We start from the raw sequence: 56,868 nt of genomic DNA on the forward strand, positions 1-56,868 counted from the left end.
TGGGGCACCCCCCTCGCCGCCCCACCCACCACCCCGGGCACCGTCACCTGCCCCCTGCGCTTCCCCGGCCAATACCACGACCCCGAAACCGGCCTCCACTACAACCACTTCCGCTACTACGACCCCGAAACCGCCCGCTACCTCACCCCCGACCCCCTCGGCCTCAACCCCGCCCCCAACCACCACACCTACGCCCACAACCCGTACTACGAGATCGACCCCCTCGGCCTCGAAAGCTGTTCCCCGCTGAAGTCCCTGCACCCGGACAGCTCGCTCGACAAGAGTTCGCTGGACTTCTGGCATAAGCAGGACACCGAGGACATCCTGTTCTCCCTGCGGCCCGGCGCGGACGAGTCGCTGAAGGTGAAGCCGGATGGGACCATCATGAACGGCAACACGAGGATCGCCGTGCTGCGCTCACGCGGCTGTGACGTCGACTCCCTCCCGCGCGATCCCTACGGCGGCAAACCGATGAGCGACGAGGACTTCTGGGACATGGAGCAATGAACATTCGGCAGCAGGTCGAGGCGGTACTGACGTCGGAGAAGCGGGAGGTGTTCCTGCGCACCCTCGGGCACCGGCTCGGGATCTCGGCCCGGGAGATCTTCGCCCGCGACGAGGACGAGTCCGGCGGGCTGCTCCAGGCCCGCGCCTGCAACGAGATGATGATCGCCATCTGGTCGCAGCTCGCGGTGGCCCGCGAGGTGGGCGCTGCGGGATATCCCGACGCCGAGTTCCTGCCCGTCCTCCTGTCCAAGGCCGACATGGGCGAGGCGCGAGGGTATCTGCGGAGTGCGTTGGAGAGCGCACTGGACGCCACCACCTGACCACAGCCACAGCCACAGCCACAACCACGGCCACCGCCGCAGCGGAGGCACGCAGAGGCCCCGACGCCCGGGGAATCCGCCCAGTGCCGTCGGGGCCTCACGCGCGGCGTACCGCGTCGGATCTACGTGCGGTACGTGCTACTTGATGGCCTTGATCAGCTCACCGTCGGGAGTGTCACCGCTCAGCTCCCAGAGGAAGGAGCCGCCCAGCTTGTTCTGCGTGACCCAGTCGCTCTTGATGCCGATGGTCTCCGGGGTGTCGTAGCTCCACCACTCGTCACCGCAGTGTGCGTACGCGGTGTCACCGACCTTGCCGGTGGCCGGGCAGCGGTCCTTGAGCACCTCGTAGTCCTCGATGCCCTGCTCGTACGTGCCGGGCGCCGGGCCCGTCGCCTTGCCGCCGGGCTCCGACTGCGTCACACCGGTCCAGCCGCGGCCGTAGAAGCCGAACCCGAGAAGCAGCTTGTCGAGGGGGACACCCATCAGCGCCAGCTTGGCGATGGCCGTCGAACCGTCGAACGCCTCCTTGGGTATCCCCTCGTACTCGCGGAGCGGCGAGTGCGGGGCTGTGGGGCCCTGCGCCTCGAAGGCACCGAAGTAGTCGTACGTCATCGGCAGGTACCAGTCGACGTACTCCGAGGCGGCCTTGTAGTCCGTGGCCTCCATCTTCCCGTCCTTGGAGCCGTCACCGGTGACCGCCGCGGTCACCAGCTTGTCCTCGAACTTGGCGCGCAGTGCCTTCATCAGGTTCGCGAAGGCGTCCTTGCCGCTGTCGTCGCAGCTCAGGCCGCAGGCGTTGGGGTACTCCCAGTCGATGTCGATGCCGTCGAAGAGACCGGCCCAGCGGGAGTCGTTGAGGAGGCCGGCGCAGGAGTCGGCGAACGCCTCCGGGTTCTTGGCCGCCTCAGTGAAGCCCTTGGACCACGACCAGCCGCCGAAGGACCACAGCACCTTCAGATCGGGGTGCTTCTCCTTGAGCTTGAGGAGCTGGTTGAAGTTGCCGCGCAGCGGCTGGTCCCAGGTGTCGGCCTTGCCGTCGACGCTCTGTTCGGCGGTGTACGTCTTCTCGTAGTCGGCGTAGGAGTCGCCCACCGCGCACTTGCCGTCCTTGACGTTGCCGAAGGCGTAGTTGATGTGGGTGAGCTTGTCAGCCGAGCCCGAGGTCTCGATGTCCTTGACGTGGTAATTGCGCTGGTAGGCACTCCAGTTGGTGAAGTATCCGACGGTCTTCTTCCCGTCCGCCGGGGTGTCCGCCGCCGCTGTCGTCGACTGGCGGTCGCTGGTCGACCCGTTGGCCGTGAGGAGCGTCGTGATCAGGGCTGCCACGCACAGCACGCCCAGGAAGGTGATGAGTCCGCCGCGCGGAACGCGGGGGCGTCCTGTGCTGGCGGCGGAGAAGAGTTGTCTGTCCGATCGGAGCATGGCCACCTCGTGTGTGGGGTGAGGAGGTAGGGGGACGTGGGGAAGCGCGGACGTCCTGCCCCCGCGGACGTTCGCCACCCGGGGAGAGCGACGGACCGGTTCGGCCCGCCAGTGGTGCCACCCCGTCCCCGTCCCCGTACGTGTAACGCACACCACTACGGTCGCGGTAGGCGACCGGTTCACCTCCGCCCGTGTTGGCTCCTGCCCGCTCGTGTTCGCCCGCGTGGGGTGGGCCGTCGCCTGCCTCCCCCGGCTCCCTCAGCCCCCACCTCGCCAGCCCCGCCCGTCAGTTGGAGACCGGTGTGTTGGCGCGGAGCAGCGCGGCGCCGAGGGGAGTGAGGGTGTGCAGGACGGATGCGCCGTGCCGGTGGCTGGTGATCAGGCCCGTGTTCCGCAGCGCTGTGGTGTGCTGGCTCGCGGAGGAGGCGGAGACGCCGATGGCGCGGGCGAGTTCGCCGGTGGTGGCGCCGGAGGCGACGGCACGCAGGACACCGGCGCGGGTGCGGCCGAGCAGCGTCGTCAGGGGCGCGCCGTGGTCCAGGTGCTCGGGCAGCGCGCCGCGCTGGGGCTCGTGGCTGAGGGGGTAGATCAGGACGGGGTCCAGGGTGGTGTCGCCGAAGGTCACGGGGGTGGCCCAGCAGAAGTAGGACGGGACCAGCAGCAGGCCGCGGCCGTTCAGATACAGGTCGCGGTCCCTGGGATAGGCGGTGTGCAGTACGGGGCGCTCCCATCGCACCCCGGGGACCAGGTTCTGGAGGAGGCCCTCGATGCCGTGCCCGAGCACGGCGCGGGCGCGCGCCGTGCGTTCGGCTTCGACGCGTGCCTGGACGTGCTCGCTCCACGGTGCGACGGCCGTCTCGTAGTACGCCCTCATCGCCTGCACCAGTTCCTTCCGCAGCCCCGGCTCGGCCAGGCGCGGCGCCCAGGCGGGGGCACCGCTGGTGCGGGCGAGGAGGCCCACCTCGTCCAGTACCCTGCGGCGCGGGGTGGCCAGGACGGCTTCCAGGCCCGCGTCGAGTCCGTGTGCGCCCTCGGGCGGGGTGAGGAAGTCGGGGAAGTAGACGGCGCGCGGGACCAGAGGTAACAGCACCGTGCTCAGGGTGCGGGCGAGGCGAGCTTCGTGCACCCGCGTACGGGCGGAGCGGTACCAGTCCGCGAAGGCCCAGCGGCCGCGGCGGGACTGGAAGCGGTGCAGGCTCGTGCAGGTCTCCCACAGCGGGTCGGGCCCGGCCGCGATGCGGGTCCTGGCCAGGTCGGCATCGGTGAAGTGGATACGGAGCATGCGGATCCCCCTGGTGTCCCGGGCTTTTCGGGCAGCGCGAAAAACCCTGGCTGGCCATGATCGCGTCAGCGGTGCTCCGTGAGCACCGCGGAAGGGGGCCGCGAATGGTGAAGTGCGACGACCGGCACTGCCCGCACCGTTTGGTCAAGACGGCAACGGGCCTCGCACAGTCCTCACACAGCACACAAGCTTATCGGCATGACCATGACCTTGCTCCCTCTCCGAACCTCCGACACCTTTCTGAACCTCTCCGGACCTCTCTGAACCTCCCCGGGCCTCCCCGGGCCTCCCCGTGCCGCCCCGGCTGGCGCGTGGCCGTCGCGGTGAGGTGCCCGCCCTGGGACGGGGCGGGCACCTCATCCACTGGTGAACGCGACCGAGACGGCCGCGAGAACGCCGAGAAGCCGGCGCGGTGAACGACGTCGCATGAACCACTCCTGACGAGAATGTGGGTGCCTGACCCGACAAGACTCGTGCGACGTCGCGCGGGCGCCATCGGCGAAATCACCAGCCGCACCGGCCCCCAGCCGCACCGGCCCTGTTCAGCCGGAGTGCCGGCCGGACCCCCACTGCTTGCGCGTGAACGCGGCCGGTCCGGTCACCAGCGTGTCGGGGGGAACGTCCTTCGTGACGACGGCCCCCGCGCCGACCACGGCACCGCGTCCGATCGTGACACCGGGGAGCACCGTGACCGCCGCGCCGAGCCACGCACCGGCCCCGACCGTGATGGGCGCCAGGGTGATGAATTCGCTTCGCTCGGACGCCATGAGGGGGTGGTCGGAGGAGATGAGGCTGGTCTTCGGGCCGATCAGGACTCCGTCGCCCAGGCGGATGCCGCCCTGGTCCATGAAGGTGCAGCCCTGGTTGACGAAGACGTGCTCGCCGAAGTCGATGCCGAGCCCGTGGTGTGTGTAGAAGGGCGGGTAGACGGTGACGGAGTCGGGGACCGGCTTGCCGACGATCTCGGACAGCAGGGCCGCGCGGGCGGCCTTGTCGTCGAAGGGCAGGACGTTGAGCCGTGACGTGAGCGTGTTCACGTGCTCGATCCGCTCGGCCACCCGCGCGAACTCGGGGGTGCGGACATAGAGACGGTCTTGATCGGGTGTGTCAGGCGTGTCAGGCATGGGGGTTCCTCGCGATGGGGCGCTCGGGCCGCGGCGGCCGCTGGACGGCACCCGTCGAACACGACGGGTGGCCAACCGGAAGTTGACCGGACTCATGAAAGCGACCGCACCACACTGGAATCAAACAACGGTCACGACCGCCACGATCAACGTCTGGTTGTCCGCATAGGATGAGCCGCATGGATGTCATGGCCGTGCGCACCTTTGTCGCCGTCGTGGACACGGGACAGTTCCAGGAGGCGGCTGCCGGTCTGTCGATCACGCCGCAGGCCGTGTCCAAGCGCGTCGCCGCGCTGGAGAGGGAGCTCGGTGTCCAGCTCTTCACCCGTGACGCGCGCGGCGCGCGGCTCACCATCGACGGGCAGGCGTTCCTGCCCCACGCCCGCACCCTCCTCCACTCCGCCGAGCGCGCCCTCGCGTCCGTGCGGCCGGGCCATCGGGCACTGCGCGTCGACGTGATCGGCCGCCAGCTCTCCCTGGCGGGGCTGCTGCGCGGCTTCCATCGCGCCCACCCCGAGATCGAGCTGGACGTGGTGACGCTGTACGACTCCGACACGGCCGTCGCCGCCGTCCGGGACGGGACGATCGACGCGACGTTCCGCGCCGTGACCATGCCGGGCAGACGGCTCCCCGACGGTGTGACGGCCACCCCCGTCTTCGACGAACCGCTGCACCTGTTCACCGGACCACGGCACGAGTTCGCGAACGCCTCCGCGCTCACTCCCGCCCAGCTCGCCGGGCAACGGATCTGGATGCCGGGCAACCTGCCCGGCACCGAGTGGGCGGCCTACTACGACGAACTCGCCGCCGCCTTCGGCCTCGTCATCGACCCGGTCGGCCCGGACTTCGGCATCGAGCCCCTGCTCGACACCATCGCCAACTCCACGACGCTGGCCACCTTCGTCAGCGAACAGACACCCCTGGTGTGGCCCGTCGGCCACGACCTGCGGCGCATCCCCCTCAGTGACCCGACCCCGCTCTACCCCCACTCACTGATCTGGCGCACCCACAACCCGCACCCCTCCCTGACCGCCCTGCGCCGCCACCTCACCGCCGCGTATCCGGGCCGCCCCGGCAGCGGCACCTGGGTACCGGAGTGGACCCTGTCCGAGTAGGGGCCGCTCAGCGCGCGGCGCTGCCGGTTCCTGCCGGACCCCCGGTTCCTGCCGGGCCCCCGGTTCCAGCCGGACTCCCGGCTTCCGTCAGGCCCCCGGCTCCTGGCGGGCGCGCTCCTGGTGGCGGCGGGCCTTCAAGCGGTTGCCGCAGGTCTTCATCGAGCACCAGCGGGCGGTGTTGGCGCGGCTGCGGTCCAGGAGGAAGAGGCGGCACTCGTCGTTGCCGCAGGGGCGCAGCCGGCCGGGCCTGCGTTCCTGGACGTCGTACCAGGCGAGTACCAGCTCCACCGCGAGCATCCGCTCGGGCGGCCCGCACAGCCGCCACCGCAGTTCCGACGCGGCGGCCTCGGGGACCCGGTGGGCGCCGGTGAGGATCCGCTGGAGATCCGCCTCGGGGACGGGGCCGTGCGTGGCGGTTTGCAGCGCGCCCCTGGCCGTCCGCAGCCAGTCGAGCGCCGGTGCGTCGTCCGCGCCGCCGTGCTTCCGTGCCCACCGCCGCAGCGCGGCGTCGTCGGCCCACAGGTCCTGCGGCCGGCCGTCCACCACCGGGGTGCTGTTCAGTGCTTCGAGCAGCGCCTGCTCGTCGATCACGTCCACCCACCTCCCCGTCTAACCCTCTTGTTCGACTTGACAGGTTACCTCGGATCGGGCCCAATGAGGACACGGGTAACCACCAAAGAGGATTGAGAGGGTTAGTCATGGCCGAGGTCTGCCACCGGTACGCCACCGTGCGGGGACACCGCGTCTTCTACCGCGAGGCCGGTCCCCGCGACGCGCCGACGCTGCTGCTCCTGCACGGCTTCCCCACCAGCTCGCGCATGTTCCGCCGCCTGATCCCGAGGCTCGCCGACTCGTACCGCGTCATCGCCCCCGACCACCTCGGCTTCGGCCACTCCGACACCCCGCCCGCCGACACGTTCCCGTACACGTTCGACGCCCTCACCGACATCACCGAGGCACTCCTGACCGAACTCGGCATCGACCGCTACGCCATATACGTGCAGGACTACGGCGCCCCCATCGGATGGCGGCTCGCGCTGCGCACCCCGGAGGCGGTCACCGCCGTGATCACCCAGAACGGCAACGCCTACGAGGACGGCTTCGTCCCGGAGTTCTGGGCACCCGTGTGGGCCTACGCCCAGGACCCGGGGCCCGGGACGGAGCCGGGGGTACGCGCCGCTCTCGGCCTGGACGCCATCCGCTGGCAGTACCTGCACGGGGTGGACCGCCCCGAACTGGTCGACCCCGACACCTGGACGCTCGACCACCGCGACATCAGCCGCCCCGGCAACGACCTCGCACAGCTCGCCCTCTTCCGCGACTACGCCACCAACCCGCCCCTGTACCCGAAGGTGCACACGTACTTCCGGCAGAGCCGCGTCCCGCTCCTGGCCGTGTGGGGAGCCGAGGACCTGATCTTCGGCCCCGAAGGCGCGCGCGCCTTCGCGCGGGACCTGCCGGACGCCGAGATCCATCTGGTGCCCGGAGGCGGCCACTTCCTGCTCGAAAGCCACCTGGAGACGGCGGTCGGCCACATCCGCGACTTCCTGCCCCGCGCACTGGCGACACCGGCGGCACCCCGGGCATGAAGCCCGTCACCGGCCGGACCAGTGCCTCTACGGTGGCGTCGGACCGCCGCTTCGCCAGGATGCGCCCGGTTCCCGCCCGAAGCCTGCCGGGTGGTCAGCCCAGTGTGGGGCGTGTGCGGCGTGCGGTGTGTGCGGGCCGCCCGACTGTGGCGTACCAGACCAGGGTCGCACATATGAAGGCCGTCGCCGCGGAGACCAGTGACCTTGTGAGGGTGTCGCTCCGAGCGCCGGAAACGAGGGCGACGCCCAGTGCCAGCGTCAGAGTGCTGACGGGCAGCGCACGGGGGCTCCACGTGGCGCCCGACGCGGCGGCCGGCGGCAGCAGCCAGGTTGCGAGGCCGTAACAGGCACAGGCCAACAGTGTGGCTCCCAGCACTTCGCTGGGCCGGTGGCCGCCCATGGTCGCGGTGGCGGCGGCGATGCAGGCGAGCCACAGCACACCGGCCGTGGCCACGTAGGGGCGGATGCGGGGGGAAACCACGAGGACGGCGGCGAGAGTCAGCGCGGCGGGGATGGCCGTGTGCCCGCTGGGAAAACCCTGATCAAGGAGATTCTCGGGCGCGCCCACCAGATCGGGGCGGGGCATGGCCGATTTGAACACCTCCTTGCCGCCGACCGTGAGAACGACGACCCCCAGCGCCGCGCACCCCTGCCGCCAGCACCGTCGCACCAGGGTGAGGACCACGATGACGGCCAGGCCCGCCATCACGGTGGGCTCGGCGCTCAATTCCATCGGCGGCAGGGGCGTCGAGCCGTAGGCCGATCCTGACAGGGGGTAGATCCATGCTTCTTCGCCGCCCTGTTTGCCGAGACCGAACAGGGCGTTCTCAGCTCGTTGCCCCCACGGGGTGCAGACGGCGAGCAGATAGACCGTCAGGAACCCCAGGGTGTACAGCAGGGCCGGCATCCACGGCCGTGTCGTACGCGACGGGCCGGTGTCGCCGGGGGCCTCGGGGGCCTGCCTTGAGGCACCCGGACGGTGCGCGGGCAGGGCCGGAGAATCGTGCTGAGTCATCGCTCTGTTTCTTCCGTTGGGGGGAGTTCGGTCACGCACGTCTTGCGGTACGACGTGGGCCGCCGGGCTCGGTCGGCCCACCGGGGGTCCGCTCCTATCCGGCGAGTGCCTGCCCCCGTCGGCGCTGGGCGGTGATCGCCAGGACCGGGAGGGGGGCGATCAGGAGGACGAGGACGACCAGGTCAGGAAAGGACTGCATGAACCCCTGCGGCTGGATCACGATCGCCTGTGTGCGGATGAACGCGACCGCCGCGACGGGGATCAGCCACCGGTAGTCCCCGGTGGAGGTCGTCGCCACCCACGCGGCGATCAGCGCGGCGACTTCGAGGGCGAACAGTCCGCGTTGGAAGGTTGGACTGACGGAGATGATGTGCAGGCCCCCGGCCACGTACATGGCGAACACGACGGGGATCAGCCAGCGGTACGAGCGGCGCCGCAGCCGGCTGGGACGGCAGGCCGTCAGCACGGCGCACGCGGCGCACAGTGTCCCCGCGAGCACCAGATCACGAGCCGTTATCGGAGCGCCAAGACCGTAGTAGCTCAGCCCCGCCTTTCCCTCGTCGCCGAAGAGGGTGCGGCCGTGGGACGTGGCGCCGGCCCAGATCATGGCCGCCGCGGCCGGCAGCGCGATCCACGGTCTGCCACGCAGCAGAGCGATCAAGCAGCCCAGCGGGAGCAGCCCGTAGGGCAGCAGCCGTATCCGCGTGGGACCTTCGGCCCACGGGTACCAGCCGGAGAAGCGGAAGGCGATGGCGTGCTGTCCGGGGTCGATGCGCAGTGCCCAGTGCCACACGTCCTGTAGGTACGGAACCAGCGCCAGCGCGGCGAGGGCCAGAGCGGCCAGATGGATGCCGTCCAGCCACCACGGCCGGGCCGTGTCGTCGACGACGGCACGGGCTCGGGCCTGCACACCGGCACGCGCCAAAGCGGCAACTTCCCGCGGCGGGGGCCAGGAGCGGCCGGGATACGCCTCGGCCAGGCAGGCCAGCAACTCCTCTCCATGCCGGGAACGGTGGGGCTCGGGATAGGCCGCAAGCAGCAGACGGTTCATGCCGGGGCCGCTCCGGCATTCCGTGAGCGTCCGATGACGACGGCCGCCGCCTGCTGCATCCGCAGGGCCTCCCGGCTGAGCATCGCGGTGCCGTCCTCGGTGAGCCTGTAGTAGCGCCGCGCCCGCCCGTCCACGATCTCCTCATGGTCGGTGGCCACCAGTCCGGTCCGTTCCATCCGCTCCAGCGCGCCGTAGAGGGTGCCGACAGCGATCCGGAGCCGCCCGTCGGTGGCCTGCTCGGCAGCCTTGATGATGCCGTAACCGTGCAACGGCCTGTCCATGAGCGCGGCAAGGATGAAGTACTGCGGTTCCGTCAAGGACGGCTTCTGTCTCGTCACACGTCGACTATATATCGAGCTACGAAATATATCTGCCAACTCGTGTGAGCCGTCACCGGCGGTGCCTCCACGCACGCAGCGTCAGACCGCGGCCGTGAGGAGATCGCGGCCGGGACCGGGCGTCACCCTTCGTCGGGCTCGTCGTGTTCAGGGCCCGACGAAGGGTGCTGGCTACCGTCACGTCGAGGGGAGGCGTCGTGCTCCGCACCCGTACGCGACTGCCGGGACTGTTCCCGCCCCCGCTCCCGTTCCCGTTCGCGCTGCTCCTGGCGCTCCTTCTCGCGCATGCTCAGCCGGTGCAGTTCCTCGTGCCATGCCCTGGCTTCCGCTGTCAGTTCCGGTTCCGCGTCCTCGTCGTCGTCCTCCGGCAGCTCTCCGCGCTCGCGTAGCTGCTGGTCGTGGATGTGCACGGGCGGGTAGGGGTCCGGATCCGACGGGCGGGGGCCCTCCGGGCCGTCCGGGCCGATCCGTACGAACCGCTCCACGCGCACGACCCGCAGGTGCCGTCCGGCGAACCGGAAGTCCGAGGGGCGCTCCTCGTCCAGCCGGTCCGCGGCCTGGCGGTACACGGCGCGCTGGGTCTCGTCCAGGTTCTCCATCACCGGGTCGAGGACGCGCAGGGAGTAGGCGAGCCCGTCGCGCGCGTCCTGCGGAGTGGACGAATGACTCATCCGGGGCCGCCAGCGGCTGCCCTCCTCCTCGGCGAAGCAGTACGTGGTGGGCAGCAGCGCCCCGCCGGGGTGGCTGTGGCGGGCGGCCTCCGCGTCGCGCTGTGCTTCCGGATCGGCGTCGGCCAGGTGGCCGAGGCGCAGCAGATCCACTTTGAGGAGGCCCTCGGCCATCCCCGTCGGCAAGATGGGGTCGATGACGAACCCCTCGGTCGGGTCGGGCAGCTTTCGCGCCTCGCCCGGCTCGGCCGGATCCGGGTCGGAGCGACGAGGGGGCTCGGGGCCGTCCGGGCCGGAGCGGATGACCTGCTCGGCGCGCACGACGCGGTAGCGGACGCCGCGCACGGTCATCTCGTCCACCGTCTCCCAGTCCGGCCGTTCCCCCGCGCGCTGGAGTTCCTCGCGCGCCGCCTCGTCGCCTGCCTCCTCGGCCTGGTGGGCGAGGCGGCGCAGATGGGAGCCGAGCGTCTCGCGGGCCTGCTGCGGGTAGGCGTTGGAGAAGTAGCCGTGCAGGCTCCAGCCGCCCGCCTCCCGCTCGTGCGCCACGCCGAACACCGGGCCGAGGCCCATGAAGTGCGGGTAGCGCTCCCGGGCCAGGTGCGCCTCCTCCTCGGCGAGTGCCGCCTCGGGGTCCTCGGACGCGGCCACGCGAATCGTGCGGTAGGCGGGAACGTTCTCCTCTGGCGAGTGCATGCTCTCAGTGTGCGCCCGATGACCGTACGCATGCAGGGAGTTGCGGGTGAAGGTGCCCGGACGATGGCGCATGCGTATGCGCGTGTGGTCGTGCCGGTGCCGGTGCCGGTGCCGGTTCCTGCGCTGGTGCTGGTGCCGGGAGCGGCGGCCTTCACTGGGGCTGACGGGTGTTGCCGCGCAGGACGCCTGCCCGCAACCCCTGCTCGATGTCCTCCAGGGTGCGCCCGCGTGTCTCCGGCACGCGCCGCAGGACGAAGACCCAGCACAGCCCGTTCATGGCGGCGTAGCACAGCAGCGTCGGGGTCAGCCCGAAGACCTGGACGGAGGTCAGGGCCGTGACCGCGATCAGCAGGTCGAAACCCCACAGGGTCGCCGTCGCGGTGCTCGTCGCCGGGCCGCGCACGGCGAGCGGCAGGACCTCGGGGGCGATCAGCCACACCACCGCCTGCATGCTCGCGCCGTTGAAGAAGATGTACGCGAAGAGGGCGCCCACCACCGTCCAGCGCTGCACGGCCGATCCTCCGCCGGAGAGGAACGCCACGCCCATGACGGCCATCGCGGCGCCGGAGGCGGGCAGGAGCCACAGCAGCAGACGGCGGCGGCCGACCTTGTCCACGCTGACCGCGCCCGTCACGCCCGCCAGGACGAGCATGAGGCCGATCCCGACTCCGGCGAGCAGCGCGACCGAGTCCCCGAACCCCGCCTCGGAGAGCAGTGTGGGCGCGTAGTAGACCATGGCGTTGATGCCGGTGAGCTGGGAGAACGCGGCGATGCCCAGGGCGACGAGGAGGGCGGGCCGTACCCAGGGCGAGCGCAGGGCACGCAGCGTGGCGCGCAGGCCGCGCGGCGCGCGGTCGCCCTCCCGGCAGAGCGAGGTGATCTCCTCGACCTCGGCGGCCACGTCGTGCGCGGGCCCGCGGAGCCGGGACAGCTCCCGCTCCGCCACCCCGTGCCGGCCCCGCTCCACCAGCCACCGGGGGCTCTCGGGCAGCGGCAGCATCCCGGCCATGAGGACGAGCGCCGGCAGCGCGGCGAGACCGAACATCCAGCGCCAGCCGCCCGGTCCCGCGAGGGCGTAGCCGACGAGATAGGAGAGCAACTGGCCGAGCGCGACCATGAGTTGGAAGAGGACGATGAGGCGGCCACGCAGGGCGGGCGGCGCGGTCTCCGCTATGTAGACGGGGACGGTGTTGGAGGCCCCGCCGACGGCGAGGCCGAGCAGCAGCCGCGCGGCCACCAGCGCGGACATGGAGTCGGCGGCGGCCGAGGCGAGCGAGCCGCCCGCGAACACGACGGCCACCACGACGATCACAGGGCGTCGCCCGTGGCGTGCGCTGAGCACGCCGGAGACCGGGGCGCCGATCATCGCGCCCACGAGGATGGCGCTGACGACGATCTCCCGCTCCCGGGTGGACAGTTCGAGGTCCTTGGCCAGGTCGAGCAGGGCGCTGGAGATGATGCCGGTGTCGTAGCCGAAGAGGAGCCCGCCGAGCGCGGAGATCCCGGCTACGGCGTAGAGAAGCGCGGGCTGCCGGGGGCGCCCGGGGCGCGGGACGACGGCGTTGTCGGCCGGAGCGGGCAGGTTCACGGAGGGTCCTTCGGTGCCGGGGCGGGGGAGGGGGGGCGGGGAGAGACGGGGAGAGACGGGGCGGGGAGGTGGCCCGGCAACGGGTGCCGGGTGCCGGGCCGGTGTTGTGACAGGCGGGAGTCAGGCGTCAGGCGTCGCCCATGACCAGGCCCTCGATGGTGTGCTGCTGCTCGACCGGCTCCAGCACGTCGACCACGCGGCACCGCAGATGACGCCGCAGCCGCTCGGGCAGGGCCTCCCACCGGCGCCGGGAGACGGCCATGTCGTGCTGCCCGTCGTTACCCGCTCCGGGTGCGTCGGCGCCCAGGATCAGCACCGGCCTGGGGTGCGGGGAGTGGTTCGTGGTGCCCCGGTGGATGGTCAGCGCCGAGCGCGCTGAGACGTCGCCGCGCCGCGGGTACTTGCGCACCGCGCGCTCCGCGTAGCGGGGGTAGTCCTCGCGCGGCGGAAACATCTCGTGCTCGAAGCCGTCGCCGTGCTCCCACTGGGTCCCGGGGGCGATCTCGAAGGGGCCCATGTCCTCGGCGGTGTCCACCGCCGTGAGGTTGAAGGCGAGCGAGGTGAGCCGGTGCCGGTGGCGGGTCTCCCCGGGGGAGGGGAAGTCGCGGTGCCAGGGCTGGTTGACCGCACCCTCCAGCGGGACGTCGAAGCCCAGCTCCACGAACTGGTAGTCCGGGCCGAGAACGGACTCGCAGACGGAACGGATCCACGGGTGTTCCGTCAGCTCCTCGAAGCCGCGGAGCTGCTCGGGGTGGATCTCGACGTAGTAGCGGTTCGGACCCCGGCCGACGGCGCCACCGGGACGGGCCAGCGCCTCCTGGAACGCCGTGTCGATGTCCTCCCGCATGGTGTCGGCGAACGCGGTGGTGAAGGCTCCCTTCCGGGCGGTGATGCCCTCGGTGTAGAGCTCGCGGACCGCCGTGCCGATCTCGACGGGCGTGGGGTCCGGGGACGCGGATGTAGCCATGGCCGTTCGTGCTCCTCTTCGGATCTTCGCTGCTTCGCTGCTTCGCTGCTTCGCTTCTTCGCCTCTGCGCTTCTTCGCGGCGGGGATTGCTCCAGGACAGTTTTTCCACGTGGATTGCAACGTGGCAATAGTGTGGGCCGGTCTTTCTGGGAAGCGGCTCGGGGCGTGGGAGGATCGGACGGCGGGTCCGGAGGACCGGCTCCGGCGCCGTGTGCGGGGAGGAACGGGGAGGAAATGGGGCCTTCAAGGTGGCAGCGAAGCTGAAGGACGTGGCGGCACGCGCGGGCGTCTCCCCGCGCACGGTCTCCAACGTGGTCAACAACTCCGCACCGGTGGCCCCGGCCACCCGGGAGCGCGTCCTGGCCGCGGTGCGGGAGCTGGGCTACCAGCCCAACCTCGCCGCACGGCAGCTCCGCCAGGGCCGCACAGGACTGATCGGACTGGCCATCCCGGAGATCGGCTCGCCGTACTTCGCCGAGCTGGCCGGACTGGTCGCCGACGCCGCACAGGAACGCGGCTGGACCTTGCTCATCGACCAGACACAGGGCCGCGCCGACCGGGAGCGCCAACTGCTGTGCGGGGAGGGCGGCCACGCCCTGGACGGGCTCATCATCTGCCCCTGGATGCTCAGCCCGCAGGACGTGGCGGCCACGGCGGGCGCCACCCCCGTGGTCACCCTGGGGGAGCAGGACGCTCAGGGCGCCCTGGACCACGTCGCCATCGACAACATCGCCGCGGCCCGCGAGATCACGGCGCATCTGCTGGCGCGCGGCGCCCGCAGGCTCGCCGCCATCGGGGTCCAGCCCCAACTGCACAACAAGACGGCCGAGTTGCGCCTGACCGGCTTCCGCGCCGCGCTCGACGACGCCGGTGCCGCTCACCACCCGGAGCACGAGCTGGCAGTGGCCTCCCTCCACCGGGAGGAGGGATACCGGGCCATGCGGCAACTGCTCCAGGCCCCGCAGGTGCCCGACGCGGTGTTCTGCTTCACCGACGAACTGGCGCTCGGTGCGGTCCGCGCCATCCGGCAGGCCGGGCTACGCGTCCCCGAGGACATCGCCGTGGCCGGATTCGACGACATCGAGGACGGCCGCTACGCCACTCCCAGCCTCACCACCATCTCCCCGGACAAGAGCCACATCGCCACCAGCGCCCTGCAACTGCTCGCCGACCGCATCTACGGACGCCTGGCCCACGCCCCCGCCCGGCACGTCACGGCCCCGTACACGCTGATCACGCGCGAGTCCACCGGCGCGGCATGAGCGCACGGCCGGGCGCCGGGCGTCGGGCGTCGGGCGTCGGGCGTCGGGCCACGGGGCGGGGCGCTGAACGCCGAACGCCCCGGACCCGTCGTCGCGGCGATGCGCGCACCCCCGGAACCTGCCGTGAGCGGCCTCGTCAGGGCCGCTCCGCCCCGCGCGTGTCCGACGGCTCGGACCCGGACCGCGACGACTCGTTGCGCGCGGCCGTCGTGGCACGTGCGCGGGTGCCCGTGGCGGGAGCCAGGAAGACGGCCGTCGCGACGAACACCAGGACCACCGTCATCGCCGGGCGCAGCCCGTAGTGGTCGCCCAGGAAACCGAGGGTCGGCGGCCCCACCAGGAAGGCGATGTATCCGATCGTGGCCACGAGGCTGACGCGGGCGGCCTGATCGGGGCCCGAGTCGCCCGCCGCCGACAGCGCCACGGGGAAACCCAGGGAGGCGCCGAGCCCCCAGAACAGCACGGCGCACGCGGCCACGACGGCGTTGTCGGAGAAGATGACCAGCAGCAGCCCCACGGTGGCGGAGACGGCACTCGCGCGTACGACGACGGCGCGGCCGAACCGGTTGAGGAAGAACGTGCCGCAGAACCGTCCCAGCGTCATCACCGCGGCGAACCCCACGTAGACGAGCGAACCGGCCGCTGCGCCCAGGCCGTGGCCGTCGACCATGAGCAGCGGCAGCCAGTCGTTCGCGGCGCCCTCGGCGAGCGCCATGGCCAGGATGACGCCCCCGATCAGCAAGAGCCTGCCGTCCTTCCACACCGGCGGCCCGGGGTGCCGCGCCGCGGCTGCGGCCCCCGGTGCGCCGCGGGCCCCGATGCCGGAGGGAACGTCGCGCAGGGCGTACGGCAGGATCCCCGCGGCGACGACCGTGACCATGGCCAGATGCCAGTGGACGGGGAACGCCGCGGCGGTGGCGGCCATCCCGAGCGAGCCTCCGACGACCGTGCCCAGGCTGAAGCAGCCGTGCATCGCGGGCAGCACCGCCGTCCCGGATACGCGCTCCACGTCGGCACCGTCCAGGTTCAGCGCCACCTCGCCCGACCCCATGCCCGCGCCGAACAGGGCCAGCCCGGCGGCGACCAGAATCGGGGACGGGACGGTCGCGCCGACGCCGATGACGGCCATGCCCACGATGATCGCGAGGGTGCCGAGTCCGATCACCGGCCTGGTGCCGAACCTGGCCACGAGGCGGCCGGAACACAGGATGCCGCCCATGGAGCCGAGGGACAGGCCGAAGAGGACCAGCCCCATCTGCGCGGTGGACGCGCCCAGTTGATCGCGGATGTCCGGAGTACGCGTGATCCAGGACGACATGGCGATGCCGGGCAGGAAGAAGAACAGGAACAGGGCTCGACGGCGCCGTCGCACGGTTCGGTCTGTCAAGGGGAGGCTCCGCGGGAGTCCGGAAGAATGGTCGGCAGGCGACAGGTCTGGGCCATCGCTTGAGTATGCACAAATGTACATATTCAATGAGCGCCCGAGAAGCCCCGGACAAGAGAGAGCGGACGACGGCGATGACAGGCAGCACCCGCGGCCCCAACGACCCGCGGCGAAGGGAACGGATCCTGGAGGCGACGCTCGACGTCATCGCCGAGCACGGCGCCATCAAGGTGACCTTCCGCAGGATCGCCGAGGCGGCCGGGGTGCCCCTCGGCTCGCTCACCTACTACTTCGACGACATGCAGCACCTGCTCACCGAGGCGTTCACCCGGCTCGCCGAGTCCGTGTCCTCGCGCTACGGGGCCCTGCTGGAGGAGGCCAGGACTCCCGAAGAGGCGCAGGACGCCGTGGTGGAGATCATCTGCGGCAAGGTCTGGGGCACCGACCGCAACCTGCTGCTCAGCTACGAGCTGTACGCCTTCGCCGCACGGCACCCCGAACTCCGCGAGGTCATGCGGTCCTGGATGCGCGCGAGCCGGGAGTCGCTGGCCCGGCACTTCGATCCCTTGACGGCCCGTGCCCTCGACGCGCTGGTCGAAGGCTTCTCCATCCACAACTCCGTCGACACCCGGCCCACCGACCGCGCGGGTGTGGCGGCCGTCGTCCGCGCCATCGCGGGTCGCGACGTCCCAAGGCGGTGACCGCGCCGGGACCGGACGCGCCGGGACCGCAGAGGCGGGGCCCGCAGAGGCGGGACCGCACCGGTGAGACGGCACCGTCACTTCTGGCGCGAACCGGCCGGGTCCTTGGTGATCGCGAGAACGCACAGGGCGCCGAGAGCACCCAGCAGGAAGACCAGGACGAGCGCGACGTGCTGACTGCCGGACGCCAGCCACCCGGCGAGCAGCACCAGCCAGACGAGGAGGCCGCCCGCGTCGTCGCTCAGTTCGAGGCGGACGACATAGCGGAAGCCGAGCCGCTGCGCATGCCCGTAGTAGATGCCGCCCCAGGCGATCCGCTGGTAACTGGCCGCCGCCCGTGAGCCCGCGGTGACCCCCGCGATGGCGACGGGGCCGTCGGCGAACACCCTGGCCGCGTGGAAGGCGCCGCACAGGAGTGTCCCTTCGAGGAGGACCCGGGAGGACCGCCCCCGGTCCAGACGGCCACCGGCGAGCATCACCACGAGGAACGACACCACGGCAGCGGCGCTGCTCAGTCCTCCCACCTCCGCGAAGCCCTGGTACACGACCGCCAGATACAGCGGCCAGGCGGTCACGTTGATCGAGTTGTGGACGGCGAACCCCGCGCTCGCCGCCATGTCGCGGAGAGGCACGGCGCCCGGCCGTTCCGGGGCGTGCGGACCGCTCTCCGGTGTACGGGCCAACTGGGCGCGGTCGAGTCGCCAGACGGGAACCACGGCCAGCAGCGTCAGTGAGGCCGCAGCCCCCAGCAGCAGACCGTCCCCGCCGAGCACCGCCATGAGCGCCCCGGCCGCCGGGGCCAGGAGGTTCGTGACCCGCACCATGGTGTCCATCAGCACCAGGTCCTTGCCCCTGCGGTTCAGGTCGAGGGCCCTGGCCAGGTGGAGGTGCTGTGCGGTCCATACGCAGGTGTTCGCACCCGCCAGCGCGAGTGCGGCGCCGAGAATCGCCGTCGGCGCGTGCGTCAGCGTGAAGACGCGCAGCAGCACCAGATGCAGGCCGGAGAACACGAACCCGGTGATCAGCGCGGGACGGGCGCCCCGCGACCGCACCCATCTCGCGACCGGCCAGTCGAGCAGCAGCCCGACGGAGTTGTAGAAGATGTAGAACAGGCAGACCTCGGTGAATCCGGCTCCGTTCTGGAGGAGCAGGAGGGGCACGAAGACGGTGACGAGGTTCATGGCGCTGTTCTGGAGCGCCAGCGCGATCGCGATTCCCAGCAGTCCTTGAGAAGGGGTCAACAGCCTTCTCACGGCTCCCACGTGATCCCTCTCCCTCTTTCCCTCTCTTCCTCAAGCGGGCAGCTTCCGCGCACGCCTTCTGAACACGATCTGCCGGTACGCCACGAATCGGAAACAGGTGCCCAGCGCCACGCCGACGATGTTCTTGGCGATGTTGTCGGCCAGCGGCGAGGTGAAGCCGAGAACGTAGTGCGAGACGAAGACGCAGACGTTCTCGATCACGAGCCCCAGACAACTGACGAGCAGGAAAGCGGCGGCTTCCCCGATGCGCCACCGCGCTCTCCGGCGGCGGAACGTGATGTGGCGGTGTCCCAGATAGGTCAGCAGCATGATGACGGAAGAGGACAGCAGACTCGCCCAGATGACACCGAGTCCCGTCCAGCGGGTCGCGTTGAAGATCGCCAGGTTTCCGAGATAGCCGAGCGCGCCGACGACGGTGTAGTCCCGCATCTCGGACCTCAGCCCGGGGACGGTCCGCTTCTCCGGCTCGACGCCCCGCACCTTTTCGCCCGTCACCGTCAGCGGCGCGTACGCTTCTCCGCCGTGGTGCGGGCCGGCGCGGATGGCTGTTCCAGGTATCCGGAATCCTCGGACTCGTCCCACAGATCGTGCTGATCGATGCCCAGCAGGTTCTCGACCCCGAGCAGGGCCGTGTGCATGGAGTGGTCCTGGTTGTTGTAGCGGTGCAGGCCGTTGCGGCCCACGGTCTGGAGGTTCCGGCAGTTTCCGGTGAGCCAGTCCCGCACCACCTTCAGGTTCTCGCGGTACGTCTCGTCGTAGACCGGGTAGGCGTTGCGCATCCTGACGACGTAGGTGTGGCTGATCTCCTTCTCCGAGGCCAGACCGAGCTGCACGATCTCCCGTGACGCCAGCGCGCCCAGCGACGCGTCGGAACTGTTCCACAGCTCGTCTCCCACGGTGACGAAGTATTCGAGCCCCAGACACGAGGTGCCGTCCCTGACCATGTCGGCCGACCACGCCTCGTAGTTCTGAATGCGTCCCACCTTCACGTCACGCGAATGGATGTAGATCCAGTTGTCGTCAAAGGACGGCTTCGCCTTCAGCACGATGGCGACGGTCAGGAAGTCGCGGTAGCGGAGACCGCGCGCCGCCGAGAGCACCCGGTCGTCGGGCGGCGGATCGAGTGCTGCTATCAGTGCGGTGAGCGGGATGGTCGAGATCGCGCTGGAGACGGCCTGGGTGACCGGCTCGCCGCCGGAATCGTAGAGAACGGAGGTGACCCTCCCGTTCTCGTGGTGAATCCGCGAGACGGGTGCTTCGAGAAGGACGCTTCCTCCCTTCTCCCGCACCATGCCCGCGACGTTCTCCCACATCATGCCGGGGCCCAGCCTCGGGTACTTGAAGGTCTTCGTCAGGGACTTGGCGGACGAACGTCTGATCTGGAGGGCGTCCAGGATGGCGTTCCCCAGCGACAGCGTTCCGATGCGCTGCGCCGCCCAGTCCGCGCCGATCGCGCTCCCGGGAATGCCCCAGACCTTCTCGGTGTAGGTCTTGAAGAAGATGTCGTACAGCCGGCGCCCGAATCTCGCCACGACCCAGTCTTCAAAGGACGCCGCCTCTCCCCGGCGGGACAGGCGGGCCCTGGCGTACGAGGCAATGCACCGGACGGCCTCCCAGAAACCGAGGCCCCGCAGTGCGTTCATGGGCGCCAGCGGGTAGTCGAAGAAGCTGCCCTCGTAGAAGATGCGGCTCTTGCGCGTTCGGGTCAGGAACTCGCCGGGCGGCAGGAACTCCTCCCACAGGTCTTCTATCTGCGGCAGTCTGGTGTAGAAGCGATGCCCCCCGATGTCGAACCGCCACCCCTCGCGTTCGACGGTTCTGCTCAGCCCGCCCACTTCCCCGTCGGCTTCGAGCACCAGGGGCTTCTCGTCCATTTCGCATAACTTCCACGCCGCCGTCAGACCGGCGGGCCCCGCGCCCACCACGACGGCGCGTGCGATATCCGGTGCGTCCGTGGCGGCGGAGTCGGCCATGGCGTCGGACAACGGTGAAGAACTCATGAATCCTCCAGTGCACGGGACGACCCGGGTACCTTGCATGGACTCCGCGTTGAGCTATTTCTCCGACCGCACCTCGTCGCGCGTGGCGACGGGCGCGGGAGAATCCGCCCTGTCCTGCGTGAGACCGGAACGGTGGCGCAGGCAGACAGTGGCGAAGAGGGCGACGACAAGGCAGACGCCCACGTAGGTGACGATGCTCGTGGTGAACGCCTCGAAAGCCGAGAGTTTCATGGCGTCGAAGGGCGGGTCGGGCAGGAACCACATGTTGACCCGTGCCGCGATGACGGCTGTGGCCACACCCGCGCTGATCCAGAGAAACGCACTGCGCCAGCGTGCCGCCACGCCGCAGATGATGATCGTCACCGGTATCGTCCAGACCCAGTAATGGTGCCAGGAGACCGGCGAGAAGAGCACGGCGGCGAGCGCGATGACGGCGATGCCGATGTCCTCCTCGCCCAGCCGGCAGGCCATGACCGACGTGGCGATCACCAGGGCTGCGAGGACGACGGTGGAGACCACGAGCAGCGCACCGATGCCGTCGGAGTGGAAGGCCCGTTCCAGGGTGGCCCGCAGGGACTCGTTCGGCAGCCATCCCGCCGGGATGATGCGGTCGACGTCGAGCACGCGCTTCCAGTAGTACGTGGCGTAACCGGGCATGACGATCCACCCGACGCCCATGGTGGCGACGGCCGTCGCCAGGGACACACCCGCGGCCCGCCATCTGCGGGTGACCACGTAGTGCAGGACGAAAATGCCGGGGAACAGCTTGATTCCGATGGCCGCGCCCAGCAGGACGCCTTTGTAGCGGGCCGTATCGGGTGCCTTGAGATCGAATACCACGAGCGCCATCAGGAGAATGCTCAGATTGCCCCAGTGCAGATTGAGATCGACGGGGTAGTACAGCAGCAGAAGCGGAGTGGCGACCAGGGTGATGCGGAGCGGATAAGGAGCTCCCGTGGTCCGCAGGACGCGATAGACCACCCCCTGCATGGCCGCGATCCCCAGCGCGGTCCACAGAAAGGAAGTCACCGCGAGCGAGGCCAGCGTCAGCGGAACGAGCAGCAGCAGGGCGAAGGGCGGGTAGGTGAACGAGGTTCCCCACTCTTCGAAGGGATAGGGATTCGTTCCGTCGAGGAACTTGTCCACCGCTGCCCGGTAGATCTTGATGTCGACCCTGTGGTCGGCCGGTGCGATGTGCCAGTGTGCGTTGGTCAGTTCGTAGACCGCGCTCAGCAGGAGCGGATAGAGAAGCCAGATGCCGAGGGATCTGACCGGCTTTTTTTCTGAGGTCTGCGACATGCTGTGACTCCTCGCCGGGGAAACACCAGCTACTGGCTGGAGATCAGATGCTCCGCATCCGTGTACGAGCCGGAGGCGACCAGTTCTCGGTACTCCGCCTCGACGTGCTGCGCGGGTTCGCGCTTTCGGCGGCTGCGGCGGTCCGGATCGCCTGTGAAATCCCGGGCCGGGCAGTAAGTGGACATGAAGATGCGCCGGGGGAGCCCGCTGTCGTTCTTGCCGGAGGCGTGCACGAGACGGCTGTGGAAGAAGAGCAGATCACCCGCTGCCCCATTGATCTCGACCAGATCCCGGGGATCGACGCTGCCCTCCTCTATGTCGCCGCCGCGGACGCAGGGAAAACTCTGTGTGTGGCTTCCTGGGAGAACGGAAAGCGCGCCCCGGCCGGAAGAGTCGTCGAGGAACACCGCGCAAGTGACGGCGGTGGGCGGATAGTTGTCCTCCGCTGTGTACCACCCGGCATCGGTGTGCATCACGAAGCCTTCGTCGTAATCGCGGGGGAACATGGCGGTCCTGATGTCCTCGCCGCCGGGAAGGAGCTGTTTGTACAGCAGCTTGTCATGGGCGAACCGGGGCTCGTCCCCCATGAGCCGGCGCAGCGGAGCGAGGACGCGGGCATCGCTTGTACTGCGCAGGAACGGCGGCGAAAGATCGATCACGGGCTGCATCATGCGCGCGAAGAGCCGGTTGTCGCGCCATACCGCTTCCAGCCGCCCGCCGGGTCTGCCGGTCGCTATCTGCACGTTGACGGCCAGGTTGATCAGCCGGTCGGCTTCGGCACGGAGAGCGGTCAGTTCGTGCTCCGGTATCTGGCCGGGAACCTGTAGATACCCGTCGCGCCGGAACCTGGATGACGCGTCGGATTCAGCCACTGCGGACTCCCACTGCGAACTCCCTGTGTGCTCAGCGAGGGCGTTGTGCACTGCCGGCCGGAGGTTCACCGTTACGGCACGGAATCGACGCTGGCCGCGCCGTCGAGGACCGAGGTTATCCAGTTCACCAGCTCCATGCCCTCATCGCGGGCCGCGTTCTCCCACTGAGCCTTCCGGATCTCCGAAACCAGTATCTCGACGACGGCCTTGGAGGTGCGGGCGTCCGGCTCCTCCGTGTACTTCCGGTGCTTGCGCAGTTCCATCCTCAGCTTGTTTCTCGACCAGTTGCCCTGTTCCGCCTTCCGTAACCACAGATCCTGTTGCTCCGGGTCCGGGATTCCGGCCACTTCGAGGTGGTGCGCGAAGCTCAGAGTGTCACGCCGACGGGTCACCGGGAAACGGGAGGCGACCCAGGCGTAGTTGCGGAGGGTCTGGTAGTCGAGCTGGGTTTCCGCGATAGCCTGCCGGTACCGGTCGGGAAACATGTGCTTGCCGAAGACGATCCAGTCTCCGATCCACCACGAGGATGAGTCGGATATGAGAAAAAGCTGGCGTCCGACTCGCTGCCAGCTTTCCAGTGGTAAATCCGGCGGCAGCTCCAGAAAGGTTCTGCGCGCAGCCGCTTCCGGTCCGATTCTCAGCTTTTCCGGTGTGCGAACCCCGTTGGTGCGAAGGGTTGGGCCCGTGACCTTCCGCACTGGTTCTCCCGTCTCTCCGGCTGACGTACCTGCTGGAGCCTTTTGCTCAGCTCATGGTGGGGGGGCAGTCTTGCTCAGCTTTATGGCGGGACAGGAATGAGACGTTACAAAGGTGACTGTGCACTGTCAACACCTGTCACTCCGTGATACTCCTGAGAGGGCAGGGCTCCCGTGTTTATTTCCCCGGGACAGGCGCTTGGCAGCGCACCACTCGCACGTCATCCATCACTGATTCACGGAGGTCACCATGCGTGTGCTCGGATTGAACGGATGGCCTGGACGGGGACACGACGCAAGCGCCTGTCTGGTCGAGGACGGCCGCCTGATAGCGCTTGCCGAAGAGGAGCGATTCACGCGCCGCAAGCATGCCTATGGAGCGGCGCCGGTGCACGCGGCGGCCTTCTGTCTGGACCGGGCGGGCATCACCCTCGACGACGTGGACGCCGTCGCCTTCGGCTGGGACGTGCCCCTCCTGTACCGCGACCGCGGCATCCCCTACCCCTTCACCGACCGCACGGCGCTGGAACTGTTGCTGCCCGCCCGGGAACTGCCCCGGCGGCGGGACCCGCAGCTCGTCTTCGTACCGCACCATGTGGCGCACGCCGCCAGCGTCTTTCATCTGAGCAGGGACAAGCGGGCGGCCATCCTCGTCGTCGACGGGCAGGGCGAGCGCGAAAGCACCAGCCTGGCCATCGGAGAGCGGGGCAAGATATCCGTCATCGATTCGTTTCCCCCTGCATGGTCCCTCGGCTATTTCTATGACGCGGTCGGCCGCTATATCGGCCTGGGCCCGGACCAGGCCGGCAAGACGATGGGGCTGGCCGCCTACGGCAGAACCGGCGACGCCTCATTCGGATCGTTCGCCATGGAAAGTGACTTCGCGGTGGCGCATCTGCCCGCGGATCTGATGTCGCGCCGGAACATCGACGACAGCGAAGAGGTCATCGACGGCTGGCTGGCGCACCTGGAGCGGACATGTCCACTGCCCCCGAACACGCTGCGGCGCCGCTGGGACTCCCGTACGGCCCGGTTCAGCAGCGTTCCCGACCGTGACCCCTTCGACTACGCGGACATCGCCGCGACCGCGCAGGCGGCGATCGAGCACCTCGTGTCCGGCTTCGTCGACAGCGTGGTGCGGCTCACGGGAGAGGAGACGCTTCATGTGGCGGGCGGCGTCGCCCTGAACGCCACGCTCAACGGGCGGCTGCTGCACCACCCGGCGCTGCGCCGGGTGTTCGTCCAGCCCCTGGCCGGGGACGCGGGAGTGGCCCTCGGCGCAGCGCTCCACCTGTGCGCGGAGGGCGGACACCCCGGCGTGCCGATGGGCGCCCACCTCGCCTGGGGCCCGGAGTTCTCCCCCGGCGCGGTACGGGACGTCGTGACGGCCGGCGGACTGCGCTTCGACGAGCCGGGCGACCTGCCCTCCGCCGTCGCGGACCTCATCGCGGACGGCCGCACCGTCGGCTGGTTCCAGGGGAGGGCCGAGGCGGGCCCGCGGGCGCTCGGGCAGCGGAGCATCCTCGCGGACCCGGGCGCGCGCGAGACCCGGGACCGCCTCAACCTCCGCATCAAGCGGCGCGAGTGGTGGCGGCCACTGGCACCGAGCGTCACGTCCGAGGAGGCACCGGCATATCTGGAGACCCCCGTCCCACTGCCCTACATGGTCACCACCGTCCCCCTGCGCCCCGAGGCCCGTGCGCGTTTCGAGGCCGTCGACCACGTCGACGGAACGACGCGCGCGCAGACCGTCGAGGCGGCCGAGCAGCCGCTCTACCACGAGCTGTTGCGCCGCGTCGGGGAGCGCAGCGGGGCTTCCCTCCTGCTCAACACGTCCTTCAACGGCAACGAGGAACCGCTGGTCAACTCGCCGGCCGACGCGCTGAGCGCCTACGCGCGGCTCGGGCTGGACGCGCTCGCCATCGGCCCGTTCCTGCTGCGGAAGCGGTGAGGCGCGGGCGGTGACGCACGGGCGGCGTCACTCGGACGGTGACGCACGGGCGGCGTCACTCGGACGGTGACGCACGGGCGGCGTCACTCGGACGGTGACGCACGGGCGGTGTCACTCGGGGCGGGGCGGCGACCACTCGCCCTGCCCCCGGGGTCCGGCGTCGAGGGTGCGCAGCGACGGGCCCTGGGCGGCGAGGCACCGGAGCGGCTCGATGACCAGCACGACCCGTTCGGTGCGGATGCTCTCGGACGGGTAGCCGCGGCCCCGGTAGGCGTGGCTCAGCCGGTCCGCGTGCTGTCTGGCCGCGGCCCCGCCGACGACGTCGGTGACCGCCCCCCGCACTTCCAGGAAGCGGTGCGGGTCGTGCCCGTCGACGAGCAGCACGGTCACCCGGGAGTCCCGGAGGACGTTGCGGTACTTGGCGCGGTGGCGTTCGGTGTTCACCAGCAGCCGTCCCGGCTCGTGGCCCACCCATACGACGTGACTCTGCGGATGCCCGTCCGGCAGCAGCGTCGTGAGCACGGCCAGGTGGGGCGGTCCCGCCAACTGGGCGGCGAGCGTGTCGAACGGTGCCTGTCGCGTCTCTGTCATGTCTGCTCCCGGTCCCAGCGTGCAGAGAGGCCCAGCACGCGGGCCATCTCCCTCTCGTACTCCTCGTAGCCGCGCCCCGTCCGCATGGCCACGGTGGCCTCCGCGTCCGCGCCGACGACACGCCGCAGCGGGGGACGGGCGGCCTCCAGAAGTTCCGCCACGGCACACGCGACCTCCTCCGGGTCCGGGTCGTGGCCCGGCGGCTCCAGCTTCGGGAGCGCGGCACGGTACTCGTCGGCCAGTGGCCTGTAGGGGGACTCAGCGGGCAGGTGCGGAGCGCGTCCCTTGCGGTACAGCTCGCTGGGGTAGCGGCCCGGCTCCACGATCGAGACCACGATGCCGAACGGCATCAGCTCCCACCGGAGGGACTCCGCGAGCCCTTCGAGCGCGAACTTGCTCGCACAGTAGGCCGAGGCGAACGGCCGGGCAGCCAGCCCGACCAGGGAGCCGATGAAGACGATGCGGCCCGCGCGGCGGCGTCTCATGGCCGGCAGCACGGCGCGGGTCAGCCGGTACGTGCCCACGACGTTGGTCTCCAACTGCCACCGCAGCGCGTCCTCGTCCGTCGTCTCCACGGGTCCGGCGACCTCGACACCGGCGTTGTGCACCACCCCGTCCAGCCCACCGGCCAGCTCCTCGGCCTCGGCCAGCCCGCTCGCCACCGTCACCGGATCCCGGATGTCCATGCGCACGATGTGCAAGGGCGTGCCGGTGCGGGCGGCGGCCCGGAGTTCCTCCGCAGCCTCCGGCCGCCGTACGGTGGCCACGACGGTGTGGCCACGGGCGGCGAGCCGCAGAGCGGTGTGCCGGCCGAGCCCGCTGCCGCACCCGGTGAGGAGCACCCGCAGGGTCACAGCGTCCCCTCGGGCGTCGGCAGGCCGACCAGCGCCGCGCCCACATGTTCGTACGTCCGCTCGTTGCCCAGTGCGTGCTGGGTCGCGGTGAGCATGTCCCGCAGCCGCCGCTGCAAGGGGTGGCGGTCGTGCACCGCGCCGCCCGACGCCGCGCGGAACAGACTCAGGGCCACCTCCCGGCACACGTCCATCACATGCGCGAGCATGATGCGGAACGCGGCCCGCTGCTCCGTGCCGGGGAGGGTGCCCGCCTGAACGGTGTCCCACAGGTCGCCCACCGTGTCGTAGGCGTACGAGCGGGCGGCCGCGGTACGGGCGATGGCCTGGCCCAGCGCCTTCTGGAGGGCGGGCGACTCCCGCCGGGGGCGCCCGGAGCCCGGCTCCAGACCGCTCTCCAGCAGGGAGGTGAACTCCCGTACCGCACCGCGGGCCGCGCCCAGGACGACCCCCGGCACCTTCGCGCGGTACATGACAGGACAGCGGTAGAGCGGATCACTGCTCAGGGGGCGGTCGAAGCTGAAGGTGCGTTCCCTCGGCACCAGCGCTTCGTGGGCCGCGTAGCTGAAGCTGCCGCTGCCCTGCAACCCCAGGGCGTGCCAACTGTCCTCGTCGACGGTGCAGTCCGTGCGCGGCAGCAGGGCGACGATCCACCGGCCTGCCTGCTCGCCGTCGCGCACCCGGCAGCCGCTGGCCAGCCACCTGGCGTGCTTGCTGGCGCTCCCGAAGGGCCACCGGCCGCTCACCGTGTAGCCGTCGCCGGTGCGCAGGGCGGTACCGGCGGGCTCGACGAAGCCAGCGGTGATGGCGTCCGGGTCGTCGGCGTACATCTCGGCGGCGACCCGCGGGTCGAGGAAGGAGGCGTAGTAGCCGCTGTCGGAGCCGATCATGGCGTACCAGCCGAGCGACGCGTCGTGCTCGGCCAGGGACTCGACGGCCCGCAACTGCACGAGGGGGTCGGTCTGCATCCCGCCGAGGTCCGTCGCCAGGGCCATCCGGAAGACGCCGGTCCTGCGGAGCAGCGCCACGGCCGCGTCGGGGAGCACGTCGGCGGAGGGCGTTTCGAGGGACCTGTCCAGCTCGGGGAGAGCCTTCTCGATCGCCTGGAGCAACGGGTGCTGTGAGAGCTGTTCACTCAATCCGTTCATGGAGCTCCCTGTGAGGACGTTTACGGCCTCGTGGCGGGGACGGCTGTCTCGCCGGCGAGACAACCGCCACCGTCATCGGCCGACCGGTGGGGGCGGGATGGTCGTGCGGCCGCGGGCGGGAATCCGGGGTCGAAGCCGGCCGCGGCGCATTCGTGAGACACGGAGTCCACTCCTTGTGCCCCGGCCCTGCTTTCGCCGACAGGTGATGGAATGCCCCTCGGCGGCGGGCAGTTCCCCGGCCGAGGGTAGCCCCAGGCCAAGGGAATCGGACCAGGGGGAGCGAATCCCGGAGGTATCGACTATCGTCGTGCGGAGCTGAATCCGCAGACGCAGCAGGAGAAGCAGCAGCAGAAACATTCGCGGCTTCCCATTGCCTTCGGCCGCTTCCCGTTGTCACCGTCGCCCTCAAAGCAACGGAAGCGGCGCACGGCTACGCATTTCCCGCGCACCGATGAGAACGTGACACAGGTCTTGGCTGCTCTCAGCCGCCGTGTTTCCGCTCCGGCAGCACAATGCTGCCCTTCACTTCACGGACCGTGTGATGACAGTGAGCCATGGACCACTGGAACCGCCATTCCGCCCGCGCGACGCGAGAACACCGGCGTGGCCGGACGGCGCCCGCGTGGCGGTCTGGCCGGTGGTCAACATCGAGCACTATCCGCAGGGCGGTCAAGGACCGGCGTTGCAGCCGCACTTGGCGCACGGCCACGATATCGCCAACCACAACTGGCGCGACTACGGAAATCGCGCCGGGATCTTCCGGCTCTTCACGCTCTTCGCGGAACTCGGCATCCCGGCAACGGCCGCGCTCAACGCCGAAATCTGCCTGCGTCACCCGGAGATCGTGGAGGCTGTCAAGAGAAACGGCTGGGACGTGATGGCGCACGGCTGGGAGAACAGCACACGCCACAGCGACCTCTCTCCGCAGGCCGAGGCCGAGGTGATCGAGCGGAGTCTCCGGGTGCTCCAGGACGGCACGGAACGCCCGGTGCACGGATGGCTCACCCCGGGCTTCGCCGTGAGCGACCACACCTGGGACCTGCTGTCCGCCGCCGGTGTGCGCTATGTGGCGGACCTCGGGAACGACGACGTGCCCTACTGGTGGGGAAGGCCGGCGGGGCGGCTGCTCGTTCTCCCGTACAGCATGGAAACGAATGACATCACGCTTTTCCTCAGTCTGCGGCAGACCCCCGCGCAGTTCGCCGACGCGCTCGTGGAACAGGTGAGGACGCTGGCGGCCGAGCCGCACGGCGGGCGCGTCGTCGCGCTGGGCCTGCACCCGTTCCTGGTGGGGCAGCCGGGAAGAATCGGTGCGCTGCGCCGCTGTCTCGAAGAAATCGCCGCCCTGCCGCATGTCCGGTGGGCCACGGGTGCTGCCCTCTTCCGACACTTGTGTGAGGACGATCCTGGGTGAATACAGCAAAGAGTCTCGACATACTCGTCTCCGACGCCGACGAGAAGACCGTGCGTCCTTTCGGCACCTTGATCACCACGGATGTCGTCCAGGCCATGGACATCCCCTTCTATCCCGGCCGGGTCATCGAGGGCGGAGACATCGGATTCCGCTATCGCGGACGCGCGGCCTTACGGACGGCGCAGATCCTTCCCGACCCCGAGGTGGAAGTCCGCTGGCTCGAACGCCATTTGCATCTGACCCAGCTCTTCGTCACCCTGGGCGCGCCTTTCGTCATGGTGCTCACTCCGCCCAATCACGAGAACGACGCGAAGCTGCCCGACCTCGACGCCGCACGCGCCCTGCGTTTCCCCGCCAACAGCGCTTTTCTCCTCCACCTCGGCACCTGGCACGACTTTCCCATCGCGCTGGACCGGCCGGTCACCACCCTCATCGCCAATTCCGCCGAGGTGGTGGAGGCGCTGCGGACGGCGGAAGGGCCACGGGAACTCGACAGCGGCGACGTCCTCAAGGTGTCGCTCAGCGACCGGTTCGGGGTCACGTTGCGGCCCCTGCTGCGATGAGGGGCGCCCCGCCGGAGGACGTCGGCGCCGCGCTCGACCGGCTGGAGTCACTTGATCCCGGTATCAGGGCATTCATCGCCGAGCCGGGACGCCGGGCCCGGGTGGCCGCCGAGTCCCGTCGGCAGGCCGCCTCGGACGGGCCGCTCGCCCGGGTCCCGGTCGCGGTCAAGGACGTCTTCCGGGCCGAAGGACTGCCCACCCGGGCTGGTTCCGCCCTGCCCGCCGCGCTCTTCGCCGGGCCCGAATCGGCGGTGGTGCGCCGGGTCCGCGAGGCGGGCGGCGTCGTCCTCGGCAAGACGCACCTGGACGAGTTCGGGTGCGCCGAGCCCGGCCCGACCCGCAACCCGCACGACCGGGCCCGGACGCCCGGCGGTTCGAGCGCCGGATCGGCGGCCGCGGTGGCCGCGGGCATCTGCTCCGTGGCCATCGGCGCACAGACCCAGCGCTCCGTCACCGCTCCGGCCGCCTACTGCGGCGTCGTCGGATACAAACCCACCCACGGGCTGATCCCCTACGACGGCGTGCCCCTGGCACCGTCCGCCGACACCATCGGGATCTTCACCCGCGACATGGCCACCCTGACCACCGCAGCCGCCGCGCTCACCGGCGTCGTCGCCGCCCCCGGCGAGGCGCCCCGGCTCGCCGTACCCGACGGCTACCCGATGGAGCTGGTGCAGCCCGCCGCGCGCCGCGCGTTCACCGCGCTGCTCACCGCGCTCGAAGAGGCGGGCGCTGACGTCGTCACCGTGCCCGCCCCCTGGCAGGACGACGTGGAGAGCTGGCTGCGCACCTGTGACGACCTGATGCTCGGCGAACTCGCGGGCACCCACGCCGAGTGGTACCCCCGGTACGCGCCGCGCTACAGGGCCCGCACGGCGGCGGCGATCGACGCGGGACGGGCCCTGCCCCGCGGGCGGATCGCGCGGGCCCGCTCCCGGCTGCCCGTGCTGCGGCGCCGGCTGGCCGCCGGGCTGCGGGCGACCGGCGCTGACTGCTGGGTGTGCCCTTCAGCCCTCGGCCCGGCGCCGCTCGGCTACGACCACACCGGCGACATCGAGACGACCGTCTTCTGGTCATGGGCGGGCCTGCCCACCCTCAGCCTCCCGGCCGGCCGCGCCGTCCCCGCCGACGGCGGCCCGCCCATGCCCGTGGGGTTGCAGTGCGTGGCCCCGCACGGCCAGGACCCGTTGCTCCTGGCCGTCGCCGACTGGCTGGAGCGGAAGCTCGGCGGCACAGCGGCGCTACAGAGCGGACTTTTCCACCGAGGAGCCAACTGACGTGACCTCACCCCCACCCCCACCCCCACCCCCGTCCTCACCCCCGACTCCGGCCCCGCCCCCGCCCTGCCCCGACATCGGAACGCACGCCGAGCCGGGAAGAACGCCGGCTCCCGCCTCCGAAGCACGCGTCACCGCCACCCTGGCCGACACGTCGGTCGTCATCCCCGTGAAGGACGACCCCCTGGTCGTCCAGTGCGTGGCGAGCGTCGACGAGGAGGTGGAGATCGTCCTGGCTCTCAACGGCGCCGACGAGGCGACCCACCGCCGTATCCGGGCCCTGGACCGGCCGGTGCGGGTGGCCGAGATCGACGAACCGAACCTGGGCGCCGCGTACAACGCGGCCATCGACGCCGCGGGCAGACGCTATGTCCTGCTCATGGACTCCGACTGCGTCTTCCTCCCCGGCACCATCCGCGCCCTCGCCGAAGCGGCGGCCGACCACCCGGTGGTCAAGGGCAGGGTCCGGTTCCGCTCGGCCCGAGGGCGGCTCAGCCGCTGGATCGAGCAGTCCCGCTCCTTCCAGATCGCCGACCACGTCAACGCCTATTCACCGCCGCTCATCTACGACCGGGACATCGTGGACCGCATAGGCGGATACCACTACTCCGGCCTCATCCACTGGGAGGAGGACCGCGAATTCGACTTCCGGCTCCAGCTCGCCGGAATCCCCGTCGCCTACCTCCCGGACGCCGTCGTCGAACACGCGCCGCAGAGCGGACTCACCGACCTGCGCAGCGGACTGCGCTACGGGATCGGCGAAGGCATCGGACAGGAGCTGGGCCTGTTCCCCACGCCCCGGATGCGGTGGCGGCTCGCGAACGACCTGGGCTCGATCGTCAGCATCGGCCGCCGCAAGGGCCCAGGGCCCGCCTTCTACCGCACCGCCTGGCTGACCAGTTACCACCTCGGCACCCTCTACCAGCACCTGCGCGACCCCTACGGAGTACGGCCGCACTACCCCCGCACCGCCCGGCGGGTCCGGGCCCACCCCGGTGTCCCCGGGCACTCCACCCTGCTCAGCGGCGAACAGCGGGCCCTGCTGCGGGCCTCACACGAGCGCCAGGGCCGCCGCATCACCTCCGGGCCGCAGGGACGCGTCCCGTCCTGACCGCCCGCGCAGCCCCCTTCGCAGCCCCGCCCCGCCCCGCCCTGCCCCGCCCCCACCTCTCTTCGAAGCCCCGCCCGCCTTGCCCCCGCCCCCACCAGAGTCCTTCCATGGAGGATGCTGTGCTCTCTCCCTCAGCCCCGTCGCGCCTCGCCGTCATCGGCTGCGGCGCCGCGGCCCGTGCGTGCCATCTGCCCGCGCTCGCGGAGGGCGGACCGTTCCGGCTGACCCACCTGGTCGACACCGTGCCCGCGCACGCGCACCAGGCCGCCGACATCTACCGCGCCGCCTGCGCCACGGCCCGTACCGCACCGGGAGAGGTCGCCCTCGGCACGGAACCGGCGGACATCCTGCCGGAGATCGACGCCGCGATCATCGCCACGCCGCACGCCACCCACTTCCCCCTCGCCGACACGCTGCTGCGGGCGGGCAAACACGTCCTGCTGGAGAAGCCCCTGGCGCTCACCACGGAGGACTGCGGGCGCATCGCCGCCGCCGCCCGGGCGGGGAACGCCCTCGCCATGCCCGCACACGTGCGGCGGCTCTTCCCCGCCGCCCCGTGGGTGCGCAGGACGCTGGCGGAGGGCAGGCTCGGCCGGGTGACCTCCGTGACCTGGCGGGAAGGGCACCCCTACGCGTGGCCGCTGCTGACCGGATTCATGTTCGCGCCGCCGGACGAGGGCGGCGGCGTCCTGCTGGACACCGGCCCGCACGTGCTCGACCTGCTGCATCACTGGTTCCCCGGCCCGGCCGAGGTCGTCTCGTGCGCCCACAACGGCGGTTCGGGCGCCGAGAGCGAGATACGGCTGCACGCGACCTTCGGCGGCACACCGTCGGAGATCCACCTCAGCAGGCTGCGCTCCCTCGGGGACACCTGCACCCTGCACGGGACCACGGCCGACCTGACGGTGGGCACCGGCTTCCCCGGCACGTACGAACTGCGGAACAGGGACGGCGCCCTGGTGGCGGAGGGCGCCGTGCCCTTGGAGCCGCCGGCCCGCGACACCTGGGTGGGACTGTTCAGCGGCCAGCTCGAACAGTTCGCCGGAGCCATCGCCAGGCACACCGGAACACCTGGGGCGCCGGGCGACGACACGAGGTCGGCGGCCACCCTGGCCGAGGCCGAGACGGCCGTGCGGCTGCTGAGCGCCGCCCGCGACTCCGCCCGCGCCGCCGACGTCACCCCGCTGCCCCGGCCGGCCGAAGGCCCCCGTCCCGCCCCGCAGCACCCGCCGGGCCGGATCGCGGTGACGGGGGCCAGTGGCTTCATCGGCTCCCACCTCACCCAGCGGCTCGTCACCGGCGGCTCCACCGTGACCGCGGTCGTACGCGACCTCGCCAAGCTGGCCCCGCTTTCCCACCTCGCCGGACCGCGGCTCCGGCCGCACCACGCCGACATCCGCGACGCCGACGCCCTCGCGGAGGCGTTCCGCGGCTGCGACACCGTGGTGCACACCGTCCACGGCGGCGAGGGCACCCCCGAGGAGCAGTGGTCGGTGGGTGTCGACGGCACCCGCGCCGCGCTCGCCGCTGCCCGCCGCGCCGGTGTGCGCCGCTTCGTCCACGTCAGCACCGTCGCCGTCTACGACGACAAGGGCCGGAGCCGGATCGACGAGTCCGCACCCCGCCTCGCGCACAGCCCAGGGGCACGGGACTACGCCCACCAGAAGCTCGCCGCCGAGGAACTGGTCCTCGCCTCCGGCAGCGACGGGCTGACGACAGTCGTCGTCCAGCCCACCGTCGTCTACGGGCCCGGCAGCCCGGCGTGGACCCTGACCCCGCTGCGCAGGCTGCGCGAGGGCAAGACGGCCCTGCCCACGGGCGACGAGGGCGGCACGTGCAACGCCGTCCACGTCTCCGACGTCGCCGACGCGCTGATCGCCGCCGCCACCCGGCCGGCGCCCGAGCAGGCGCGGATGCTGGTGTCAGGACCCGAGACGCTGCCGTGGGGCCGGTTCTACGACGCGTACAGGGAACTGCTGGGCACCCCCGAAGCGGCGACCTCCGGCGCGCCCCCGGAGGAGTGGGAACGCGCCCTGTACGACAGCCACGCCACGGTCTCGACCGACACCGTGACCGCCTTCGGCTGCCCGCCCCGCACCGGCTTCCGCACCGGCTTCGCGCATACGGCGGCCTGGGCCCGCTGGGCGGGGATCGTCCAGTGAACGGCCCGGACAGGCCCGTGCCCGACGCCGGCACCGTGCTCGCCATCGCACCGCACCCGGACGACGAACTGATCGGCGCGGGCGGCTCGCTGCTCCTGCACGCGAAGGCGGGGCGACACGTCGCGGTCGTGCACGTCGTCGGCCGGGAGCCGACCCTCACGGAGGAACTGTCCGAGGAGCGGTACGCGGCCGAGATCGACCTCGCCGCGCGGCGGCTCGGCGTCGCGGAGCACTTCTGCCTCGACGCCCCCTCCCGCGACCTGCTGCCCCGTCGCGAACTGCGGATCGCGCTGGCCGCCGCCGTGCGACGGCTGCGCCCCGCCGTCGTGTACCTGCCGCACGCCGACGAGGGCGACCGGGAACACCGGCTGGTGCACGAACTCGCCCGTGACGCCCTGTGGATGGCCAGCGCCGACTTCTTCCCCGAGGCGGGCCCGGAACCCGCGCCCCCGCCCCGCCTGGTGCTGGCGTACGAGGTGTGGACCCCGATGCGGGAGTTCTCCCACGCGGTGAACATCTCCTCGGTCATGGCCGAGAAGGTGCACGCCATGCGGGCCTACGCCTCCCAGCTCCACCATGTGCCCTGGGACGAAGCGCTCGAAGGGCTGGCCCGCTACCGGGGAGCCGTCGCGCAAGGTGGCGGCCACGCCGAGGTGTTCGGCGTGCTGAACCTCGCCCACCACGAGGGCCTGGCCCGGCACCGGGGATGACCGGCTCGCGGCCCGCCACGGCCCGCCACGGCCCGCTGTGGTCCGCCGCGGCGCGCACCGGCGGGCAGGGTCCGGCTACGCCACCAGGCCCGTGACCGTACGGACGTGCTCCTCCGCCCAGCCGCGTACGGTCGCGGCGCGGAAGACAGCGCGGCTGTACGTCCACGTCACGGTCAGCCGGTCGCCGGTGCCGGCGATCTCGCACTGCACCTCGAGCGGATGGGGACGGCGCCACTCCCCGTGGACGAAGGGCCCGGTGTCCGCCTCCGGTATCCACCCAAGGAAGGGGCCCGTGGAGCCCAGGGGGCCCGGGCGCCCGAGGAAGTCGAACGAGACCTCGGCGGACGGCAGCAGGCCGAGTGCCGTCGCCGCAGGGGAGGACCCGTACGTCCGCAGCGCGCCCCAGCCCAGGCCCCCGTGCGGGGGGCGGGGCCGCCGCAGGAACGCGGCGAGGCCGTCGGCCGTGTCCACACGTACCGGTACGGAGGCGGTGAACCAGCCGGTCGTCCGGAGCAGGTCCACGTCGTCCGCGAGGGTGTGGCCCCTGCCGTGGTGCAGGGTGTCGATCCGTACCGCCCGAGTGCCGCTCGCCCCGGCCAGCACCCGGCCCAGCGCGTACAGCAGCATCTCGGCGGGCGGTCCCGGCGTCCGCCGCAGCAGCGCCCCGGCCACCTCACCGCCGATGGTCCGGACGACCTCGGCGGCCGAACCGGCGAGATTGTCGCGGAGCGGGTCGGCCCCTGGCACGTCCGGCCGCAGGGGGCCCGTCGGCTCCCCCTGCTGCCGCCAGTACGCGGCCTCGGCCGCGGCGGCGCCGTGCGCGTGGCGCTCGACCGCCGCGATCCACTCGCGCAGCGACGTCCCTTCGGGTTCCAGTCGCGGCGAGCCGCTGTCGTAGGCCGCGGCGAGATCGGCGGCGACGATGGACCAGGACAGCCGGTCGATGCCCATCTGGTGCGCGACGAGCAGGAGCCGGCCCGTACGGTGCGCGCCGCGCCGCAGGAGACGGGCCCGCAGGAGCCGGCCGCCTGCGAGGTCCAGCGAGCGGTGGAGGGCGCTGCCGGTGTGCCGTACCGCCTCCGCGACCTCGGCGGGGCCCGCGTCAGGGGGCAGATCGGTGACGTCCATGAGCGCGGCCCCGGGGACGGCCTCGGCCGGTGTCACGCGTTGGCGGGGGCCGGGCCCCTCCGCCCCCGGGGCTCCCGTGTCCTCGCGTACGGACAGCCGGAGCGAAGGGTGTGTCCGTACCACCGCGGCCAGTGCCAGGCTGAGTCGTGCCGGATCGGTTCCGGGGGCCGTGCGCAGCACCGCGTACTGGTTGTGGTGGTCGCGGTCCGGCGTCGGCAGCGACAGCCCGTCGGCCTGGGACGGCGCCAGGGGGAACCATGCCGACACGGCCCCGTCGGGGGCCGGGCGCGGCCGTGGCGAGCGGACGAGCGCGGCCAGCCGCCGGGGGGTGGTGTGTGCCAGCACGGCCGAGACGGGCAGGTCGTAGCCGGCCGCGCGGAACCGCTGCGCGACGTCCATCGCGGTGAGGGAATCGCCGCCCAGGACCAGCAGATCGGCGTCCGGGGCCGCGAGCGCGGGCAGCCCGAGGCAGTCCGTGAAGATCTCGCGCAGCGTCCGTTCGGCCGGGCCCGAAGGGCTCGCGGGGTGGGAGGGGCCGGCGGAGGGGCTCGCAGGGCTTGCGGGGCTGGAGGAGCTTGGCGGACTTGAGGGGCCCGGGACGGTGGAGTGCCCGTTCTCCGTGGTCGCCGCCGCCAGTTCCCGCAGCCGGGCGACGTCCGCCTTCCCGTTCGCGGTCAGCGGCAGCTCCGGTACGTCCCGCAGCAGCACGGGCACCTGGTGCGGCGGTAACCGCTCGGCCAGCGCGGCGCGCAGCTCCGCGTGTCCGCCGCCCCCGGGTGCGTCCGACTCCGGTACTGGCCCGTCGGCCCCGTCGCGTACGAGGAAGGCCACCAGCCGGGGACCGGCCGGACCGGGAGCGGCGATCACCGCGGCGGCCCCGATACCGGGCATGGCCGCGAGCACCGCTTCCGTCTGCTGCGGCTCCACGCGGTGCCCGCGGATCTTCACCTGCCGGTCGGCCCGGCCCACGAACCGCAGCGCGCCGTTCGGCTCCCTGACGACGAGGTCGCCGGAGCGGTACCGGCGCGTGGCGGCCGGGCCGCCGGGGGCGGGCAGGAAGCGTGCGGCGGTCTCCCGTGGTGCGCCGAGGTAGCCGTCCGCCAGCCCGGGCCCTCCGATGTGCAGCTCGCCCGGCACACCGTCGGGCACCGGAGACCCGTCCGGGCCCAGGACGGCGAGGGCGCAGCTCGCCGCGGGCCCGCCCAGCGGAACGACGGCGGGCGCCCGGCGTACGTCCGGAACCGTGTGGACCGTGGCTATCTGCGTCTCCGTCGGCCCGTAGGCGTTGCGCAGCCGCCGTGCGGGTATCGCCGCGCACCAGTCGCGCAGCTCGGGGGTGAGCAGCAACTGGTCGCCGCCGCTCATCACCTCACGCAGCTGCGGTGCCTGACCGGCGCCGACGAGCCGGTGCAGGATCTGGGGCGGCAGCACCGCCCTTCCGACACGGTGCGCCCGGAGCGCCGCCAGGAGCGCGCGGGGGTCGTGGCGCTCCTCCTGTGTGGCCACGACGACGGTGGAGCCCGCGCACAGGGTGGGGAAGATCTCCTGGGTGGAGGTGTCCCAGGACAGCGTGGAGAAGTGCAGCACCGGGCCGGAGAGGTCCGCGTCCGGGTCGGCCAGCAGCCAGTCGACGAGGTTGTCCAGCGACCGCCTGGGCATGATCACGCCCTTCGGCTCACCGGTGGAGCCGGAGGTGAAGAGGATGTAAGCGGGTGCCTCCGGCGCCGCGGTCCGCGCCGGTGGCGGGAAGGAGGCCGACGGCGGGACGGACGCCGGTGACGCGACGGCGGCCGGTGACGCGACGGATCCGTCCGGCGCCCCCGCGCCGTCCGGCCTGCCGTCGTCCCGCAGCGTCAGCGGCCGTCCGGTCAGCGCGCGAGCGGCGTCAGCCGTGCTCCGGTCGGCGATGACCTGCCGGACACCGGCCCGGCGCATCAGCCGCCGGTTGTACTCCGCCGGATGACTCTCGTCCAGCGGCACGTAGGCCGCGCCCGCCCGGAGCACACCCATGACGGCGACGATGCTCGCCGTCGTACGTCCGCAGGCGAGCCCGACCATGCGCGGGCGCCCGCGCGCCTCTTCCCGGAGAGCCGCGGCGACGGCGGCCGAACGGGCCTCCAGCAGACCGTAGGTGAGGTCGCCGCCCGTTCCGGTCACCGCGAGCGCGTGCGGGGTGCGCCGTACCTGGCGCAGGAAACGCTGGATCAGATCCGGCGGGCTCACAGGAGCGCCCGCTGCCAGAGGTCCCGGTGGCGGCGCAGATGGGGGGCGTCGGCCCGCTCGGTGATCTCCGGAGGGTTCTCGACGAGTTCGGCGAATCCGGGCACCCCCCGCGCGGCCCAGGTGTCCATGGTCCTGAACGTGACGGTCTGGCGCTCGGCCACGAGATCGATCAGGCCGACGCGGTCGTCCTCCGGCAGCCCGTACGCGTCGCAGAACAGCCGCAGCCTCCGGGGCACGTCCACCTCGGCCCAGCCGACGCTGCGGCAGTAGGCGGGGGTGTGCAGCGGAACGAGATACCACATCGCCTGGGCCAGATCCCAGGTACGGTCGGCCGGGGCGGCGAAGTCCCAGTCGATCAGCGCCGAGGGAAGGCCGTCGGAGTAGAGCAGATTATAATTGGCGATATCGTTGTGGCAGATGATTTCGCCGGTTCGCGGCGCACCGACCATGAATCGCCAGCGGGCATTCTCCGGCGGCGTGAAATCCGCGACGGCGTCGTGGTATTCCCTGATGAGATGAGCCGCGGCCCGTAGCGCTTCGTCGGTCTGCCATGGTGCCCGGATGGGCGGATATCCCACTTCGCCGGGCAGGTAGCTCAGGTACTCATAGCCTTTTTCCTCGTCCACGTCGAGGAGCCGCGGGGCGCGCGTGAAGCCGGACTTCGCCAGGTGGTCGAGGAGCGCGTGCACGGCGGGCGACCAGGGGCCGGTGCTGCGGCGAACACGGTTTCCCTGGCGGACCACTTCGGTGAGGTGCCCGCCGTGCAGCGTTTCCTCCGCCCCGGGGGATTCCGGCTCGGGCCCGGGAATGCCGGGATATTCGTCTCCGTGGTCGTCGGGATGGCTACGGCGATTTCTCGGCACGGTGGCTTTCCTCCGGCTGACGGTCAGGACTCCACCGGGCCCGGACACGGGGCATGGGCACTCTCTTGGGGCCGGCGTCATTTCTTGATAACGCGTTCCCCTCGGCCAGTCAACGCCGCGTTCTCCGTTGCGGCCGGACGTGCCGAAGGCCGACGTCGCCGGGATGGCACCCGGTCGCTCCGCTGCTCGCGGAGTCCGCGCCGCACCTGATGATCACGCGATGGCCGTACCCGATCCCCTCCGGTCCCACAGCAAGAACGGGAAACAGGCCTGAGGCATCAGGAGCGGTCGAACAACGTGACGACGCTCTGCGGTGCTTCCCCGCCGAAGAAGATTTCCAGGTTCTTCGCCGAGCGGTCGGCGGCGTCGCGACTACGTGGGAACAGCCGTTCTTCGTAGGCGGTGAGCGCGACCTCGATGTCGGAGTGTTCAACCAGCCCGTTCGCCAGGTCCGCACCGTCGTACATGGCGAGGTTCGCGCCCTCGCCCGCGAAGGGCGACATCAGATGCGCGGCGTCGCCGACGAGCGTCACGCCGGGCACCCTGTCCCATTTGAGCCCGACGGGAAGAGCGTGGATGGGCCGGAGCCACGGTTCCGCGTCGCTCTGTGTCACGAAGGCGGTGAGCAGTGGCGACCAGCCGTCGAACTCGTCGGCGAGTTGACGGAGGCCCGCGGACGGGTCGCCGAAGTCGATCGACCTCACCCACTCCTCGGGCTTGTTCAGCGCCACGTATCCGCGCACGTGCCCGTCGGCGTAGCGATGGGCGATGATGCCCTTGCCCGGCGCGACCGCCATCAGCGTGCCGTTGCCGATCGCGGCCAGGGTCGCCCGGCTGTTCCGGCCGCCCGAGGCGAGGGCGATCTCGACGAAGCAGGTCCCGCTGTAGACAGGCCTGGCGGGAGTGAGCAGCGGACGCACCCTTGACCAGGCCCCGTCCGCGCCGACGACGATGTCGGCACGCGCGGCGGAACCCTCCGCGAAAGTGAGGTCGTAGCCGCCCTCCACACGGTGCCGGACCGAGGCGAGCCTGTGACCCCACCTGATCGTCCCGGGTGCCAGTGAGTCGATGAGCAGGCGCCTGAGTTCGCCACGGTCCACCTCAGGACGGGCCGAACCGGGGTCCGCGGGCATGTCGAACAGAACCGTGCCGTGGCGGTCGACCACACGCTTGGCGTCCTCGCCCGGGCGGACCAGAGCGAGGAACTCGTCATAGAGACCAGCTGCGCGAAGCGCGACCTGGCCGATCTCTTCGTGGATGTCGAGCAAGCCGCCTTGTGCGCGGGTCGTCGCCGAAGCCTCACCCTCGTAGATTGTCGCGGCGACACCGTGAGTCTGAAGCACCCGGGCGAGCGTCAGGCCGCCCAGTCCCGCTCCGACGATGGCGATGGTCTTCTGCACGCTGCGCTCCTCTGTCGCGTCGGCACGCGCCGACGATGGTCAGCGCCGAAAGCGGACGGGATGCCCGGTCTCGGCAAGGAGACGCTCACCGATCAGAACCATCTGCGTCGATGTACAAGCGATGTTCGGCGGACGGACCTGCGGAACATCGTTTTTCGCGACGCCGCGACTATAACTTGGCACCCGCCTCGCGGCGACCGGGGCCCCTCACGCTGTGACGTACCGCCACCTGACTTCACCTGGGACGGCCACACCCTCGTCGAGCAGACGACCACGGCGCCCGAACTGCCCGACCCGGTCACCCTTCCAGCGTCCAGGTGCCGCCCGCTCCCGTGAACGCTGCACCAAGTAGACCCGGACGCCGTCGCGCGTGCGGAACTCTCAGCCGGGACCGGCCCGGTCCGGGGTGACCAGACGGCGTACGGCGTCGGTGATCGTCGTGCGCTGCTGGGCTGGAGGGACCAGCGAATTGACGTCCTCGGTGTGGTGCTGCCACATGTTCGCCAGCGCGAGCACGAGAGCCAGGATCTCCGCGGCCGGTTTGTCCTGTCGGACAGTGCCCCGCTGCTGGGCGGCCTCGATGGCGGCGATCTTGTCCTGCATCGAGCGGGCGATGACGCCGGGCGTCGGCCGTCGGGTGCTTTCCAGCGCGTACCAGGTGAGGAAACGCATGACCCGGGGGTGCTGCTGCCCGGCGTCGTACAGGCGGCCGCCGTATTCGGGCAGGTCGTCGGCGTCGACGGGGACCGCGTTCACAGTCTGCTCGGCGATCGCCTCGTAGACGGCCTCGAACAGGCCCTCCTTCCCGGCGGCGAAGGAGTACACCAGGCCGGGGCTGATCCCGGCGCGTTTGGCGAGCCGGTCCACGCGGGATCCTGCCAGGCCGAACTCGGCGAACTCGGCGAGGGCGGCTGCCATCAGCTGCTCGCGCTTGCGGTCGGGGTCACGCGTTGCCATGACCACCACCCTCTCTTAATGAACGTTCATTTGACAACTCGGAGCACCCTCCGCATGCTGAGCGAAGTAAATGAACATTCATTTAGGAGGCTTGTCATGGTCCGCCACTGGACTCCCGCCGACATCCCCGACCTCGACGGCCTGACCGCACTGATCACGGGCGCCAACAGCGGCATCGGCTACCGCACCGCCCAGGTCCTGGCGGGACACGGCGCCCGCGTCCTGCTCGCGGGCCGGCGCCCCGACTCCCTGGCGGACGCCGCCCGCCGCCTGCGCACGGACGTGCCCGGCGCCCGCCTGGAGACGATGGGACTCGACCTCGGCGACCTGACCGCGATCCGTGAGGCGGCCGCCCCGCTCGCCGCAGGCGAGACCCTTGACCTCCTCATCAACAACGCCGGCGTGATGGATGTCCCGGAGCGCCGACTCACCCGCGATGGCCTCGAACTCACGGTAGGCACCAACCACCTCGGCCACTTCGCGCTCACCGCGCATCTGATGCCGGCCCTGCGACGCTCCTCGGCTGCCCGCGTCGTCACGGTCAGCGCCCTCGCCGCCGCCTGGCGCTCCGGCGATCTCGGTGACCTGATGAGCGAGCGCGGCTACCGCCCGATGAGCGCGTACGCCAAGTCCAAACGCGCCAACGTCGTCTTCACCCAGGAACTCGCCCGCCGGCTTGCCGGCAGTACGCACCGGGCCGTGACCGTCCATCCGGGCTCGGCCGTCACCAACCTTCAGCGCCACACCTCCACCAGCCGGACGGGACGCCTGCTCGTGGCCCTCGCCTCCCGCACACTGATGGGCTCTGCCGACGGCGCGGCCTGGCCGTCCCTCTACGCGGCAACCCACCCCGCGGTCGCCAGCGGGGCCTATCTCGGCCCGGCCGGACGCGACCAGACCTCCGGCGCGCCCAAGGCGGTCCGGCTGCCCGCCGGAGCCGACGACCCCGAGCTGGGCGCCTGGCTGTGGCACGAGAGCGAGCGGCTGACCAACGTCACCTTCCCTGTCCCGCAGACGTGACCTCACCCTGAGGGAAGGAAGCCCGTCACCAGCTCCGACGGATTCGTCCCGGACCCCGGACCCCGGACCCGGCGGCCGGCACCGTGCCGCACTGGAAGCGGAGGCCAAGGCCGAGGTGCCGGCGATTCGGGCTGCGGCTGACCCACGGCCACGAAACGCAACAGGTGCCGGCCGAGACTCGGCCAGCACCGTGGGCGTACTGATGGTGTCGGGAGGGGGACTCGACCACTACGCCCACGGGCTGGTCCAGCGAACGCGGCTGGAGGTGGGGTGAATGGTCCGCTCGACCGCTTCTTCGACGAACGGAAAGCGCGAGGCCGCGTCTCGGGAAGAGCCGTCAGGGGCGCCTGGTGCGGTGGGCCAAGTTGAGGGGGCCGTTGCTCCGGAGAGAGCGCTGCCGCGCTGCGGATGGCTCGTCGCGTCGGCCGAGGTGCGGGTGCGTCGCTGCTGCGCGGCGCTGGTCGCGGGGGTAGCGGCGTACGCGTCCTACATCCATCAGCGGCACTTCGCGCTACAGGGTGGCGCGGACGCGGTGACGGCGATGCTGTGGCCTCTGTCCGTCGGTGGTCCCCTTCTGCTGGCGACGCTGGGATTGCTGAAACCGGCACGGCATGTGAGGGCCTGTCGGCTCGCCCCGTTTCGCGCCGCATACGCTGGAATGGCGACCCTTGCAGGACCTGTGCGCGGCCGTGCCGTGGGAGGTGCAGGGGCCATCGGTGGCTCAAGGCGGAGGGGCGGATGCCCGGACCGATGCCGTTCCGGCGGACGGTGCTCCCGGCGTGGGCCGGGACAGGCGGAGGATCTGGCGGGACGCCAGGGGCGCCGCGCTGCACAGGACGATCGCCGTGGCGCTGAGGGCGAGCGTGCCGCGCAGGGTGAAGAGGTGTGCCGCGGGGCCGACCAGCGCGTAGCCGACGGGGACGAGCAGCAGGGGGCCTGTACCGCACAGCGACATCACGCGGCCGAGGCGCTGGACGGGGACGTGGTCCTGCACGAAGCATGTCCAGTTGACCATCGCGAGGTCCATGCCCGCGCCGGCGACCACCATGGACGCCATGAGGACGGGCAGGCCGCTCTCGCTCGCCATGGCGAGGAACGGGAGCGCCATCGTGCCGGTACCGAGACAGATCAGCACTCCCGTGGCGGCGGGTCGCCAGAGCATGGCCGCGGTCGCTCCGGCCGCGAGACCCACCGCGAGCGCGGTGACGGCAAGGCCCCACGGCCGGGCACCGCCGAGCGTCTGTGCCGCGTAGAGGGGCCCCAATACCTGGAAGCCGGCCAGCCATACCGTCAGGGTCACGGCGTTCTGGAGGGTGAGAGCCCACAGCCAGCGCCGGCTGCGGAACTCCCGCCAGCCCTCGCCCATGTCGGCCAGGACCGTGCTCCGCCGCCGAGCCGCGGGCAGGGGCAGGGGCAGGCCGATGCGGGAGAGCAGGAGCGCGGCACCGAGGAAGCTCAGCGCGTCGCACGCGGTGACCCAGCCGGGCCCTGCGGCGGCGGTGAGGAGCCCGCCGAGGGCCGGGCCCAGGGTCTTGCACCCGTTCTGCGCGAGGCGCAGCAGTGCCGTGGCCCTCTGGCGCTGGGCGGCGTCGACGAGGCGCGGGATCACCGCCTGCTCGCCCGAGGCGAAGAACGCGGCGGACGCGCCGGTGAGCAGGGCGAGCCCGGCCAGTTGCCACACGCGGGCCGAGCCGGTCAGCAGCAAGACGGCCGCCGCTGCCTGGGCCAGGCCGGACACCAGGTGGGCGGTGACCATCACGTGCCGGGCGGATGTGCGGTCGGTGACCGTCCCGCCGAGCAGGGCCAGAAGGGGCTGAGGGAGCATCCGGGCCGCGAGGACGAGTCCCAGGCCGCCCGAGCCGCCGCCGATCTGGAGCACGGCGAAGGGCAGCGAGACGGTGGACACGGCGGAACCCAGCTGGGACAGGACCTGCCCGCTCCAGAAGTACCGGTAGGGCCCGCGGCGCAGCGGGCCCAGCGCCGCGCGGATGCCGCCCCCACGACGGCCCGCGCCGGGCTGTCCTCCGTTCGGCGTCAACGGTCCTGGAGCAGGTCGCGCAGGACGTCACCGATCGCGGCCAGCGGAGCCGGGCCGGTCATGGTGAGATGCCGGCAGGCGATCGGGTAACCGGTCACCTTGCCGTCCACGAACGGCTGCCAGTTCTCGTGGGTGCGTCCGCTCGGGGCGTCCTGCGACGCGGAGAAGTAGGCCACGTCGCCGTCGAACGACGTGGCGGGGACGTATTTCCTGGACAGCACGTAGTGGTCGCGGTGGAGGTCGAACATGCGGTGGAAATGGTGCCGTTCCAGCAGGGCGTACGGGCTGCCGAGCGCGACGAGCCTGGCATGCAGCGCGTCCAGGTCCGGCGCGCGTTCCACGGTGCGTGCCGCCTCGGCCGGGTCGAGTTCACTCAGCATCGTGAGGAAGTACGCCGTGATCGCGTCCTCGCGGACGAAGTCGTCGGTGGAGACCGTACTCGACCGCGCGGGGGGCGGGTTGGAGTCGAGGAGCGCCAGCAGCCCGACGCTCTCCCCGGCCTCTCGTACCTGGCGGGCCATCTCGAAGGCGACGCGCCCGCCGAAGGACCAGCCCAGCAGGTGGTAGGGGCCGGTGGGCTGGATCCGCCGGATCTCCCGCAGATAGTCGGTGGCCATCGCCTCGACCGATCCCGGCGTTCCGGGGGCGGTGAGCGCGCGCGCCTGGAGCCCGTAGAGCGGGCGGTCCGCGAGGTGCCGGGCAAGACCCGCGTAGCCCCAGCTCAGTCCGAGCGCCGGATGGACGCAGAAGAGGGGGGCACGCGAGCCGTGCGGACGCAGGGGCAGCAGGACGTCCAGGGACGCCTCGGGCGTGGTGGGGATACCCAGTCCCGCGGCCAGTGCGGCGACGGTGGGGGCGTCGAACAGGGTGCGCATCGAGATCTGCGTGCCCAGCGTCGTACGGATCCGCCGGATGAGCTCGACCGCGCGCAGCGACGTACCGCCGAGCGTGAAGAAGTCGTCGTCCACGCCGACGCGGTCGCGGCCGAGCACCTCGGCGAAGACCGAGCAGAGGGTGTGCTCCTGCGGGGTACGTGGCACGGCCGTGCCGCAGGACGGCGGCGGCAGGGCGCGCAGCGCCGCGTGGTCGGTCTTGCCGTTGGCGGTCAGCGGCATCCGGCCGACGACGTCGATCAGGTCGGGCACCAAATAGGCGGGCAGGGCCTCTTTGAGGTGCGCCCGCAGGTCGGCGGCCGACGGGGCGGCACCGGCGGCGGGCTGGGCGTACGCGGCGAGGCGCGGGGTGCCGTCGTCCTCCCGGACGAGCACCGCGGCCCGCGCGATCGCCGGGTGGCGGCACAGGGTCTCCTCGATCTCTCCGGGTTCGATCCGGTGGCCGCGCACCTTGACCTGGTGGTCGGCGCGGCCCACGTACTCCAGTTGGCCGTCCGGGCGGGTGCGGACCAGGTCGCCGGTGCGGTACATCAGGGCGCCCGGCGCGAACGGGTCGGGGACGAACCGTTCGCGGGTGAGGTCCGGCCGGTTGAGGTAGCCGAGGGCCAGCCCGGGTCCGCCGACGTACAGCTCGCCGGTGGCGCCGGTGGCGACGGGCTCCCGGCGGCCGTCGAGCACGTAGGTACGGGCGTTGGTGACGGGGGTGCCGATGGGCGGCTTGTCAGGGCCGGAGAGCGGACGGCTCATGGTGACGCAGACGGTCGCCTCGGTCGGACCGTACGCGTTGATCAGGCGGCGCCCCCGGGACCAGCGCTCGGCCAGCGCACCCGGGCAGGGCTCGCCCGCGACGACCACGCTCTCCAGGCCAGGCATCGTGTCCGGCGGCAGGACAGCGAGCGCGGACGGCGGCAGCGTGAGATGGGTGATGCCCTCGTCGTCGACCAGCCGCACCAGGTCGTCCCCGGGGCGGGTCCGCTCCCGGCCGGCGAGGACCAGGGTCGCGCCGGTCAGCAGGGCCATGCACATCTCGAAGACGGAGGCGTCGAAGGTGAGGGAGGCGAATTGCAGGATCCGCGAGCGCGCGGTGAGCGCCAGCCGTTCGCGCTGCGCGGCGACGAGGCTCGCGATGCCCCGGTGGGACACGCAGACACCCTTGGGGACGCCGGTCGATCCCGAGGTGTAGATGACGTAGGCGGGGCTGTCGGGCGTGAGCGGCCTGCGGCGGCGGGCGCCGGGCGCCTCGCTCGGCGGTGTCCGCGGCCACGACGGCGCGGGGAGCACCCAGTCCCAGTCGTAGGCCGCCAGCCCGCCGGTGGGCTCTTGGTCCGTCAGCAGGCCGGCCGGCGCGCAGTCGTGGGCGACGAACCGCGTTCGCGCGGCGGGATGCGCCGCGTCGAGCGGAACGTAGGCGGCGCCGGACTTCATCACGGCCAGGACGGCGGTGACCATGTCAGCGGACGGTTCGCAGGCGATCGCCACCAGGTCTCCGGGCCCCACGCCGAGGCCCGTCAGGTGGTGGGCCAGCGCGTCGGCGCGCGCGTCGAGTTCGGCGTAGGACAGGGACCGGGACGCGCAGGAGACGGCGGTGGCCCCAGGTGTACGGGCGGCCTGCGCCTCGAACAGGGCGGGCCAGGTGGCCGCCGGGACCCCGGGGCCGGTGCCGTGTCCGGTGTCGTGCACGGTGTCCTGCCCGGAGTCGCGCACCGGCACGGAGCGGGAGACGACGGCGCGCTCCGGTGCGTCCGCGACGGACTCGACCAACTCGCGGAACGCCTCCGCGTGCCCCTCCAGGTCCCGGTCCGAGTAGAGCTGGGGATTGCCCGCGAACTCGACGTGGAACTCTCCCTGGGACCGGGTGATGTTGACATGGAGATCCGCGACGGGACCCGTCCGCACGTAGTGGCACCTGACCGCGCGGTCCTCGAACCGCACCGCGTCGTAGTCGAACAGCAGGAAGTTGACGACGGGACCCGCGTGCGCGATTCGTCCGGAGCCCGGGCGCACGGCGTGGCGCAGCTCCTGTCCTGGGTGAGCGCTGTGCCGCATCAGGGAGCGGATCTCGTCGCTCACGGTGCCGACGAGCGTGCTGAACGCCTCACCGGCGCGCACCGCGAGGCGCAGGGGGAGGCGGTTGGCGGCCATCCCAGGGGTGCGGCGGGTGGCCGGGTCGGTGCGTCCGCTGACCACGAAGTCGAGGAGCACGTCCTCGGACCCCGTCACCCGGGCCAGATGGCCGCCCAGGCACGCCGTCAGCAGGTCGACGGAGGTACGGCCGGCCGCCGCCGCGCGCAGCCGTGCCATGACGTCACGGGAGAGCGTGACCTGCGCGGTGCGCTGGCCCGGGACGGGGTCGGCCCGCCGGCCCGCCGGACCGGTCGGCTCGGGCGTACCGGTGAGGCGGTCCAGCCAGTACGCGCGGTCCTCGGCGTGGTGTGGTGAGGCGCGGTAGGCGTTCTCGTGGCGCAGGAGGGTGGCGGTCGGCTCCAGTCGGCCCTCCGGTGTGCCGGCCGCGCGGTACAGATGGCTCACGCGCCGTGCGACCAGCCACATCGAGAAGGCGTCGAAGTGGACGTGGTGGTGGCGCAGGTACCACAGGTACCGGTCGTCGGACAGCTTGATCAGTACGTACCGGAACAGCGGCGGCGCGGCCAGATCGACGGGTTCGGTGACATCGGCCTCCATCCGGGCGACCGCCTCGCCGTGCGGGTCGGGGGCGGTGGAGAGGTCGAGTGTCTCCAGGCTCCAGCCGTGCGGGGGGCCGGAGACCGGGTACGGCAGGCCGTCGCGCACGGCGACGCCCGTGTGCAGCGCGTCCGTCTCGGCGACCACCTGTGCCACGGCGTCCGCGAATCTGCCGGTGTCGATGGCCGCGGGAATGTCGCAGTACTGGGCGATGTTCCAGAGCGCGCCCGTGGCGTCGAGCTCGTGCCCCAGCCAGACCTCCCACTGGGCAGACGACAGCCCGCCACGCCCGTGCGCTTCTTCGTCCGCGCTCATGAGTGCGTCACCGCCTCCCCGCGCGCCGGCGGAACCGGGGCGACGGGTCCTCCGTCCACGATCCGCTGTTCGCGGAAGTCGGCGAAGCGCCGGGCCATGTCCCGTACGTGCGGCGGATTCTCGGACGACACGCGGGTGCTGCCCCAGTTGAACGCGGGGAGCCCGTCCGCGTAGCGGATGTCCAGCCAGCCGTCCCGCTCCAGGGCCGCCGTCGCCGCGCCCTCGTCCTTGAAGTGGAAGTCGCCCGGTTGCGAGGCCGGCGCGTGGGAGAAAGCCCCGTGATCGATGTCGCCGGGGACGTCCGACAGCCGGACGACACGGTGGGAGGTCAGGACGGCACGGACCTCCGCCGAGCACCGGGCGGGATCCTCGAAGCGCACCGACGTGTGAAAGCCAGTGATCATGGGGCGGTTCTTCCGTTCTGGAGCGCGCGTTGTGGAGGGCGCCTGTTATGGGGTGCGGACGGGGCGGCGGTCGTCGCTGACCTGGATCCGGTGGATCTCGCGGCGGTGGCCCGGGTAGTCGTTGAGCGCCTTGTGCTGGACGCAGCGGTTGTCGATGACGACGACCGTGCCCGGCGTCCAGCGGATGCGGGAGGTGAACTCGGGCCGGACCACGTGCTCGGTGAGAAAGGCGATCAGCGGCTCCGCCTCCTCGGGCGCCATCCCGGCGAGGCCCGTCATGTGGCAGGCGCTCACATACAGCCCGCGCCGGCCGGTGACCGGGTGCGTGCGCACGATGGGGTGGTGGAACTCCCGGTCCGCGCGCGGCTGGTCGCTGACCCGGACCACATCGCCCAGGCGCAGGTCGTCGGAGCGGCTGCCGTGGACCTTGGCCGCCGAGAACACCCCGTCCACGTGGTCGATACGGGCCTTCGTCCCCTCGTCCAGTGCCTCATAGGCCGCGCACATGTCCGCGACCAACGTGTCCCCGCCGGTGCCGGGGATGTCGACGCCCAACAGCACCGTGTGCGACGGCGGGATCTCGTGGTACGGCGAATCGGTGTGCCATACGCCGCCGAAGTTGACCTCTGTCGCCGGTTCCTTGATGACGCGCAGGATGTCCGGGAAGCCTTCCATGCTGCGCCCGAACGGATACCCCGTGACCCGCCCGAAGCGCCGCGCGAAGGCCAGGAACGCGGCGGGGGACAGGCCGCTCTGCTCCCGGACGCACAGCACGTGGTGCTCCGCGAGGACGTCCGCGAGGGCCTGGTGCAGGCCCGGGCCATCGTCCGCGAGGTCGATGCCGTGGACCTCGGCACCGAACGCGCCGCCCAGGGGCCGCACGGTCATGACCGCGCCGGCGTCCGGCGCCGCCGCCGACTGGGACGCGCTCATTCTCCCTCCATGCCGAGTGGTACGACCGGTCCGCCGCCGTGACCCGCTGCCGCGGTGCCGCGTGTCCAGTCCAGCGCTACGCCGCACTGGCGTGGCTTGGCCTGCCGTGCCGGGGACAGCACCTGTGTGTGGGTGGGCACCGGCTCGTGCCAGAGCGCCGTGAGGGAGCCGGGGTCGTTCTCGGACAGGTAGCCGCTCGCCAGTCCCCGGTACTGCGGAGGGACGGACGTCAGCGTGGGGACCGGCAAATCCTCGTAGAGCCGTCCGCTCCACAGGTCGCCCGTGTCCGACGTACTGCGCAGCGCGTCCGTCTCGATCGCCTCCAGCACCGGCGATCCGGGCACGAAGCGCAGGCTGTTCTCGCCGATGGGGAAGTCGTGCTCGCGGAACCAGTCCACGATACGGTCCTGCCGGTGCGCCAGCTCCGGGTCCCGGAACCGGCTGGTCATGATGACCGGGACGACCACACCGCCCGCGGCGCGGTACTGGAGACTCGTCCGCATCCGGAGCCTGAGCTGTGCCTCGGTGTCGAAGACGCTGACAGACACACGCAGTTCGGCGCGGAGCGCGGCCATCCGCGCGGCGAGTTCGTCCGGGACGGGGCGGAAGACCTTCGTGATGAAGACCGTGTGACGGCCCGACGCGTGGATCAGCTCGGTCAGGCGGGCCGCTGTCGCCCAGTCCCAGGACGCGTCGCTGTTCCAGCCGTTGCGCAGATACCCCTGGTCCTCGGGCAGGGCGTCGAGGTCCGCCCGGAACGTGTCCTCGTCGAGGATGTTCGGTACGCGGGTGCCGAAGTCGTATCCGGACTCGAAGGCGGCGCGTGCCGCGAAGCAGTTGCCGTAGCAGATCTGGCTGGCGGGCAGGCACCCGAGCATCAGATCGCTGGTGAGCGAGTCGAAGGGCAGCCCGCCCGCGCGTCCCGCCCTGATCGGGCCTCCGCGCGGGACCTTCAGGGACTTCCGCGCACCGTAGTGCCCGTAGGCCCGCGAGACGAGACGCCGCAGTTGCCTGCCCGCCTGCCCGGCGGACTCACTCGGCGCAGGCAGTCCCTCTTCTGCCGCAGCCGGCCCGACGCCGGAGGGTGTCATGTGACGCTCCCGAGGTCCGGGCCCGCGCCGGCGGACGAGGGCGACGGGGCCGCAAGGCCGACGAACGTGCGCCTGCCCCGCTTCAGGGCGCGGTGGACACTGCGCAACTGGCCGCAGCCGCCGCCCACGTCGCTCCCCGCGCTGACACAGATACTCGCGTCGAAACCGGCCTCAGCGAGCCCCCGCCTGAAGTACGCGTACCGCTCTTCGGACGACGGGCGCAAGCCGACTTCCGGGACGTCGTTCCACGACTTGAGCTTCACCGAGAACAGCGCCGGGTCGACCAGTCCGGCAAGGCGTTCGAGATCGGCGTCCGTGTCGTTGACACCGTCGAAGAGCAGGTAGTTCATGATGACCGGGGTACCGGTCTCCAGCCGGTAGTCCCGCGCCGCCTCCACCACCTGTTCCAGCGGATACGCCTTGTTCGTGGGAATCAGCCGGGTGCGCACCTCGTTGGTGGTGGCGTGCAGGGACACGCTCAGCGTCCCGATCGGCATGCTCGCCAGCCGGCGCATCTGCGGCACGATCCCCGACGTCGTCAGCGTCACCTGCTCGGCCAGCCCGTCGGCCAGCAGCCGCCCGGCCGCCTCGCGCAGGTTGTCGAAGTTGAGCAGAGGTTCGCCCATCCCGGCCACCACGACCTTCGCGAACCGGCCGCCCGGCACCTCCTCCGGCAGATCGGCCGCCGTCAGGGCGACCTGGGCGTAGATCTCCTCCGGTGTCAGGTCCCCGAGGTTTCGCTGCTTGCCCGTTTCGCAGAACACACAGCCGACGTTGCAACCGGCCTGCGTGGAGATACAGATGTGCGGCTGGCCGTCCAGACGGAAGCAGATACTCTCCACGCTGCTGCCCGAACTGGGAACCTGCCAGAGATACTTGACGCTTCCGTCGGATGATGTCTTCTTCTCGATGACGTCGATGAGGGAACTCCTCGGTGAGTGGGGGAGAGAAGTCGTGAAGCTTTAGGGCGCCGGGTCTCCTCAGACAGGAGCGGGCGCACCCTGAGCATCGGCCGGCGCGTCGACCACTTCGCCCGCGGGGACGGCGAAATAGTCCGCCGGAGCGAAGATCTTCGTGCCTTTGATCCAGCGGTTTCCCTCGAAAAGCTCGCGGCGGTGCAGGACCTGCGCGTTGTCGTACACCACGAAATCGCCCATGCGCCATTCGTGGCTGTACACGTTCGAGGGGTGCAGAACGCGCGCCAGGACCGCTTCCTTGATTTCCCGTCCCTCTTCCGCCGAGAGGCCGATGAAACGCTCGGTGTTCTCGCTCACGTAAGCGAACTCCGCCCCGTCACGCGGCGCGGTGAGGACCACGGGGTGCGACACCTCGACATGGTCCACGTTGTCGTGCGTGGGCGCCGGACGGCGTGTGGACCACAGGGGGCGGATGCGCCGCACGAGTTCCTCGGGCAGGCCGAGCCGGCTCAGCGCCGTGGTGGCGAAACTGGTGGCACCGCCCTTCTGTGGCGGAACAAGGCAGTACAACGACGCCAGGGTGGCCGGCGCGCACCGGAACTCCTGGTCCGAGTGCCAGAAATCGGTGTGATTGTCGGAGACGCCGAGCGCCCGGCCCGTCGCGTCCTGGAGGTTCGTCAGATAGCTGAGGAACGAACTCGTCGGCGCGTGGGACCACGTACGGGCGGGCTCCTCCAAGCGCCCGTCCCCCAGCCGGGCACTGAGCCGCACGAGGTCGGCGTCCTCCAGGAGCTGATCGCGGAAGACCAGGACCCCGTGCCGCCCCAGCTCCACCCGGATCTCGTGCAGGGTCTCTTCGTCAAGAGCACGGAGGTCGATATCGGTGACTTCTTTGGCGAAATTTTCGTGCAGAGATTGCGACTCCACCGGCGTAAACTCATCTCAAGCGGCGACGTGCTGTCATTGTGCAGCCACTTTCCTCCCCGTGTCGCATCGCGAGAAAACGCGCAGCTAGAGTTCCGCACTGGTTCGGGTGATTCCTCATACTGAGGAATCGGGTTATCCCTTCGTGGGTCTCCTCCGGCGGGCCCGAAATGCTTATTACCAAACTGGGTGACCCCCTGCTTCTGAGGTATTTGACAGGTCTTCGACTCATGTGATCAGACTGCCAAGAAAGCCAGCACCTTGCTCCAGAGTATTTCCTCGGCGGCAGTGATCACAGCCACCTGAACCCTCATCAGTCCTCCGCCCGTACGACGCCGGTCGGCATCAGAAGAGCGACGGGCGGCGGCACGCAACTTCGGCGCGTCGAAGGGTCACCGGTTCGTGAGTTTGTTGGAAGCGAGCCCAAGCCGGTCTGTTTCGATGCTGGGAGTGCGGGCGGGGGTGAGGCTGTCTCCCACTGGTGGATCTATGACGGGACGTGGGGAGCCCCACTGGCTACGCATCTGCGCAGTTCCTGCGCGTGCGGGTGGCGAGGTGGGGAGCGCTATCCGCTCGACGAGAAGGAAATGGCCGACGATCCCCGTGGCGTCGATATCACAGGCCCGTGTCAGGACTGGGAGCGGCATGTCGAGGAGGTCCGGGGCCGCACGGTGCCGATCCCCGGCGAGTTGGAGGGGTTGCTGGAGCGGGTGGAGCAGCAAGTAATGCCAAGAGCCGGCTGCTGCGCTACCAACTCCAGGGCATGCGCTCCCGAGGGCGGTAACGAGCGACTATTGAATTCGCGAGCGAGCTGGTGGGTCAGGGAGGCGGCGAGAGCTCTGTCGTCAGCCGCAAACGGGAAGTCAGGGGATTCGGCTGGGCCCTCTAGTACTCCAGTGTGACTTCGCGATCTTGTAAGGACCCTGGTCGGCAACGGGTGCGGTCACCGTGTGAGCATCGGGGTGCGTGGACTCCTCTCGCCTGACCAGGCCAGCAAGGTGATCACAGGACGAGTATGAGTTTGCCGCCGGGGCGGCGGGATCGGCTGAGCGTGGCCGCTTCCTGGATCTGGTCGAGGGTATAGGTGCGGGCGACCGGTACGACCAGGATGCCTTCGCCGGCGAGCCTGGCGAACTCATTCATCTGGTCGTAGCGGATCTCGGTGGTGATCCGGACGCCCAGTTCGGCTGCGGCGGCGAAGTCGGAGACGGTGAGGACACGGTCGGGGTCCCCGGTCAGCTCGATCAAGGTCGGCAGCGAGCCGCCGGCCGGACTGGGCTGGTCGGCGCGGTCGATCCGGCCCCCGGTCGGCGCGGTGTCCAGGGCGCGGTCCACGGGGCCCGGGGTCAGTGCGCTGACGCGTTCGGCCATGCCCTCGCCGTAGGCGGTCACCTGGGCGCCGATCTCTTCCAGGGCGGCGGCCCGAGTCGGCCCGGCTGTGGCGATCACCCGAATACCCCGGTGCAGCGCGAAGCGCACCGCCGCCTCACCCACCGTGGTGCCCGCGCCGTGGACGAGCAGCAGCTCACCCGGCTGGACGCCGAGGTCGTCGAGCGCGCGCCACGCCGTCTCGGCCGCCATCGGCAGCGCGGCGGCCTGCTCGGCGGTGACGCCCTCGGGAATGCGTGCCCAGGCCGGCATCAGCGCGTACTCGGCGGCGCCGGCCGTCGGGCCGTCGAAGGTGGCCGGGCCGAACACGCGGTCGCCGATCTGGACGCCGTCGACGCCCTCGCCGAGCGCGTCGACGGTACCCGCGACCTCGAGACCGAGACCGCGCGGCAGCGGCGGCAGATGGTCGGCGAGGAGACCGTCGACGAGGTGCCAGTCGGCCGGTGTCAGGCCGCACGCCCGCACAGCGATCCGGATCTGGCCGGGTCCCGGCTCCGGCTGTGGGACGTCGCGGAGCACGATCACGTCCGGGGAACCGAATCGGTCGAATTGCAGAGCCTTCATGACGATCTCCTGGCTGATGACAGCATCTGTTGTCATTGACCGTACCAGTCTGATGACAGCTCCTGTTGTCGTACGCTGGTGGGTATGCCGCGATGGGAATCTGACGCACAGGGCCGGCTCGAACGCGCGGCGCTCGAGCTGTTCGAGACGCAGGGATTCGAGCGCACCTCGGTCGCGCAGATCGCAGGCGTCGCCGGCCTGAAGGAACGCTCCTTCTATCGCTACTTCCCCGACAAGCGGGAAGTCCTCTTCGCCGGCAACGAACTCGAGGCCCACCTCGTCGCGCAGGTCGAGGCGGCCGACCCGGGCCTCACCCCGATCGAGGCGCTGCTGACCGCGCTGGGAACCGCAGAGGAGATCTTCCGCCCACGCGAGTTCCTGCTGCGCCGGGGAAGAGTGATCGCCGCCAACCCGGCACTGGCCGAGCGCGATCTGATCAAGCTCGCCGACATCGCCGACGCGCTGGCACCGGCACTCGAGCGCCGCGGCGTCGCGCCCGGAAAAGCACGCTTCATCATCGACGTGGTACTGGCGATCCACCGGCGCGCCATGCCCCGCTGGCTGGCCGAGCCGGACACCACCCTCGCTCAGCTCATGGCCCAGGCCGCCGCCGAGCTGCGCGAAGTGGTCGCGCCGCCAGCTCCAACGATCCGCTGAGTCGGCCGCAAACATGCCTCGCAGGCAGGCATAGAACCGGCTGTCCAGGAAACGGCCTCAGCTCAGTGCGGTTTCCTGGTCCATCTGGTGGGCTCCTTGAGAGATCGTCGCCGGTAGTGACTGCGTCGAGCCGCTGACTGATGGTGTCGGCGCCAACTGGACCAGCGCAGCAGTGCTCGAAGGCGTCGACGACGAAGTGGAATTTCAGGCTCACCGGCACCTGACGCTCCTCCGTCGGCGCTGACCCCCTGCTGTCCGAAAGGAAGATGACCAACGACAACGCTCACCTTCGCCGCGTGGCGGAAGCGGTCGATCGCTATGGCCATGCCGTGCACTACTTAGGAGACGGTCGCGCACCCTACGCCTACACAGCCGGCCTGCACACCGGCCCCGACCGTGACTACGAGCTCGCGCTCTCGGGGCTGGACGTTGAGATATCGCACAACGTGCTCAACTCCTTCGCCATCATGCTCGCCGACTCCGGTCTCGACCCCTTCGACCGGCTGGAAGTCAAGGGCCTCTTACGGCGCGGGCTCGCGCTGAGGTTACGGCCGGTGAGCCGTCCGGAGGACTTCGCGATCGTCCCCGCCCTCTACGGGATCATCCCTCCGGCCTGGCAGATCCTTTGGCCGGATCAGCACAACCAGTTCCCCGGCGATGCCCACTGCCTCTTGTCCGAGGACGCGCAACCGCTTCTGTGGCGCGTCAGCGTCGGTGCGGCAGGTGCCTTTGACCGGGCGATCACGTCGTCATGGCGATCCTGCGCGACGCAGTCGAGAGGGCTAACCTCCTAGGGCGTGTTGCGAAAGTGGATCTTAAGCGTGAGATGATCTTGATCTGTGGCGCGTGGAGATCTGGCGGACGAACAATGGGCCGCACTGGAGCTGCTGTTGCTGAAGGGCAAGAAGCCCGGCCGGCCACCGGTATGGACCCGGCGGCAGCTGATCGACGGCATACGCTTCCGGGTCCGTACCGGCATCCCGTGGCGGGATCTGCCCGAGGCCGTCCTGGGCCGCATCAGGGTGCCCCGGCTGAGGTCCGGCAGGCCGCGCACCCGGCCGCGGCGGGTGCGTGCCGACAAGGCGTACGCCTCCCGCAAGAACCGCGCCTACCTGCGCAGTCGTGGCATTCGCTGCACCATCCCGGACAAGGCCGACCAGGCTCGCAACCGAAGGAAACGCGGCTCCCATGGCGGCCGTCCGCCGAAGTTCGACCCGGAGGACTACGAGGCTCGGCACGCGGTCGAGTGCGGAATCAATCGCCTCAAAAGGCACTGCGCGGTGGCCACGAGGTACGACAAACTCGCGGTCCGCTATGAGGCGACCGTCCTCGTCGCGGCCATCACCGAGTGGCTGTGACAAGTACGCGTCGACGCTTCGTCAGCGGTCATCCGGTCTGGCTAGGGCCAGTTGACGCAGGCGGCAGGCGTACCAACTGCTGGCGAGACAGATCACCAAGTAGATAGCGGCCGCCTGGACGGCGAAGTTCGGGTAGTGGAACTCCCACTGCCCCGCGGCCGGGTCGCTGCCGAAGTCGGG

Annotated in this window: 50 protein-coding genes and 1 pseudogene (1 of these 51 only partly in view); 18 read left to right on the plus strand and 33 right to left on the minus strand. The window is 71.0% G+C overall.

The genetic code is table 11. The annotated features are described in order from the left end of the window. Together ACWGJ2_RS06800 and ACWGJ2_RS06805 are read left to right on the plus strand one after the other, a co-directional pair. Window positions 1-507 (plus strand): RHS repeat-associated core domain-containing protein (locus tag ACWGJ2_RS06800; protein ID WP_453344908.1); only part of this gene is annotated, 507 nt, incomplete at its 5' end. Then, complete coding sequence (locus tag ACWGJ2_RS06805) at window positions 504-827, plus strand: hypothetical protein (protein ID WP_453344909.1); 324 nt, start codon at window positions 504-506, stop codon at window positions 825-827. The genes ACWGJ2_RS06800 and ACWGJ2_RS06805, both read left to right, overlap by 4 nt. A gap of 138 nt (window positions 828-965) precedes the next feature. On the opposite strand, the gene ACWGJ2_RS06810 is transcribed toward ACWGJ2_RS06805, so the two are convergent. The 3 genes from ACWGJ2_RS06810 to ACWGJ2_RS06820 form a co-directional block, all read right to left on the minus strand. Beyond that, entirely contained in the window at window positions 966-2,249 is a 1,284-nt protein-coding gene (locus ACWGJ2_RS06810; protein WP_453344910.1) for a glycoside hydrolase family 18 protein, read from the minus strand. Between the two features lie 286 nt (window positions 2,250-2,535). Continuing rightward, complete coding sequence (locus ACWGJ2_RS06815) at window positions 2,536-3,531, minus strand: ArsR/SmtB family transcription factor (protein WP_453344911.1); 996 nt, start codon at window positions 3,529-3,531, stop codon at window positions 2,536-2,538. 542 nt (window positions 3,532-4,073) lie between these two features. Beyond that, a complete protein-coding gene (locus ACWGJ2_RS06820; protein ID WP_453344912.1) occupies window positions 4,074-4,655 on the minus strand; it encodes a DapH/DapD/GlmU-related protein in 582 nt (193 codons plus the stop codon). A gap of 179 nt (window positions 4,656-4,834) precedes the next feature. Between ACWGJ2_RS06820 and ACWGJ2_RS06825 the strand changes: the two genes are divergently transcribed. After that, entirely contained in the window at window positions 4,835-5,770 is a 936-nt protein-coding gene (locus ACWGJ2_RS06825; RefSeq protein WP_453344913.1) for a LysR family transcriptional regulator, read from the plus strand. 87 nt (window positions 5,771-5,857) lie between these two features. On the opposite strand, the gene ACWGJ2_RS06830 is transcribed toward ACWGJ2_RS06825, so the two are convergent. Next, window positions 5,858-6,361 (minus strand): CGNR zinc finger domain-containing protein, encoded by a 504-nt coding sequence (locus ACWGJ2_RS06830; RefSeq protein WP_453344914.1) that lies wholly within the window; start codon window positions 6,359-6,361, stop codon window positions 5,858-5,860. 107 nt (window positions 6,362-6,468) lie between these two features. On the opposite strand from ACWGJ2_RS06830, the gene ACWGJ2_RS06835 reads away from it, so the two are divergent. Further along, window positions 6,469-7,359, plus strand: a complete 891-nt coding sequence (locus ACWGJ2_RS06835) for an alpha/beta fold hydrolase (protein WP_453344915.1) — start codon at window positions 6,469-6,471, stop codon at window positions 7,357-7,359. Window positions 7,360-7,453: 94 nt separating this feature from the next. On the opposite strand, the gene ACWGJ2_RS06840 is transcribed toward ACWGJ2_RS06835, so the two are convergent. From ACWGJ2_RS06840 to ACWGJ2_RS06865, 6 genes are all read right to left on the minus strand, one after another. Next, window positions 7,454-8,374 carry a phosphatase PAP2 family protein gene (locus ACWGJ2_RS06840; RefSeq protein WP_453344916.1) on the minus strand — a complete coding sequence of 307 codons (921 nt, stop codon included), beginning with the start codon at window positions 8,372-8,374 and terminating at the stop codon, window positions 7,454-7,456. A 94-nt stretch (window positions 8,375-8,468) separates the two neighbouring features. Next, a complete protein-coding gene (locus ACWGJ2_RS06845; RefSeq protein WP_453344917.1) occupies window positions 8,469-9,425 on the minus strand; it encodes a hypothetical protein in 957 nt (318 codons plus the stop codon). Next, window positions 9,422-9,763, minus strand: a complete 342-nt coding sequence (locus ACWGJ2_RS06850; protein ID WP_453344918.1) for a PadR family transcriptional regulator — start codon at window positions 9,761-9,763, stop codon at window positions 9,422-9,424. The genes ACWGJ2_RS06845 and ACWGJ2_RS06850 overlap by 4 nt, the downstream gene beginning before the upstream one ends. 122 nt (window positions 9,764-9,885) lie before the next feature. Beyond that, window positions 9,886-11,124, minus strand: coding sequence for a DUF5954 family protein (locus ACWGJ2_RS06855; protein ID WP_453344919.1), 1,239 nt, complete (start codon window positions 11,122-11,124; stop codon window positions 9,886-9,888). A gap of 151 nt (window positions 11,125-11,275) precedes the next feature. After that, window positions 11,276-12,712: a sugar porter family MFS transporter gene (locus tag ACWGJ2_RS06860; protein ID WP_453344920.1), complete on the minus strand. Its 1,437-nt coding sequence runs from the start codon at window positions 12,710-12,712 to the stop codon at window positions 11,276-11,278. Window positions 12,713-12,839: 127 nt separating this feature from the next. Further along, window positions 12,840-13,679 carry a phytanoyl-CoA dioxygenase family protein gene (locus ACWGJ2_RS06865; RefSeq protein ID WP_453344921.1) on the minus strand — a complete coding sequence of 280 codons (840 nt, stop codon included), beginning with the start codon at window positions 13,677-13,679 and terminating at the stop codon, window positions 12,840-12,842. Window positions 13,680-13,927: 248 nt separating this feature from the next. Here ACWGJ2_RS06865 and ACWGJ2_RS06870 point away from each other — a divergent pair, with 248 nt between their 5' ends. Next, a complete protein-coding gene (locus ACWGJ2_RS06870; protein ID WP_453344922.1) occupies window positions 13,928-14,941 on the plus strand; it encodes a LacI family DNA-binding transcriptional regulator in 1,014 nt (337 codons plus the stop codon). Between the two features lie 136 nt (window positions 14,942-15,077). Here ACWGJ2_RS06870 and ACWGJ2_RS06875 read toward each other — a convergent pair whose 3' ends face one another. Next, window positions 15,078-16,328: an MFS transporter gene (locus tag ACWGJ2_RS06875; protein ID WP_453344923.1), complete on the minus strand. Its 1,251-nt coding sequence runs from the start codon at window positions 16,326-16,328 to the stop codon at window positions 15,078-15,080. A 131-nt stretch (window positions 16,329-16,459) separates the two neighbouring features. On the opposite strand from ACWGJ2_RS06875, the gene ACWGJ2_RS06880 reads away from it, so the two are divergent. Then, window positions 16,460-17,026 carry a TetR/AcrR family transcriptional regulator gene (locus ACWGJ2_RS06880; RefSeq protein WP_453344924.1) on the plus strand — a complete coding sequence of 189 codons (567 nt, stop codon included), beginning with the start codon at window positions 16,460-16,462 and terminating at the stop codon, window positions 17,024-17,026. A 77-nt stretch (window positions 17,027-17,103) separates the two neighbouring features. Here the strand turns inward: ACWGJ2_RS06880 and ACWGJ2_RS06885 are convergent, their stop codons facing one another. From ACWGJ2_RS06885 to ACWGJ2_RS06910, 6 genes are all read right to left on the minus strand, one after another. After that, window positions 17,104-18,267: an MFS transporter gene (locus ACWGJ2_RS06885; RefSeq protein ID WP_453344925.1), complete on the minus strand. Its 1,164-nt coding sequence runs from the start codon at window positions 18,265-18,267 to the stop codon at window positions 17,104-17,106. 51 nt (window positions 18,268-18,318) lie between these two features. Continuing rightward, the gene (locus tag ACWGJ2_RS06890) at window positions 18,319-18,783 is read right to left on the minus strand and encodes a GtrA family protein (protein ID WP_453344926.1); all 465 of its coding nucleotides are present in this window, start codon (window positions 18,781-18,783) and stop codon (window positions 18,319-18,321) included. 2 nt (window positions 18,784-18,785) lie between these two features. After that, window positions 18,786-20,288: an NAD(P)/FAD-dependent oxidoreductase gene (locus tag ACWGJ2_RS06895; protein ID WP_453344927.1), complete on the minus strand. Its 1,503-nt coding sequence runs from the start codon at window positions 20,286-20,288 to the stop codon at window positions 18,786-18,788. A gap of 54 nt (window positions 20,289-20,342) precedes the next feature. Further along, window positions 20,343-21,587 carry a glycosyltransferase 87 family protein gene (locus ACWGJ2_RS06900; RefSeq protein ID WP_453344928.1) on the minus strand — a complete coding sequence of 415 codons (1,245 nt, stop codon included), beginning with the start codon at window positions 21,585-21,587 and terminating at the stop codon, window positions 20,343-20,345. A 29-nt stretch (window positions 21,588-21,616) separates the two neighbouring features. Next, window positions 21,617-22,459 carry a phytanoyl-CoA dioxygenase family protein gene (locus tag ACWGJ2_RS06905; RefSeq protein WP_453344929.1) on the minus strand — a complete coding sequence of 281 codons (843 nt, stop codon included), beginning with the start codon at window positions 22,457-22,459 and terminating at the stop codon, window positions 21,617-21,619. A gap of 71 nt (window positions 22,460-22,530) precedes the next feature. Further along, window positions 22,531-23,157: an LmbU family transcriptional regulator gene (locus tag ACWGJ2_RS06910; protein WP_453344930.1), complete on the minus strand. Its 627-nt coding sequence runs from the start codon at window positions 23,155-23,157 to the stop codon at window positions 22,531-22,533. Window positions 23,158-23,404: 247 nt separating this feature from the next. Between ACWGJ2_RS06910 and ACWGJ2_RS06915 the strand changes: the two genes are divergently transcribed. Beyond that, window positions 23,405-25,105 (plus strand): carbamoyltransferase family protein, encoded by a 1,701-nt coding sequence (locus tag ACWGJ2_RS06915; protein ID WP_453344931.1) that lies wholly within the window; start codon window positions 23,405-23,407, stop codon window positions 25,103-25,105. 111 nt (window positions 25,106-25,216) lie between these two features. On the opposite strand, the gene ACWGJ2_RS06920 is transcribed toward ACWGJ2_RS06915, so the two are convergent. Genes ACWGJ2_RS06920 through ACWGJ2_RS06930 form a run of 3 tightly spaced genes read right to left on the minus strand, consistent with a single transcriptional unit; the run spans window position 25,217 to window position 27,695 of the window. After that, window positions 25,217-25,696, minus strand: coding sequence for a PPOX class F420-dependent oxidoreductase (locus ACWGJ2_RS06920; RefSeq protein ID WP_453344932.1), 480 nt, complete (start codon window positions 25,694-25,696; stop codon window positions 25,217-25,219). Beyond that, on the minus strand, window positions 25,693-26,550 hold the full coding sequence (locus ACWGJ2_RS06925) for an SDR family oxidoreductase (RefSeq protein WP_453344933.1): 858 nt from the start codon (window positions 26,548-26,550) through the stop codon (window positions 25,693-25,695). The genes ACWGJ2_RS06920 and ACWGJ2_RS06925 overlap by 4 nt, the downstream gene beginning before the upstream one ends. Then, window positions 26,547-27,695, minus strand: a complete 1,149-nt coding sequence (locus ACWGJ2_RS06930) for a hypothetical protein (RefSeq protein ID WP_453344934.1) — start codon at window positions 27,693-27,695, stop codon at window positions 26,547-26,549. The genes ACWGJ2_RS06925 and ACWGJ2_RS06930 overlap by 4 nt, the downstream gene beginning before the upstream one ends. A 490-nt stretch (window positions 27,696-28,185) precedes the next feature. Between ACWGJ2_RS06930 and ACWGJ2_RS06935 the strand changes: the two genes are divergently transcribed. The 6 genes from ACWGJ2_RS06935 (at window position 28,186) to ACWGJ2_RS06960 (ending at window position 34,932) form a co-directional block, all read left to right on the plus strand. Next, the gene (locus ACWGJ2_RS06935; RefSeq protein ID WP_453344935.1) at window positions 28,186-29,109 is read left to right on the plus strand and encodes a polysaccharide deacetylase family protein; all 924 of its coding nucleotides are present in this window, start codon (window positions 28,186-28,188) and stop codon (window positions 29,107-29,109) included. Beyond that, window positions 29,106-29,672, plus strand: a complete 567-nt coding sequence (locus tag ACWGJ2_RS06940) for an ureidoglycolate lyase (RefSeq protein ID WP_453344936.1) — start codon at window positions 29,106-29,108, stop codon at window positions 29,670-29,672. Before ACWGJ2_RS06935 ends, ACWGJ2_RS06940 begins: the two co-directional genes overlap by 4 nt. Further along, window positions 29,669-30,949, plus strand: a complete 1,281-nt coding sequence (locus tag ACWGJ2_RS06945) for an amidase (RefSeq protein WP_453344937.1) — start codon at window positions 29,669-29,671, stop codon at window positions 30,947-30,949. The genes ACWGJ2_RS06940 and ACWGJ2_RS06945 overlap by 4 nt, the downstream gene beginning before the upstream one ends. A gap of 1 nt (window position 30,950) precedes the next feature. Continuing rightward, window positions 30,951-32,060 carry a glycosyltransferase family 2 protein gene (locus tag ACWGJ2_RS06950; RefSeq protein ID WP_453344938.1) on the plus strand — a complete coding sequence of 370 codons (1,110 nt, stop codon included), beginning with the start codon at window positions 30,951-30,953 and terminating at the stop codon, window positions 32,058-32,060. A 107-nt stretch (window positions 32,061-32,167) separates the two neighbouring features. Continuing rightward, window positions 32,168-34,222, plus strand: a complete 2,055-nt coding sequence (locus ACWGJ2_RS06955) for an NAD-dependent epimerase/dehydratase family protein (RefSeq protein WP_453344939.1) — start codon at window positions 32,168-32,170, stop codon at window positions 34,220-34,222. Further along, the gene (locus tag ACWGJ2_RS06960; RefSeq protein WP_453344940.1) at window positions 34,219-34,932 is read left to right on the plus strand and encodes a PIG-L deacetylase family protein; all 714 of its coding nucleotides are present in this window, start codon (window positions 34,219-34,221) and stop codon (window positions 34,930-34,932) included. The genes ACWGJ2_RS06955 and ACWGJ2_RS06960 overlap by 4 nt, the downstream gene beginning before the upstream one ends. A gap of 75 nt (window positions 34,933-35,007) precedes the next feature. Here the strand turns inward: ACWGJ2_RS06960 and ACWGJ2_RS06965 are convergent, their stop codons facing one another. The 4 genes from ACWGJ2_RS06965 to ACWGJ2_RS06980 all read right to left on the minus strand — a co-directional run bounded on the left by ACWGJ2_RS06965 (window position 35,008) and on the right by ACWGJ2_RS06980 (window position 41,503). Then, window positions 35,008-38,283, minus strand: a complete 3,276-nt coding sequence (locus ACWGJ2_RS06965) for an amino acid adenylation domain-containing protein (protein WP_453344941.1) — start codon at window positions 38,281-38,283, stop codon at window positions 35,008-35,010. Next, window positions 38,280-39,146: a phosphotransferase gene (locus ACWGJ2_RS06970; RefSeq protein ID WP_453344942.1), complete on the minus strand. Its 867-nt coding sequence runs from the start codon at window positions 39,144-39,146 to the stop codon at window positions 38,280-38,282. The genes ACWGJ2_RS06965 and ACWGJ2_RS06970 overlap by 4 nt, the downstream gene beginning before the upstream one ends. A 278-nt stretch (window positions 39,147-39,424) precedes the next feature. Further along, window positions 39,425-40,546 carry an FAD-dependent oxidoreductase gene (locus ACWGJ2_RS06975; protein ID WP_453344943.1) on the minus strand — a complete coding sequence of 374 codons (1,122 nt, stop codon included), beginning with the start codon at window positions 40,544-40,546 and terminating at the stop codon, window positions 39,425-39,427. Window positions 40,547-40,927: 381 nt separating this feature from the next. Further along, the gene (locus ACWGJ2_RS06980) at window positions 40,928-41,503 is read right to left on the minus strand and encodes a TetR family transcriptional regulator (protein ID WP_453344944.1); all 576 of its coding nucleotides are present in this window, start codon (window positions 41,501-41,503) and stop codon (window positions 40,928-40,930) included. A gap of 96 nt (window positions 41,504-41,599) precedes the next feature. Here ACWGJ2_RS06980 and ACWGJ2_RS06985 point away from each other — a divergent pair, with 96 nt between their 5' ends. Together ACWGJ2_RS06985 and ACWGJ2_RS06990 are read left to right on the plus strand one after the other, a co-directional pair. Continuing rightward, window positions 41,600-42,523: an oxidoreductase gene (locus tag ACWGJ2_RS06985; RefSeq protein WP_453344945.1), complete on the plus strand. Its 924-nt coding sequence runs from the start codon at window positions 41,600-41,602 to the stop codon at window positions 42,521-42,523. A 274-nt stretch (window positions 42,524-42,797) separates the two neighbouring features. After that, a pseudogene (locus tag ACWGJ2_RS06990) lies at window positions 42,798-43,142 on the plus strand (DUF2637 domain-containing protein); the annotation flags it as partial. 102 nt (window positions 43,143-43,244) lie between these two features. On the opposite strand, the gene ACWGJ2_RS06995 reads toward ACWGJ2_RS06990, so the two are convergent. From ACWGJ2_RS06995 to ACWGJ2_RS07030, 8 genes are all read right to left on the minus strand, one after another. Continuing rightward, the gene (locus tag ACWGJ2_RS06995) at window positions 43,245-44,561 is read right to left on the minus strand and encodes an MFS transporter (RefSeq protein WP_453344946.1); all 1,317 of its coding nucleotides are present in this window, start codon (window positions 44,559-44,561) and stop codon (window positions 43,245-43,247) included. Then, a complete protein-coding gene (locus ACWGJ2_RS07000) occupies window positions 44,558-48,451 on the minus strand; it encodes an amino acid adenylation domain-containing protein (protein WP_453344947.1) in 3,894 nt (1,297 codons plus the stop codon). Before ACWGJ2_RS07000 ends, ACWGJ2_RS06995 begins: the two co-directional genes overlap by 4 nt. After that, window positions 48,448-48,855, minus strand: a complete 408-nt coding sequence (locus ACWGJ2_RS07005) for a hypothetical protein (protein WP_453344948.1) — start codon at window positions 48,853-48,855, stop codon at window positions 48,448-48,450. The genes ACWGJ2_RS07000 and ACWGJ2_RS07005 overlap by 4 nt, the downstream gene beginning before the upstream one ends. A 45-nt stretch (window positions 48,856-48,900) precedes the next feature. Beyond that, window positions 48,901-49,788, minus strand: coding sequence for a TauD/TfdA dioxygenase family protein (locus ACWGJ2_RS07010; RefSeq protein WP_453344949.1), 888 nt, complete (start codon window positions 49,786-49,788; stop codon window positions 48,901-48,903). Next, a complete protein-coding gene (locus tag ACWGJ2_RS07015; protein WP_453344950.1) occupies window positions 49,785-50,879 on the minus strand; it encodes a hypothetical protein in 1,095 nt (364 codons plus the stop codon). Before ACWGJ2_RS07015 ends, ACWGJ2_RS07010 begins: the two co-directional genes overlap by 4 nt. Beyond that, entirely contained in the window at window positions 50,876-51,721 is an 846-nt protein-coding gene (locus tag ACWGJ2_RS07020) for a radical SAM protein (protein ID WP_453344951.1), read from the minus strand. The genes ACWGJ2_RS07015 and ACWGJ2_RS07020 overlap by 4 nt, the downstream gene beginning before the upstream one ends. Window positions 51,722-51,859: 138 nt before the next feature. Next, window positions 51,860-52,723: a TauD/TfdA dioxygenase family protein gene (locus ACWGJ2_RS07025; RefSeq protein WP_453344952.1), complete on the minus strand. Its 864-nt coding sequence runs from the start codon at window positions 52,721-52,723 to the stop codon at window positions 51,860-51,862. A 999-nt stretch (window positions 52,724-53,722) separates the two neighbouring features. Next, the gene (locus ACWGJ2_RS07030; RefSeq protein WP_453344953.1) at window positions 53,723-54,709 is read right to left on the minus strand and encodes an NADP-dependent oxidoreductase; all 987 of its coding nucleotides are present in this window, start codon (window positions 54,707-54,709) and stop codon (window positions 53,723-53,725) included. A gap of 48 nt (window positions 54,710-54,757) precedes the next feature. Here ACWGJ2_RS07030 and ACWGJ2_RS07035 point away from each other — a divergent pair, with 48 nt between their 5' ends. From ACWGJ2_RS07035 to ACWGJ2_RS07045, 3 genes are all read left to right on the plus strand, one after another. Then, on the plus strand, window positions 54,758-55,330 hold the full coding sequence (locus tag ACWGJ2_RS07035) for a TetR/AcrR family transcriptional regulator (RefSeq protein ID WP_453344954.1): 573 nt from the start codon (window positions 54,758-54,760) through the stop codon (window positions 55,328-55,330). Window positions 55,331-55,596: 266 nt separating this feature from the next. Next, complete coding sequence (locus ACWGJ2_RS07040; protein ID WP_453344955.1) at window positions 55,597-56,124, plus strand: DUF4262 domain-containing protein; 528 nt, start codon at window positions 55,597-55,599, stop codon at window positions 56,122-56,124. Between the two features lie 45 nt (window positions 56,125-56,169). Further along, window positions 56,170-56,688 carry a transposase gene (locus ACWGJ2_RS07045; protein ID WP_453344956.1) on the plus strand — a complete coding sequence of 173 codons (519 nt, stop codon included), beginning with the start codon at window positions 56,170-56,172 and terminating at the stop codon, window positions 56,686-56,688. Window positions 56,689-56,709: 21 nt separating this feature from the next. Here the strand turns inward: ACWGJ2_RS07045 and ACWGJ2_RS07050 are convergent, their stop codons facing one another. Next, on the minus strand, window positions 56,710-56,868 hold the end of the coding sequence (locus ACWGJ2_RS07050; protein ID WP_453344957.1) for a hypothetical protein. The gene runs 402 nt beyond the window's last position; only the last 159 of its 561 coding nucleotides appear in the window; the start codon falls outside the window, past its right edge; it ends in the stop codon at window positions 56,710-56,712.

The sequence above is a fragment of the Streptomyces sp. NPDC054796 genome (assembly GCF_053611545.1).

Excerpts from the sequence above, each read along its gene's own strand:
- ACWGJ2_RS07005 (WP_453344948.1), bottom strand. The coding sequence starts at position 48,855 with ATGATCACTGGCTTTCACACGTCGGTGCGCTTCGAGGATCCCGCCCGG.
- ACWGJ2_RS07040 (WP_453344955.1), top strand. The coding sequence starts at position 55,597 with ATGACCAACGACAACGCTCACCTTCGCCGCGTGGCGGAAGCGGTCGAT.
- ACWGJ2_RS06955 (WP_453344939.1), top strand. The coding sequence starts at position 32,168 with ATGGAGGATGCTGTGCTCTCTCCCTCAGCCCCGTCGCGCCTCGCCGTC.
- ACWGJ2_RS06945 (WP_453344937.1), top strand. The coding sequence starts at position 29,669 with ATGAGGGGCGCCCCGCCGGAGGACGTCGGCGCCGCGCTCGACCGGCTG.
- ACWGJ2_RS07000 (WP_453344947.1), bottom strand. The coding sequence starts at position 48,451 with ATGAGCGCGGACGAAGAAGCGCACGGGCGTGGCGGGCTGTCGTCTGCC.
- ACWGJ2_RS06920 (WP_453344932.1), bottom strand. The coding sequence starts at position 25,696 with ATGACAGAGACGCGACAGGCACCGTTCGACACGCTCGCCGCCCAGTTG.
- ACWGJ2_RS07030 (WP_453344953.1), bottom strand. The coding sequence starts at position 54,709 with ATGACAACAGATGCTGTCATCAGCCAGGAGATCGTCATGAAGGCTCTG.
- ACWGJ2_RS06805 (WP_453344909.1), top strand. The coding sequence starts at position 504 with ATGAACATTCGGCAGCAGGTCGAGGCGGTACTGACGTCGGAGAAGCGG.
- ACWGJ2_RS06810 (WP_453344910.1), bottom strand. The coding sequence starts at position 2,249 with ATGCTCCGATCGGACAGACAACTCTTCTCCGCCGCCAGCACAGGACGC.
- ACWGJ2_RS06985 (WP_453344945.1), top strand. The coding sequence starts at position 41,600 with ATGGTCCGCCACTGGACTCCCGCCGACATCCCCGACCTCGACGGCCTG.
- ACWGJ2_RS07035 (WP_453344954.1), top strand. The coding sequence starts at position 54,758 with ATGCCGCGATGGGAATCTGACGCACAGGGCCGGCTCGAACGCGCGGCG.
- ACWGJ2_RS06840 (WP_453344916.1), bottom strand. The coding sequence starts at position 8,374 with ATGACTCAGCACGATTCTCCGGCCCTGCCCGCGCACCGTCCGGGTGCC.
- ACWGJ2_RS06865 (WP_453344921.1), bottom strand. The coding sequence starts at position 13,679 with ATGGCTACATCCGCGTCCCCGGACCCCACGCCCGTCGAGATCGGCACG.
- ACWGJ2_RS06895 (WP_453344927.1), bottom strand. The coding sequence starts at position 20,288 with ATGAGTTCTTCACCGTTGTCCGACGCCATGGCCGACTCCGCCGCCACG.
- ACWGJ2_RS06845 (WP_453344917.1), bottom strand. The coding sequence starts at position 9,425 with ATGAACCGTCTGCTGCTTGCGGCCTATCCCGAGCCCCACCGTTCCCGG.
- ACWGJ2_RS06930 (WP_453344934.1), bottom strand. The coding sequence starts at position 27,695 with ATGAACGGATTGAGTGAACAGCTCTCACAGCACCCGTTGCTCCAGGCG.
- ACWGJ2_RS07010 (WP_453344949.1), bottom strand. The coding sequence starts at position 49,788 with ATGAGCGCGTCCCAGTCGGCGGCGGCGCCGGACGCCGGCGCGGTCATG.
- ACWGJ2_RS07015 (WP_453344950.1), bottom strand. The coding sequence starts at position 50,879 with ATGACACCCTCCGGCGTCGGGCCGGCTGCGGCAGAAGAGGGACTGCCT.
- ACWGJ2_RS06915 (WP_453344931.1), top strand. The coding sequence starts at position 23,405 with ATGCGTGTGCTCGGATTGAACGGATGGCCTGGACGGGGACACGACGCA.
- ACWGJ2_RS06980 (WP_453344944.1), bottom strand. The coding sequence starts at position 41,503 with ATGGCAACGCGTGACCCCGACCGCAAGCGCGAGCAGCTGATGGCAGCC.
- ACWGJ2_RS06855 (WP_453344919.1), bottom strand. The coding sequence starts at position 11,124 with ATGCACTCGCCAGAGGAGAACGTTCCCGCCTACCGCACGATTCGCGTG.
- ACWGJ2_RS06835 (WP_453344915.1), top strand. The coding sequence starts at position 6,469 with ATGGCCGAGGTCTGCCACCGGTACGCCACCGTGCGGGGACACCGCGTC.
- ACWGJ2_RS06815 (WP_453344911.1), bottom strand. The coding sequence starts at position 3,531 with ATGCTCCGTATCCACTTCACCGATGCCGACCTGGCCAGGACCCGCATC.
- ACWGJ2_RS06880 (WP_453344924.1), top strand. The coding sequence starts at position 16,460 with ATGACAGGCAGCACCCGCGGCCCCAACGACCCGCGGCGAAGGGAACGG.
- ACWGJ2_RS06820 (WP_453344912.1), bottom strand. The coding sequence starts at position 4,655 with ATGCCTGACACGCCTGACACACCCGATCAAGACCGTCTCTATGTCCGC.
- ACWGJ2_RS06825 (WP_453344913.1), top strand. The coding sequence starts at position 4,835 with ATGGATGTCATGGCCGTGCGCACCTTTGTCGCCGTCGTGGACACGGGA.
- ACWGJ2_RS06900 (WP_453344928.1), bottom strand. The coding sequence starts at position 21,587 with ATGTCGCAGACCTCAGAAAAAAAGCCGGTCAGATCCCTCGGCATCTGG.